The sequence below is a fragment of the Gemmobacter nanjingensis genome (assembly GCF_014652195.1).
Lineage (GTDB): Bacteria > Pseudomonadota > Alphaproteobacteria > Rhodobacterales > Rhodobacteraceae > Gemmobacter > Gemmobacter caeni.
In genome coordinates this window covers 1-56971 of record NZ_BMYI01000003.1, presented here as the reverse complement: position 1 = coordinate 56971, position 56971 = coordinate 1, and the positions used below count along the sequence as shown (strand labels likewise).

Annotated in this window: 51 protein-coding genes, 1 tRNA gene and 1 pseudogene (1 of these 53 cut by a window edge); 29 read left to right on the top strand and 24 right to left on the bottom strand. The window is 66.0% G+C overall.

The window, feature by feature from the left end:
* Positions 1-291 carry the 3' end of a YebC/PmpR family DNA-binding transcriptional regulator gene (locus tag IE126_RS08000; protein WP_054302582.1) on the top strand. Its footprint begins 453 nt before the window's first position, so only the last 291 of its 744 coding nucleotides appear in the window; its start codon lies beyond the left edge, outside the window; it ends in the stop codon at positions 289-291.
* A 107-nt stretch (positions 292-398) separates the two neighbouring features.
* On the opposite strand, the gene IE126_RS07995 is transcribed toward IE126_RS08000, so the two are convergent.
* Positions 399-1265, bottom strand: coding sequence for a LysR family transcriptional regulator ArgP (locus tag IE126_RS07995; RefSeq protein WP_189380666.1), 867 nt, complete (start codon positions 1263-1265; stop codon positions 399-401).
* An 84-nt stretch (positions 1266-1349) separates the two neighbouring features.
* On the opposite strand from IE126_RS07995, the gene IE126_RS07990 reads away from it, so the two are divergent.
* From IE126_RS07990 to IE126_RS07970, 5 genes are all read left to right on the top strand, one after another.
* Complete coding sequence (locus tag IE126_RS07990) at positions 1350-1742, top strand: ACT domain-containing protein (protein ID WP_189380665.1); 393 nt, start codon at positions 1350-1352, stop codon at positions 1740-1742.
* Entirely contained in the window at positions 1735-2337 is a 603-nt protein-coding gene (locus IE126_RS07985; RefSeq protein ID WP_189380664.1) for a LysE/ArgO family amino acid transporter, read from the top strand. The genes IE126_RS07990 and IE126_RS07985 overlap by 8 nt, the downstream gene beginning before the upstream one ends.
* A gap of 103 nt (positions 2338-2440) precedes the next feature.
* Positions 2441-3301 (top strand): DMT family transporter, encoded by an 861-nt coding sequence (locus tag IE126_RS07980; protein WP_054302623.1) that lies wholly within the window; start codon positions 2441-2443, stop codon positions 3299-3301.
* A gap of 109 nt (positions 3302-3410) precedes the next feature.
* Positions 3411-4715, top strand: a complete 1305-nt coding sequence (locus IE126_RS07975; protein WP_108128507.1) for a UDP-glucose dehydrogenase family protein — start codon at positions 3411-3413, stop codon at positions 4713-4715.
* 205 nt (positions 4716-4920) lie between these two features.
* A complete protein-coding gene (locus tag IE126_RS07970) occupies positions 4921-8433 on the top strand; it encodes a calcium-binding protein (protein WP_194678683.1) in 3513 nt (1170 codons plus the stop codon).
* A gap of 51 nt (positions 8434-8484) precedes the next feature.
* On the opposite strand, the gene IE126_RS07965 is transcribed toward IE126_RS07970, so the two are convergent.
* The 3 genes from IE126_RS07965 to IE126_RS07955 form a co-directional block, all read right to left on the bottom strand.
* Positions 8485-11679, bottom strand: coding sequence for an efflux RND transporter permease subunit (locus IE126_RS07965; protein ID WP_189380662.1), 3195 nt, complete (start codon positions 11677-11679; stop codon positions 8485-8487).
* Entirely contained in the window at positions 11676-12638 is a 963-nt protein-coding gene (locus tag IE126_RS07960; RefSeq protein WP_369814590.1) for an efflux RND transporter periplasmic adaptor subunit, read from the bottom strand. Before IE126_RS07960 ends, IE126_RS07965 begins: the two co-directional genes overlap by 4 nt.
* Before the next feature lie 78 nt (positions 12639-12716).
* Positions 12717-13511, bottom strand: a complete 795-nt coding sequence (locus tag IE126_RS07955; protein ID WP_189380661.1) for an alpha/beta hydrolase — start codon at positions 13509-13511, stop codon at positions 12717-12719.
* 125 nt (positions 13512-13636) lie between these two features.
* Here IE126_RS07955 and IE126_RS07950 point away from each other — a divergent pair, with 125 nt between their 5' ends.
* A complete protein-coding gene (locus IE126_RS07950; RefSeq protein WP_189380660.1) occupies positions 13637-13990 on the top strand; it encodes a DUF6404 family protein in 354 nt (117 codons plus the stop codon).
* Positions 13991-13994: 4 nt separating this feature from the next.
* Here the strand turns inward: IE126_RS07950 and phoB are convergent, their stop codons facing one another.
* The 6 genes from phoB to IE126_RS07920 all read right to left on the bottom strand — a co-directional run bounded on the left by phoB (position 13995) and on the right by IE126_RS07920 (position 20137).
* Positions 13995-14687 (bottom strand): phosphate regulon transcriptional regulator PhoB, encoded by a 693-nt coding sequence (phoB, locus tag IE126_RS07945; RefSeq protein WP_054302572.1) that lies wholly within the window; start codon positions 14685-14687, stop codon positions 13995-13997.
* A 3-nt stretch (positions 14688-14690) separates the two neighbouring features.
* Positions 14691-15407 (bottom strand): phosphate signaling complex protein PhoU, encoded by a 717-nt coding sequence (gene phoU, locus IE126_RS07940; RefSeq protein ID WP_054302571.1) that lies wholly within the window; start codon positions 15405-15407, stop codon positions 14691-14693.
* A gap of 11 nt (positions 15408-15418) precedes the next feature.
* Positions 15419-16216 (bottom strand): phosphate ABC transporter ATP-binding protein PstB, encoded by a 798-nt coding sequence (pstB, locus tag IE126_RS07935; protein ID WP_189380659.1) that lies wholly within the window; start codon positions 16214-16216, stop codon positions 15419-15421.
* Between the two features lie 12 nt (positions 16217-16228).
* The gene (pstA, locus tag IE126_RS07930; protein WP_189380658.1) at positions 16229-17584 is read right to left on the bottom strand and encodes a phosphate ABC transporter permease PstA; all 1356 of its coding nucleotides are present in this window, start codon (positions 17582-17584) and stop codon (positions 16229-16231) included.
* Entirely contained in the window at positions 17581-19041 is a 1461-nt protein-coding gene (pstC, locus tag IE126_RS07925; RefSeq protein ID WP_054302568.1) for a phosphate ABC transporter permease subunit PstC, read from the bottom strand. The genes pstA and pstC overlap by 4 nt, the downstream gene beginning before the upstream one ends.
* A 61-nt stretch (positions 19042-19102) precedes the next feature.
* A complete protein-coding gene (locus IE126_RS07920; protein WP_054302567.1) occupies positions 19103-20137 on the bottom strand; it encodes a substrate-binding domain-containing protein in 1035 nt (344 codons plus the stop codon).
* 383 nt (positions 20138-20520) lie between these two features.
* Here IE126_RS07920 and IE126_RS07915 point away from each other — a divergent pair, with 383 nt between their 5' ends.
* From IE126_RS07915 to IE126_RS07895, 5 genes are read left to right on the top strand one after another with little or no spacing between them, the layout of a single operon-like run.
* On the top strand, positions 20521-21534 hold the full coding sequence (locus IE126_RS07915) for a BMP family protein (protein WP_170120542.1): 1014 nt from the start codon (positions 20521-20523) through the stop codon (positions 21532-21534).
* 20 nt (positions 21535-21554) lie between these two features.
* On the top strand, positions 21555-23057 hold the full coding sequence (locus IE126_RS07910) for an ABC transporter ATP-binding protein (protein WP_170120547.1): 1503 nt from the start codon (positions 21555-21557) through the stop codon (positions 23055-23057).
* Positions 23047-24090, top strand: coding sequence for an ABC transporter permease (locus IE126_RS07905; protein ID WP_189380657.1), 1044 nt, complete (start codon positions 23047-23049; stop codon positions 24088-24090). Before IE126_RS07910 ends, IE126_RS07905 begins: the two co-directional genes overlap by 11 nt.
* Positions 24087-25034: an ABC transporter permease gene (locus IE126_RS07900; RefSeq protein WP_189380656.1), complete on the top strand. Its 948-nt coding sequence runs from the start codon at positions 24087-24089 to the stop codon at positions 25032-25034. The genes IE126_RS07905 and IE126_RS07900 overlap by 4 nt, the downstream gene beginning before the upstream one ends.
* Positions 25034-26299, top strand: coding sequence for an amidohydrolase family protein (locus IE126_RS07895; protein ID WP_189380655.1), 1266 nt, complete (start codon positions 25034-25036; stop codon positions 26297-26299). Before IE126_RS07900 ends, IE126_RS07895 begins: the two co-directional genes overlap by 1 nt.
* Positions 26300-26395: 96 nt before the next feature.
* Here IE126_RS07895 and IE126_RS07890 read toward each other — a convergent pair whose 3' ends face one another.
* Both IE126_RS07890 and pepT read right to left on the bottom strand, forming a co-directional pair.
* Positions 26396-27685 carry an MFS transporter gene (locus IE126_RS07890; protein WP_189380654.1) on the bottom strand — a complete coding sequence of 430 codons (1290 nt, stop codon included), beginning with the start codon at positions 27683-27685 and terminating at the stop codon, positions 26396-26398.
* A 136-nt stretch (positions 27686-27821) separates the two neighbouring features.
* A complete protein-coding gene (gene pepT, locus IE126_RS07885; protein ID WP_189380653.1) occupies positions 27822-29060 on the bottom strand; it encodes a peptidase T in 1239 nt (412 codons plus the stop codon).
* Positions 29061-29236: 176 nt separating this feature from the next.
* On the opposite strand from pepT, the gene IE126_RS07880 reads away from it, so the two are divergent.
* Positions 29237-30022, top strand: coding sequence for a lytic murein transglycosylase (locus tag IE126_RS07880; protein ID WP_407646010.1), 786 nt, complete (start codon positions 29237-29239; stop codon positions 30020-30022).
* Positions 30023-30081: 59 nt separating this feature from the next.
* Positions 30082-30156, top strand: a tRNA-Glu gene (locus IE126_RS07875).
* Positions 30157-30479: 323 nt separating this feature from the next.
* On the opposite strand, the gene IE126_RS07870 is transcribed toward IE126_RS07875, so the two are convergent.
* Positions 30480-30686 (bottom strand): DUF1127 domain-containing protein, encoded by a 207-nt coding sequence (locus IE126_RS07870; RefSeq protein ID WP_054302559.1) that lies wholly within the window; start codon positions 30684-30686, stop codon positions 30480-30482.
* Between the two features lie 87 nt (positions 30687-30773).
* Between IE126_RS07870 and IE126_RS07865 the strand changes: the two genes are divergently transcribed.
* Both IE126_RS07865 and IE126_RS07860 read left to right on the top strand, forming a co-directional pair.
* The gene (locus IE126_RS07865; RefSeq protein WP_054302558.1) at positions 30774-31661 is read left to right on the top strand and encodes a LysR family transcriptional regulator; all 888 of its coding nucleotides are present in this window, start codon (positions 30774-30776) and stop codon (positions 31659-31661) included.
* Positions 31645-32604 (top strand): P1 family peptidase, encoded by a 960-nt coding sequence (locus tag IE126_RS07860; protein ID WP_189380652.1) that lies wholly within the window; start codon positions 31645-31647, stop codon positions 32602-32604. The genes IE126_RS07865 and IE126_RS07860 overlap by 17 nt, the downstream gene beginning before the upstream one ends.
* Here IE126_RS07860 and IE126_RS07855 read toward each other — a convergent pair.
* Entirely contained in the window at positions 32601-33230 is a 630-nt protein-coding gene (locus IE126_RS07855; protein ID WP_189380651.1) for a LysE family translocator, read from the bottom strand. The genes IE126_RS07860 and IE126_RS07855 overlap by 4 nt on opposite strands.
* A gap of 94 nt (positions 33231-33324) precedes the next feature.
* On the opposite strand from IE126_RS07855, the gene IE126_RS07850 reads away from it, so the two are divergent.
* Together IE126_RS07850 and IE126_RS07845 are read left to right on the top strand one after the other, a co-directional pair.
* Entirely contained in the window at positions 33325-33771 is a 447-nt protein-coding gene (locus IE126_RS07850) for a methylated-DNA--[protein]-cysteine S-methyltransferase (RefSeq protein WP_054302555.1), read from the top strand.
* Between the two features lie 87 nt (positions 33772-33858).
* Positions 33859-34695, top strand: a complete 837-nt coding sequence (locus IE126_RS07845; protein WP_189380650.1) for a DMT family transporter — start codon at positions 33859-33861, stop codon at positions 34693-34695.
* On the opposite strand, the gene IE126_RS07840 is transcribed toward IE126_RS07845, so the two are convergent.
* Positions 34692-35399: a CDP-alcohol phosphatidyltransferase family protein gene (locus tag IE126_RS07840; RefSeq protein WP_054302553.1), complete on the bottom strand. Its 708-nt coding sequence runs from the start codon at positions 35397-35399 to the stop codon at positions 34692-34694. The two genes, IE126_RS07845 and IE126_RS07840, sit on opposite strands and share 4 nt — an antisense overlap.
* Before the next feature lie 202 nt (positions 35400-35601).
* On the opposite strand from IE126_RS07840, the gene IE126_RS07835 reads away from it, so the two are divergent.
* Positions 35602-35904: a hypothetical protein gene (locus IE126_RS07835; RefSeq protein ID WP_189380649.1), complete on the top strand. Its 303-nt coding sequence runs from the start codon at positions 35602-35604 to the stop codon at positions 35902-35904.
* A 30-nt stretch (positions 35905-35934) separates the two neighbouring features.
* Here the strand turns inward: IE126_RS07835 and IE126_RS07830 are convergent, their stop codons facing one another.
* Positions 35935-36321, bottom strand: coding sequence for a winged helix-turn-helix transcriptional regulator (locus IE126_RS07830; protein ID WP_189380648.1), 387 nt, complete (start codon positions 36319-36321; stop codon positions 35935-35937).
* Positions 36322-36427: 106 nt separating this feature from the next.
* Here IE126_RS07830 and IE126_RS07825 point away from each other — a divergent pair, with 106 nt between their 5' ends.
* Positions 36428-37054 carry an NAD(P)-dependent oxidoreductase gene (locus IE126_RS07825; RefSeq protein ID WP_054302550.1) on the top strand — a complete coding sequence of 209 codons (627 nt, stop codon included), beginning with the start codon at positions 36428-36430 and terminating at the stop codon, positions 37052-37054.
* Between the two features lie 3 nt (positions 37055-37057).
* Here IE126_RS07825 and pyrF read toward each other — a convergent pair whose 3' ends face one another.
* Entirely contained in the window at positions 37058-37753 is a 696-nt protein-coding gene (gene pyrF, locus IE126_RS07820; RefSeq protein ID WP_054302549.1) for an orotidine-5'-phosphate decarboxylase, read from the bottom strand.
* 119 nt (positions 37754-37872) lie between these two features.
* Between pyrF and IE126_RS07815 the strand changes: the two genes are divergently transcribed.
* The 4 genes from IE126_RS07815 to IE126_RS07800 are packed head-to-tail and all read left to right on the top strand — an operon-like array spanning position 37873 to position 41127.
* Positions 37873-38781, top strand: a complete 909-nt coding sequence (locus IE126_RS07815; RefSeq protein ID WP_108128528.1) for an ROK family protein — start codon at positions 37873-37875, stop codon at positions 38779-38781.
* Positions 38775-39488 (top strand): copper homeostasis protein CutC, encoded by a 714-nt coding sequence (locus IE126_RS07810; protein ID WP_189380647.1) that lies wholly within the window; start codon positions 38775-38777, stop codon positions 39486-39488. Before IE126_RS07815 ends, IE126_RS07810 begins: the two co-directional genes overlap by 7 nt.
* Before the next feature lie 44 nt (positions 39489-39532).
* A complete protein-coding gene (locus IE126_RS07805; protein WP_054302546.1) occupies positions 39533-40306 on the top strand; it encodes a hypothetical protein in 774 nt (257 codons plus the stop codon).
* Positions 40303-41127, top strand: a complete 825-nt coding sequence (locus IE126_RS07800; protein ID WP_054302545.1) for a TolB family protein — start codon at positions 40303-40305, stop codon at positions 41125-41127. The genes IE126_RS07805 and IE126_RS07800 overlap by 4 nt, the downstream gene beginning before the upstream one ends.
* Here IE126_RS07800 and IE126_RS07795 read toward each other — a convergent pair.
* On the bottom strand, positions 41094-41486 hold the full coding sequence (locus tag IE126_RS07795) for a hypothetical protein (RefSeq protein WP_054302544.1): 393 nt from the start codon (positions 41484-41486) through the stop codon (positions 41094-41096). The two genes, IE126_RS07800 and IE126_RS07795, sit on opposite strands and share 34 nt — an antisense overlap.
* 295 nt (positions 41487-41781) lie before the next feature.
* On the opposite strand from IE126_RS07795, the gene clpB reads away from it, so the two are divergent.
* Positions 41782-44397 (top strand): ATP-dependent chaperone ClpB, encoded by a 2616-nt coding sequence (clpB, locus tag IE126_RS07790; RefSeq protein ID WP_108128530.1) that lies wholly within the window; start codon positions 41782-41784, stop codon positions 44395-44397.
* A gap of 74 nt (positions 44398-44471) precedes the next feature.
* On the opposite strand, the gene IE126_RS07785 is transcribed toward clpB, so the two are convergent.
* From IE126_RS07785 to IE126_RS07765, 5 genes are all read right to left on the bottom strand, one after another.
* Positions 44472-45380 carry a transglutaminase family protein gene (locus IE126_RS07785; protein WP_189380646.1) on the bottom strand — a complete coding sequence of 303 codons (909 nt, stop codon included), beginning with the start codon at positions 45378-45380 and terminating at the stop codon, positions 44472-44474.
* 5 nt (positions 45381-45385) lie between these two features.
* On the bottom strand, positions 45386-47752 hold the full coding sequence (locus IE126_RS07780; protein WP_189380645.1) for a circularly permuted type 2 ATP-grasp protein: 2367 nt from the start codon (positions 47750-47752) through the stop codon (positions 45386-45388).
* 32 nt (positions 47753-47784) lie between these two features.
* Positions 47785-51219 (bottom strand): transglutaminase family protein, encoded by a 3435-nt coding sequence (locus IE126_RS07775; protein WP_189380644.1) that lies wholly within the window; start codon positions 51217-51219, stop codon positions 47785-47787.
* A 154-nt stretch (positions 51220-51373) separates the two neighbouring features.
* Positions 51374-51994, bottom strand: a complete 621-nt coding sequence (locus IE126_RS07770; RefSeq protein ID WP_108128534.1) for a thiamine phosphate synthase — start codon at positions 51992-51994, stop codon at positions 51374-51376.
* A 30-nt stretch (positions 51995-52024) separates the two neighbouring features.
* Positions 52025-52375 (bottom strand): TfoX/Sxy family protein, encoded by a 351-nt coding sequence (locus tag IE126_RS07765; RefSeq protein ID WP_189380643.1) that lies wholly within the window; start codon positions 52373-52375, stop codon positions 52025-52027.
* Positions 52376-52442: 67 nt separating this feature from the next.
* Between IE126_RS07765 and IE126_RS07760 the strand changes: the two genes are divergently transcribed.
* The 4 genes from IE126_RS07760 (at position 52443) to IE126_RS07745 (ending at position 56889) form a co-directional block, all read left to right on the top strand.
* A complete protein-coding gene (locus IE126_RS07760) occupies positions 52443-53225 on the top strand; it encodes an RNA methyltransferase (RefSeq protein ID WP_108128536.1) in 783 nt (260 codons plus the stop codon).
* 61 nt (positions 53226-53286) lie between these two features.
* Entirely contained in the window at positions 53287-54441 is a 1155-nt protein-coding gene (ctaA, locus tag IE126_RS07755; RefSeq protein WP_189380642.1) for a heme A synthase, read from the top strand.
* Positions 54441-55910: a carboxypeptidase M32 gene (locus IE126_RS07750; RefSeq protein ID WP_189380641.1), complete on the top strand. Its 1470-nt coding sequence runs from the start codon at positions 54441-54443 to the stop codon at positions 55908-55910. Before ctaA ends, IE126_RS07750 begins: the two co-directional genes overlap by 1 nt.
* Position 55911: 1 nt before the next feature.
* On the top strand, positions 55912-56889 hold the full coding sequence (locus IE126_RS07745; RefSeq protein WP_189380640.1) for an MFS transporter: 978 nt from the start codon (positions 55912-55914) through the stop codon (positions 56887-56889).
* Here the strand turns inward: IE126_RS07745 and IE126_RS26365 are convergent.
* Positions 56855-56971: pseudogene (locus IE126_RS26365) on the bottom strand (transposase); the annotation flags it as partial. The gene IE126_RS07745 and the pseudogene IE126_RS26365 overlap by 35 nt on opposite strands.

Sequence of the window (56971 nt, the reverse complement as noted above, 5' to 3'; positions counted from 1 at the left end):
ATGATGGCGGCGCTGGACGCCGGGGCCGACGATGTGGAATCGGATGACGAGGGCCACTGGATCTATTGCTCGGTCGAGAGCCTGTCCGAAGTTTCGGATGCGCTGGAAAAGGCGCTGGGGGAATCGACGGAGTCGAAGCTGATCTGGAAGCCGCAGTCGCTGACCGAGGTCGATCTGGAAACTGCGCAAAAGCTGATGCGTCTGATCGACCTGCTGGAAGAGGATGACGACGTGCAGACCGTCACCCACAATTTCGACGTGCCCGAGGATGTGGCGGCGCAACTGGCCTGAACGGGTGGTGGAAACAGAGGGCCCTCGCAGTGATGCGGGGGCCCTTTTCTTATGGCGTGCCGGATGGCGGGGTTGGAATCTGAGTATTTTTGCAAGAAGCAATTGGGTCAGGCTGTGATCAGCGCCTGACGGGCTGCCTGTTGCAGCGCGCGGCTGAGCGGGGCAAGCGCAGGTGCGGTGCGGCGGGCGAACTGCCAGTGCAGCGGGGTATCGAGCGGCGTGTCTGGGATCAGCTCCCGCAGCCGGCCCGTGGCCAGATGCGGCGCGGCTTGCAGAAGGGGCAGCATCCCCCAGCCAAGGCCCGCCAGCGCGCCATCGACAAAACCCTGCGACGAAGCGATGCGATGTGTGGGAAAGGCAATTTCGCTGCCAAGATTTTGCCGTAACCAAAGGGATTGCAGGCGGTCCTTGTCAGAAAATGTCATGCCGGGGGCACGCGCCATGGCGGGCCGTGTCGGGCCCGCGGGCAGATGGCGTGCGATGTAACCGGGGCTGGCAGCGGCGGTGTAACGCAGGATGCCAAGCGGCAGCGTATCACAGCCCTGAAGCGGGCCGGGGTGCGAGGTGATGGCGCCCGCCACCTCACCCGTGCGCAGCCAGTCCTGGCTGACGTCCTGATCGTCGATCACGATGTCGAACAGCATTCCTTCAACTGCGGCCAGCGCCGGGATAACCCAGGTGGCGAGGCTGTCGGCATTGACCGCGATCCGCAGCGTGGCGGGTTGCGGGTCGGGCAGGGGTAGCGCGGCTTCGAGCAGCATCACCTCATCGAAGTGGCGGATCAGGCGCAGGCCGGTTTCAGTGGCGATGCAGGGCTGGCCCCGGCGGATCAGCAGGCTGCCGATGCGATCCTCCAGCGCCTTGACCCGTTGCGAAACGGCAGAGGGTGTGATGCCCAGCTGAGCGGCGGCCAGATCGAAGGCGCCCCGTCGGTGGACGGCAGCAAGGGCCGCGAGATTGGGATAGTCGAGCATTAGCAGAACTTCATCAGACACAGAAAGATTAACTGGATTGCGCCCATGCCGCGCCGTTAAGTCAAGCCGGAAACGGAGGATCATATGGCAGGCGAAACCGATCTGGCGCGGCTTCTGGCGGAAATGGCGCCGAAGCCGGAGGGGCAAGACTGGGGCTATGCGGTGGTGTCAGGTCCATTGCCCGAGGGGCTGGACTGGTTCGCCCTGGTGCGCGAGGCCGGGGGGCTGACCGTCATCGCCCCCATGGTGGCGCTGCGCGCGGCGGGGTTCGCGGCGGAAGGGCCAATGGCGCGCATCACCCTGACCGTGCATTCGGCGCTGGAGGCGGTGGGACTGACGGCGGCGGTTTCGGGGGCGCTGGCCGAGGCCGGGATCAGCGCCAATATGGTGGCGGGATTTCATCACGACCACATCTTCCTGCCAGCAAAGGATGCTGAAAAGGCGATGGCGGTGCTGCGAGGGCTGAGCCATGCTTGAGGCGGTGGTTGCGGGCTATCTGGTCTCGCTGAGCCTGATCGCGGCCATCGGGGCGCAGAATGCCTTCGTGCTGCGGCAGGGGCTGAGGCGCGAGCATGTGGGCGTGGTAGTGGTGATCTGTGCCGCCTCGGATGCGCTGCTGATCTCGGGCGGGGTTGCGGGGTTCGGGGCTATCGCGGCGGCGTTGCCGTGGTTTGCCGCGGCGATGCGCTGGCTTGGGGTTGGGTTCCTGCTGGTCTATGGCGCCTTGCGGTTCCGCGCTGCGCTGAAGGGAGGCGAGGCACTGGTGCCGAAGGGAAGCGAGCCGGTGCCGCTACGCCGGGTTGTCACCATGTGCCTGATGTTCACCTGGGCCAATCCGCATGTCTATCTGGATACGCTGGTCTTCATCGGCTCGGTCTCGGCGCAATATGCGCCGCACGGGCTTGCGTTCGGGATCGCGGCGGCGGCGGCCTCGCTGAGCTTCTTTGCCGCGCTTGGCTATGGCGCGCGCCTGCTGGCGCCGGTCTTTGCCCGGCCCGCCGCCTGGGTGGTGCTGGAGGCGGCGGTTGGCTGCATCATGTGGGCGCTGGCGGCGGCGCTGGCGCTGGGATGATTGTAGCGGTGACAAAGCCGTCCTTGCGGCGGCCCTGCCCTTGGGGTTGGGTCGAACCATGGATCGGACGCGCGAGATGAAACCCGTCGAGGGTGTGATGTGGATGCTGGCCTCAGGGCTCAGCTTCGTCGGGGTTACCGGGCTGGTGCGCTGGCTTGGCACCGATCTGCCAGCGGCGCAGGGCGCCTTCCTGCGCTTTGCCTTCGGGGTGATGTTCCTGCTGCCGACGCTGGGCCCGGTGCTGCGGGGCGGTTTTGCCCCCGGCGCGATGCGGCTGTTCGCACTGCGGGGGGCCGTGCATACCGTGGCGGTGATCTGCTGGTTCTACGCGATGGCGCGGCTGCCGGTGGCCGAGGTGACGGCGATCGGCTATCTCAACCCGGTGCTGGTCACCGTGGGCGCGGCGGTGTTTCTGGGCGAGAAACTGGCGATGCGCCGCATCCTTGCGGTCTGCGTGGCGATCCTTGGCGCGCTGGTCATCCTGAGACCGGGGATGCGCGAGGTGACGGACGGCCATCTGGCACAGGTGGCGGCGGCCTTCGGCTTTGCCGGGTCTTATCTGGTGGCGAAACGGCTGAGCGGTATGGCTTCCGCCGGGGCAGTGGTGGCGATGATGAGCCTGATGGTCACGCTGGGGCTTGCGCCCTTCGCGCTGGCGGTCTGGGTGCCGGTAACGCCCGTGCAACTGGTGGCACTTGCCGGGGTCGCGGCCTTTGCAACCTCGGGGCATTACTGCATGACGCGCGCCTTCGCGGTGGCGCCGCTGACGGTGACACAGCCGGTAACCTTTCTGCAACTCCTGTGGGCGACGCTGCTGGGCTATGTCGTGTTTCACGAAACGGTCGATATCTGGGTTCTGGCGGGCGGTGGCGTCATCATCGCAGCGGTTAGTTACATCACATGGCGCGAGGCCATGCTGAACCGTCGCAGCATCACGCCTTCGGTTCTGGCCACGAAAAGCTGACCCTTCGGTGGCACGGGCTTTGACACCGCCCGTTGCCGCACGCTAGACCGGAACTTGCTGTGAGGCACAGTGGAACCGGCCGGTGAAGGCCGCAAGAGCAGGCGTGCAGATGAAGATTGCGATGATTGGGACGGGCTATGTCGGGCTGGTTTCCGGCGTATGTTTCTCGGATTTCGGGCATGACGTGATTTGCGTCGACAAGGACCCGGCCAAGGTCGAAAAACTGCGCGCAGGTGAGGTGCCGATTTTCGAGCCGGGTCTTGATCAGCTCATGGCCAAAAACGTTGCTGCGGGTCGCCTGTCCTTCACGCTGGATCTGGCGGCGGCGGTGGCCGGGGCGGATGCGGTGTTCATCGCGGTGGGCACACCGACGCGGCGCGGCGACGGTCATGCCGATCTGCGCTATGTGATGGCGGCGGCCGAGGAGATTGGCGCGGCGATGGATGGCTATACCGTCATCGTCACCAAATCCACCGTACCGGTGGGCACCAATCGCAAGGTCGCCGAGGCGGTGGCGAAAACGGCGGGCGGCAAGGAATTCGACGTGGCTTCGAACCCCGAATTTCTGCGCGAAGGCGCGGCCATCGACGATTTCATGCGCCCTGACCGGGTGGTGGTTGGGGTGGAAACCGAACGCGCCCGCAAGGTGATGGCTGACATCTATCGCCCGCTGAGCCTGCGTGATTTCCCGGTGGTCTATACCAATCTCGAATCCGCCGAGATGATCAAATACGCCGCCAACGCCTTTCTGGCGACCAAGATCACCTTCATCAATGAAATTGCCCGCCTGTGCGAGCGGGTGGGGGCCGATGTGAAGGCGGTCAGCAAGGGTATCGGGATGGATGGCCGGATTGGTGCCAAATTCCTGCATGCCGGGCCGGGCTATGGTGGAAGCTGTTTCCCCAAGGATACCAAGGCGCTGGCGCGGATCGGGCAGGATCATGCCGTGCCGATGCAGATCACCGAAACGGTCATCCGCGTGAACGAGGAAATCAAGCACCGCATGATCGAGAAGATCGAAGATCTTTGCGACGGTCAGCTGCGCGACAAGGTGATCACTGTTCTGGGCGTCACCTTCAAGCCGAACACCGATGACATGCGCGATGCGCCCTCGCTGACGATCATTCCGGCGCTGGTCGGGGCGGGGGCAAAGGTTCGCGTGGTCGACCCCGAGGGGCGGCGCGAGGGCGAGGCGCTGCTGCCAGGCGTCAAATGGGTCGAAAGCCCCTATGGGGCTGCGCAGGGGGCCGATCTGATCGTGCTTCTGACCGAATGGAACGAGTTCCGCGCGCTGGACATGGGCAAGCTGGCCCGCAAGATGGAGCGCCCGCGCCTCTGTGACCTGCGCAATGTCTATGACCGGGACGAGGTTCTGGCCGCCGGGTTTGAAACCTATGTCGGTGTGGGGCGCTGATCGCGCCCGCCCAATTCCTTTCATTTGAATTAACTCCGGCCCAACCGCCTCGCTAATGCCGCCGGGCTGCCCGGCCCTGCCATGCTTCGTTAAGCCCCAGCTCAGCACCTTGCCCGCATCCTGACCTTGGGTGTGACATGTGGTGTGTGGGGAAGAGGTGCTGGGGTTCAGGGTCATCGGCTCGTTCCGGGCCGCGGCTTCGCAAATGATTGCGGGCATTACCGACATATGCACGCGCCTCGTGGATGGCGTTGCCTATGTATATACGACGACCCGCGCGGGGGGAGGCATCCTCGCGCTGGAGCTGACGGACAGCGGTGCAGGGTTGCGGTTGATCGACCAGCAGGGTCTGGCCACCGGCGTCTGGATGTCGGCACCGCCAAAACTGTCGCAGGTGAACCTCGACGACGGGCCGATCCTTGTCTGGACAGGCGGCTGGGGCACGCGGCCGGGCGCCTATTGGCTGGACAAGGCAGGCGGCATCGACCGCTGGCTGGGTCTGAAGGATGGTCCCGACGGGATACAAAGCGCGCAGGCCTTCTTCAGCCGCAATGGCCAGACCTTCGCGGCAATCGCCGGGCAGAGTTCGGGGCAGTTGCAGCTTTGGTCACTGGACGGGGCGGGCCGCATGGTGCTGCGCGACGCGGTGGCGCTGGCGGCGGAGGATCAGACGGTCGAGGTGGCGGCGCTGGAGGTGCTGCGCAGCGTCGGCAAGACCTTCCTTGTCTCGCTGTCCAGTCTCTCTGACGGGCTGACGGTCTGGCAGGTCACGGCTGCGGGCACGCTCAAGGCCACCAGCACTGTCGGCGCTTCGGCAGGGATGGGAATTTCCGACCCGTCGGCGCTGGCAGTGGCCGAGGCGGGGGGGCGGCAATGGCTTTTCGTGGCAGGAGCCGGCTCCTCCTCGATTTCGGTCATCAGGGTCGATGCCGACGGAGTGGCGGTTCTGACCGATCATGTCATCGACACGCTGGATACCCGGTTCCAGTCCGTGCAGGCCATCGCCACGGCGGTGGTGGGCGACCGGGTCTTCCTGTTCGCGGGGGGCGGAGACGAAGGGATTTCGGCTTTTGTCCTGATGCCGGACGGGCGGCTTGTTCATGCGGGTGTGGTGCTGAAGGACGACCGGCTGGCGCTGGATAATGTGACGGCCATCACGGCTGTAGTGACCGACGGGCGGATCGAGTTGGTCATTGCGGGTGAAGGCCGGGGATTGCATCGCATCAGCGTCGATCCTGGTGTGCTGGCACCCGAAATCATCGGGTCATCGCGCGCAGAGTCCCTGGCGGGCGGAGATACCAACGATCTGATCGCCGGCATGGCGGGGGATGACACGCTCTCGGGGGGCGCCGGGGATGACATTCTGATGGACGGCAAGGGCGCGGACGAGATGTGGGGCGGGCCGGGTGCCGATGTATTTGTGCTGGCGGCGGATGGTGAGACCGATGTCATCCGCGATTTCACGCCGGGCGTGGACCGGCTGGACCTTTCCGGCTGGGGCCGGATCTATTCGGTCGAGGTGCTGCCGATGAAGGGGCGCACCGGCTGTCTCGTCATCCGCTGGGGAGACGAGGCGCTGTATGTCTACAGCGCGGATGGGCGCAATATCGACCCGGCGACCTTTGCCTCGTCTGATATCTTCGGTCTCTGGCATGTGGTGGCGCCTGCGGTGGTCGCCGGGCGGCGGCTGTCCGGCGCTGCCAGCGCGGAAACGCTGACGGGGGGATCGGGGGACGACACGCTGGAGGGCTCGGGCGGGGGGGACCTGCTGGTCGGTGGCAATGGCCGCGATCTGGTGGATTACGACACGATGTCCCGGGCGGTTCTGGCCGATCTGGGCACGGGGCGCGGTGGCGGCGCGGCGCAGGGGGATCGCTATGACGGGATCGAGGATCTGGCGGGCAGCCGCTTTGCCGATACCTTGCGGGGCAACGACCGGGCCAACCGGCTGGGCGGCGGCGATGGCGATGACCGGCTGGCCGGTGGCGGTGGTGATGACCTGCTGGACGGCGGGGCGGGTGCCGATACGCTGAAGGGTGGTCAGGGTGCCGATACGCTGGTGGGAGGCCCAGGCCGCGATTGCGTCAGCTATCAGGGCGCGCGACAGCCGGTTGTGATCCATCTGGCGCTGGCAGGCGTGAATGCCGGTGCGGCGCTGGGCGATGTGCTGCGCGGGATCGAGGATGTCAAAGGCGGTCGCCGCGCCGATGTGATCACGGGGAACGACGGGGCAAACGCCCTGACCGGCGGGGGTGGGGCCGATCTGCTGGATGGCGGTGACGGCAATGACTGGCTCATGGGCGGTTCCGGGGCTGACACGCTGATCGGGAATGATGGCGACGACCGGCTGTTCGGCGGCAAGGGGCAGGACTGGGCCGTCTATGCCGGGCGGGCGCAGGTACGGATCGATCTGGCCCTTACCGGCTGGCAGAACACCGGCGGTCGCGGCCGCGACTGGCTGGAGGGCATCGAGAACCTGAGAGGGGGCTGGCGCGACGACCGGCTGCGTGGCGATGGCAGGGCGAACCGGATTTCGGGCGATGGTGGCGATGACCTGATCGACGGGCGGGGTGGCAATGACAAGCTGTCCGGCGATGCGGGCAATGATACGCTGATCGGCGGCGCCGGGTTCGACTGGGCGTTCTTTGCCGGGGCTGTCCCGGTGAAAGTTGATCTTGCCATCCGGGGGGCGCAGGAAACCGGGCAGGGACGCGATCTTTTGTCCGGGGTCGAGGGCGTGCGGGGCGGTTCGGCCGGGGACCGGCTGTCGGGGGATGCGGCGGCGAACCGGCTCGACGGCATGGCGGGGCAGGATACGCTGGCGGGGCGCGCGGGCAATGACCGCCTGCGTGGCGGTGCGGGCGATGATGTGCTGATCGGTGGCCCCGGCAATGACCGGCTGCAAGGCGGCGCCGGAGTGGATGTGGCGGTCTATGCCGGCACGCGCGGGGTGCAGGTCTCGCTTGCGCAGAAGGGCGCGCAGGATATCGCGGGCCATGGCATCGACCGTCTGTCTGGTATCGAAGGGCTGCGCGGTGGCGGTGGCGCGGACAGGCTGACCGGCAATGCAGGGGACAACCTGCTTTACGGTGCCGCAGGGGAGGACCGGCTGAGCGGAGGGGCGGGCGATGACCTGCTGAATGGTGGCAAGGGGGCGGATACACTGACCGGCGGGGCCGGGAATGATACGCTCATCGGTGGCAAGGGTTTTGACTGGGCAGTATTTAACACCCGCCGCGATGTGACGGTGAACCTGTCACTGGTCAGACCGCAGGCCACGGCGGAGGGGATGGATCTGCTGCACCAGATCGAAGGGGTGCGTGGCGGCGCTGGCGATGACCGGCTGAGCGGGAACGGGGCTGCGAACTGGCTGATTGGTGGCGGGGGCGATGATCTGCTGATCGGCGGTGGCGGGCGCGATACGCTGGAGGGCGGCGCGGGAAATGACATTCTGATCGGCGGCTCGGGCGCCGACCGCTTTGTCTTCAGTGGCGGTAAGGACAGTATCCGCGATTTCGACGGGCGCGAGGGGGACCGGCTGTGGCTGGACGATAGTGCACTGAGCATGATCCGGGGCAAGACTGCGGGGCAGATCGTGGCGCGCTGGGGCCATGATCTTGGATCAGCGGTCGAGCTGGATTTCGGCCATGCGGGTAATCTTCACATTGAGGGGATCAGCACGTTGTCGGCGCTGCGCAACTGGATCGAGGTGATCTGAGCCGTAAAAAAGGGGGGCGGAACTGCCCCCCAATTGACGTTGTCGCGACGGTCAGGTTTTGAAGACGCGATAGATCGCCGGGATTACCAGAACCGTCAGCAGGGTCGAACTTAGCAGTCCGAACAGCAGCGAGATGGCAAGACCCTGAAAGATCGGGTCCGCAAGGATCACCACCGCCCCGATCATCGCCGCGATGGCGGTCAGCAGGATCGGCTTGAACCGGATGGCGCCCGCCTGGATCAGCAACTCCACCGGCCCCACATCACTGGGTCCGTGGCGGATGAAATCTACCAGCAGGATCGAGTTGCGCACGATGATCCCGGCAAGGGCGATGAAGCCGATCATCGAGGTCGCGCTGAATGGTGCGTGGAAGATCAGATGCCCCGCCATGATGCCAAGGAAGGTCAGCGGGATCGGCGTCAGGATCACCAGCGGCAGGCGGAAGCTGCCGAACTGCGCCACGACGAGGATATAGATGCCCAGCAGCGCCACCGCGAAGGCAGCCCCCATGTCGCGGAAGGTGACGAAGGTGACCTCCCACTCGCCATCCCACAGCAGGGTGACGTGGCTCTCATCCTCGGGTTGGCCATGAAGGCTGATCTCGGGCTTCATGCCCTCGGGCCAGTCCATGTTCTCCACCGCATCGGCGACGGCGAGCATGCCGTAAAGCGGCGCCTCGTAATCCCCGGCGAGTTCTGCCGTCACCATCTCGGCGGCGCGGCCATTGTGGCGGAAGAGCGGGAAGCTGGCCTGTTCCTCGCGGATGCGGACCACATCACCCAGTTCCACCACCCCCCGCGCACCGGGCAGGGTGTTGGCGGGGATGGGCGTGGACAGAAAGCGTTCGTCCAGCACCCGGTCGGATTTGTCGCGCGCGATCACGATGGGCAGCGCCTGCCGCCCCTCGCCGCGATGCGAATAACCCACGGTTTGCCCGGCATTCAGCAGTGCCAGCGTGTCGAAGACATCGCTTTCCTGCACCGAGAAGAACTCCAGATCATCGGTCGAGATCGTGGCCCGCAGCCGCCGCGCGGCGGTGCCATAGCTGTCGTCGACATCGACGATATAGGGCACCTGTTCAAAGGCGGCGCGGATCTTCGCGGCGGCTTCGCGGCGGATTTCCGGCGTCGGGCCATAGACCTCGGCCAGCAGGGTCGCCATGACCGGCGGGCCGGGCGGCGGTTCCACCGTTTTCAGCACCGTGCCCGCGGGCATGTCGATACCGGCGAGCTTCTGGCGGATGTCCAGTGCGATGTCATGGCTGGTGCGGTCGCGGTCACCCTTGGGCGCGAGCAGGATCTGCACCTCGCCCAGTTCCGGCGAATTGCGCACATAGGCGTGGCGCACCAGACCGTTGAAGTTGAAGGGGGCCGCCGTCCCGGCATGGGTCTCGACCGAAATCACCTCGGGCAGTCCCATGACCACGCGCGCCACATCCTGTGCCACGCGGTCGGTGGCCTCGTGGCTGCTGCCTTCCGGCAGGTCGATGGTGACCGACAGCTCCGATTTGTTGTCGAAGGGCAGCAGTTTCACCGTCACATCCTTGGTGTAAAGGAGTGCGAGCGAGCCGAAGGACAGCGCTGCGGTGACCAGCAGGAAGGTCAGGCTGCGCGCCTTGGTCTTGAGCAGAGGCCGCGCCACACGGGCGAAAGCCGCGCCCAGTCTGCCGCCGGGGGTGCCGTGGCTACCTGCGTCATGGCCCTGCACCGGCGCCTTGCCGGCGATCCTGACCATCAGCCAGGGGGTTATGATGACGGCGACGAAGAAGGAAAAGATCATCGCGGCCGAGGCATTGGCCGGGATGGGCGACATATAGGGCCCCATCAGCCCGCTGACGAACAGCATGGGCAGCAGCGCCGCGACCACGGTCAGCGTGGCGACGATGGTGGGGTTACCCACCTCGGCCACCGCGTCGATGGCGGCTTGCGGGCGCGAGCGACCATCCCCCATGCCCCAGTGGCGGGCGATGTTTTCAATCACCACGATGGCGTCATCGACAAGGATACCGATGGAGAAGATCAGCGCGAAAAGGCTGACGCGGTTCAGCGTGTAGCCCATGATCCATGCGGCAAACAGCGTGAGCAGGATCGTCACCGGAATGACGATGGCCACCACGATGCTTTCGCGCCAGCCGATTGCCAGCAGCACCAGCCCGATGATCGAGAGGGTGGCAAGGCCAAGGTGGAACAGCAGTTCGTTGGCCTTTTCATTGGCCGTTTCGCCATAGTCGCGGGTGACGGTGACCTGCATATCCTCGGGGATCAGGCGGCCTTCAAGGCTTTCGACGCGATGCAGGATCGCCTCGGCCACCACCACGGCATTGGCGCCAGCGCGTTTCGCCACCGCCAGCGTTACGGCGGGCGCGCGGTTCAGGCTGCCGTCGGCGTTGCGGGTGATATGGCTGACCAGCGTGTCGCCGGTATCGGGCACATAAGCCACATCCGCCACATCGGCCACATAGACCGGGCGGCCGTCGCGCGTGGTCAGCAGCAGGTTCGCCACCTCGGCGGGGGCGGTGAGGGTCTCGCCCGCCACAAGGTCGATCTCCTTCCCCTGATCGCGCAGCTTGCCGGTGTTCATGGCCCGGTTCGCCTGCTGCACCTTGCCGACAAGCTGTTGCAGCGTCACGCCATACAGCGCAAGCCGTTCGGGATCGGGGGCGATACGGATGGCCTCGGTCGCCTCGCCCACAAGGTAGGTCAGGCCCACGTCCTCGGTCTTGGCGACCTCGGAGCGCAGTTCGCGCGCGATGCGGGTCAGGTCGGCGGGGGTCATATCGGCGCCCGGTTTGGGCGAGAGCGTCAGCGACACGATGGCCACATCATCAATGCCGCGCCCCACCACCAGCGGTTCGGGGATGCCGACCGGGATGCGATCCATGTTGGCGCGCAGCTTTTCATGCACGCGCAGGATGGCGGAATCCGACGGCGTGCCGGTCAGGAACCGCGCCGTCACCATGGCGCCATCGTCGCGGGTCTGCGAATAGACGTGTTCGACCCCGTTGATGCCCTTTACGATGGTTTCCAGCGGTTCGGTGACCAGCTTCACCCCGTCCTCGGCCTTCAGGCCCTGCGCGGTGACCAGAATGTCGATCATCGGCACCGAAATCTGTGGCTCTTCCTCGCGCGGCAGCGAGATGAGCGCGACAAGCCCCACCGCCAACGCGGCAAGGATGAACAGCGGCGTCAGCGCCGAGCCGATGAAGGCCCGCGTGAGGCCCCCGGCAATCCCGAGTTTCTGGCTCATTCCGCGGCTCCGATCTCGTCGCCCTCATGCAGGCCCGAGAGAATCTCGATCATCTCGGTGCCGTCGATCCGGTGATGCTGGCCGGGAACGACCGTGCGGTCCTCGGTGCCTTCGGCGGTTTTCACCGTCACGAAATCAAGGCCCGATCTGGTGGCGATGGCATCGGCAGGCACCAGAAGCGCCATGCGCTTGCCCACCGGCAGGCGCACCACGACACGGGCGTCGACAAAGCTGTCCGGCAGGCCCGCGACCTCGACATCGGCCACCACACGGCCATTCTCGATCAGCGGATAGATGCGGGCCAGCGTGCCCTGCGATTCGCCTGCGGGTGTTTCGATGGTGATGGCGGCGCCCTGTTCGAGATGTGCTGCATGGCGCTCTGGCACGGCGATGCGCAGGAAGAACCCGCCGCCGCCGATGGTGGCCACTGCCTCGCCCGGCATGACCACGGCCCCCGCCGCCTGCGGCACCGACAGCACGCGCCCCGCCACCGGGGCGGTTACGGTGCCTTCGGCCTGCTGTTGTTGCAGCACGCGGGCCTGCGCTGTCTGCGCATCAATCTGGCCCTTCACCACATCGACCTGCGTACGCAGCGCATCCAGCCGTTGCGCGGTGGTGACACCGCGCTTCAGCAGATCCTCGCCGCGCTGCAATTCGGTTTGGGCGTTGGAAAGCTGGGCGTTCAGCGCCTCGATCTGCGCCTGCACGGCGGCAAGCTGGAAGTTCAGCTTGTCATCGACGATGCGGCCCAGCGGCTGACCGGCCTCGACCAGATCGCCCTCGGTCACGGTCAGTTCGACCAGCGTGCCACCGATGCGGGCGCGGGCGGGCAGGCGGTCCTTGGCCTCGATCCGGCCATAGACGGGTTTCCATTCGGTGACCTCAACCGGGACAAGCGGTTGGGCGGTGGCGGCGAGGGGGCTGGCCAGAAGCGTGGCGAGCAGGAAAGAGCGCAGCAGCATTGGAGCCTCGGATTTCACATTCATAAAAATGAATATAATAAGCCGGCTCCGATTACAACTGCCTTGTGCCGAAATTTAGCGGGCCGGAACCTCGTCCATGCAGGCCGCGCAAAGCGCAGAGGCGGGATCGGCCAGCGCGTCGATCACGTCAAAGTGGTGGCGGCCCGGATCGGCCGTCCAGGGACAATTCCATTCCTCCGACAGAACGCGTGCCTGCCACAGGAAGGCAGGGCGTTCCTGCGCCCCGACCCAGACATGCGCCCCGACCCCGGCACGACGGGGCAGGAAGGCCGGGCTTTCGGCCTGCGCCTCTGCCGCATCCAGATGCAGGGTTTGGTTCATCGTGGTCGCCAGCAGCGGCGCAAGATCAGCCAGGGGCGAGATTGGCACGACGCGCACAAGCCCGGGCAGAGCAATGTCGGCGCAGCCCATGCGGGCTGACAGATGCCCGCCGGCGGAATGGCCGGTCACCACCATCGGCAGGCCGGGCAGTCGCGCGGCGATGGCAGAGCAGGCGCTGGCCACCTCTTGCGTCATTGTGGAAATCCGCGCCTCGGGGGCGAGCGTGTAAGAGGGCATGGCGCAGGCCCAGCCGCGAGCCAGCGCACCCGCCGCCAGATGCGACCAGCTTTCGCGGCCAAAAGCCATCCAGTAGCCACCATGGACAAAGACCAGAATGCCGCGCGGTGCGGTCTCGGGCAGGAACAGGTCGAACTGCTGGCGCGGGGCAGGGCCATAGGTCAGGCCACATTCCGCACGCGCGCCCAGTGCCGCGCGGAAGTTGCTGGCGGCAGCCTCCCACCGGGGCGGGAAGGCATCTGCCCCTGCAATGAAGGCCCCATTCGCATAGGCGCGGTCTGGATCGGTCATGGTTCGTTCCTCTGCCTGTCCCCTCCTCTGTGCCGGTAAAGCCGTGCCGCGCCAAGCCTTTTCTGGGAGGACTTGCCGGGACGCGCGGATCAGCGCAGGGTACCAGCACCTGAAACGGAGCGATCATGGCGGACGATTATAGCCGCAAGCTGGCGGCCGCGCTGGCCGAAGCAGAACGCGCGGGCATCCCGCGCCGCCGGGTGTTGCCCTTGGTGTGGCATCTGGCGCAGAAGCTGGGCTGGCCGATGCGCCCGCCGCTTTACGCGACCTTCTGGCAGAACATGCTGGTTACCGGCCTGCCTTACGGCGTGCTTTGGAGCCTGTGGATGCATTTCACCAACTGGGGGCCGCGCGGCATGGCGTCGGGTGTGCAACTGGCGGCCGTGCTGGCCGGCGCGCTGTTGTTCGGCAGCGCGATGGCCGGGTTTGCCGCCTTCACCCGCGGCCGCAAGGAGCTGAGCCGCTGGGAAGACCTCTGACCGCCTATCCCAGCGCGTAGCCCGCGCCGCGCACCGTGCGCAGCGGATCGTCGCCGCCGAACTGGCACAGCGACTTGCGCAGCCGCCCGATATGGACGTCCACCGTCCGGGTATCGACATAGATGTCGCGGCCCCAGACCCGGTCCAGCAGGGCCTCGCGGCTCCAGACCCGGCCGGGCTTTTCCATGAAGGTGGTCAGGAGGCGGAACTCGGTCGGGCCGAGCTTCAGCACCTTCTCGCCGCGATAGACCCGGTGGGTTTCAGGGTCCAGCCGGATGTCATCATATTCCAGCACCACCCCGGCGGTGGAGGGGCGGACGCGGCGCAGCTGCGCCCGTGCCCGCGCCATCAGCTCCAGCACCGAATAGGGTTTGATGACGTAATCGTCGGCACCGGTTTCCAGCCCGCGCACGCGATCCACCTCTTCGGCGCGGGCCGAAAGCAGGATGATCGGGATCGACCGGGTTTCCGGTCGGATCTTCAGACGGCGGCAGACCTCGATCCCCGAAAGGTTGGGCATCATCCAGTCGAGGATGATGATGTCGGGCTGCGCCTCGTCCACCAGCATCATCGCCTCTTCGCCATCGGCGGCCTGCACCACGCGAAAGCCTTCTGCTTCAAGGTTATAGGCCAGAACCTCGCGCTGCGCGGGTTCGTCCTCGACCAGAAGAACGGCGGGCTGATCCTGTCCTGCCATGGCTCAGCCTGCCTCGGTTCCGATGGCGGGGATCGCGCTGTCCTTGGGACGCTCGTCATCGGGCATTGCGCCGGTCACCAGATAGATCACCTGTTCCGCGATGCCGGTGGCATGGTCGCCCACACGCTCGATGTTCTTGGCGATGAAATGCAGGTGCATGCAGGCCGTGATGTTGCGGGTGTCTTCCAGCATATGTGTCAGGAACTCGCGGAAGATGGCATTGTACATCTGGTCCACTTCCTGATCGCGCAGCCGCACATCCTGCGCCATATGGGCGTCACGCATGATATAGGCGTCCAGCGCATCCTTCAGCAGCAGAACCACGGTCCTGGTCATCCGCCGGATCGAGCCGGTCGCCCCGGCGACGATGGCCATTTCATTCAGCACCGGCACGCGCTTGGCGAGGTTCTTGGCATAGTCGCCGCAGCGTTCGAGGTTGGCCGCGATGCGCATGACCGTCAGCACGGTGCGCAGGTCCGATGCGGTGGGCGAGCGCAGGGCGATCAGCCGCGCGCATTCCTCGTGGATACGCTCTTCCAGTTCGTCGATCACTTTGTCGCCCCGGCGCACGCGGGCGGCCAGTTCGATGTCGCGGGTGTCCAGCGCTTCGGCCGCGTCCAGCATCGCGGCTTCCACCAGCCCGCCCATCTTCATGACCATGGCCTGCACGCCTTCAAGATCACGGTCGAAGGACGAAACGATATGTTTTTCGGTGTTCATGGCGCGCTCCGTCAGCCGATCCGGCCGGTGATGTAGGATTCGGTCCGCGGGTCTTGCGGGTTGGTGAAGATCTGGCCCGTCTCGCCGTATTCCACCAGATGTCCGAGGTGGAAGAAGGCCGTGCGCTGGCTGACACGGGCGGCCTGCTGCATCGAGTGGGTGACGATGACGACCGAGAACTGGCTGCGCAGTTCGTCGATCAGCTCCTCGACCTGGGCAGTGGCGATGGGGTCCAGCGCGGAACAGGGTTCATCCATCAAGAGCACCTCGGGCGAGGTGGCGATGGCGCGCGCGATGCACAGGCGCTGTTGCTGGCCGCCGGAGAGGCCGGTGCCGGGGGCATGCAGGCGGTCCTTCACCTCGTTCCACAGTGCCGCCTTCTTCAGCGATGTTTCCACCACCTGATCCAGCTCGGCCTTGGATTTGGTCAGTCCGTGGATCTTGGGTCCATAGGCCACGTTGTCATAGATCGACTTGGGGAAGGGGTTCGGCTTCTGGAACACCATGCCGACGCGGGCGCGCAGGGTGACCGGATCGACGGATTTGTCGTAGATATCCTCGCCGTCCAGCTTGATCTCGCCCAGCACGCGGGCGATGGACACGGTGTCGTTCATCCGGTTCAGACAGCGCAGGAAGGTTGACTTGCCGCAGCCCGAGGGGCCGATGAAGGCGGTGACGGTGCCGCCGAGGATGTCGATGTCGACATCCTTCAGCGCGTGGTTCTCGCCATAAAAGACCTGCACGCCCCGCGCGGTCATCTTGGCGGTGTCGGAGGACACAGTTCTGTCGGCAATACGCATATCGTTCATTTGTTCAGCCCCTTACCAGCGGCGTTCGAAACGGCGGCGCAGCAGGATGGCGACCGCGTTCATCAGAAGAAGGAAAACCAGCAGCACGATGATGGCGCCGGAGGCGCGTTCCACGAAGGCCGGATCGGCGCGCTGGGTGAAGTTGTAGACCTGCACGGGCAGGGCGGAAGCCGGATCGAAGAAACCTTCCGGCGGCGCATCCGGGAATTCGCGCACGAAGGCAACCATGCCGATCAGCAGCAGCGGCGCGGTTTCCCCCAGCGCCTGCGCCAGACCGATGATGGTGCCGGTCAGGATGCCGGGCATGGCCAGCGGCAGGACGTGGTGGGTGATCGCCTGCATCTTAGAGGCCCCGACCCCCAGCGCCGCATCGCGGATCGAGGGCGGCACCGCCTTCAGTGCCGCGCGGGTGGCGATGATGATGGTCGGCAGCGTCATCAGCGTCAGCACCAGGCCGCCGACAATGGGTGCCGATTGCGGCAGGCCCATGAAGTTGATGAAGATGGCGAGACCCAGGATACCGAAGACGATCGACGGCACCGCGGCAAGGTTCGAGATGTTCACCTCGATCAGGTCGGTCCATTTGTTCTTCGGTGCAAATTCCTCAAGATAGATCGAGGCGGCAACGCCGATGGGCAGGGCCAGCACCAGCACGATCAGCATCATGTAGGCCGAGCCGAGGATCGCGACGCCAAGCCCCGCCGCCTCGGGGCGCAGTTCGGAGGCATCGCCGCCGAACAGGAAGCCGGGGTTGAAGGACAGGCTCATCAGCCCGGCCTCGCGCATCTTCAGCGCCAGTTCAAGCTGCTCGGGCGAAATGTTGCTGTCCAGTTTGGCGCTGTCCATGGTGACGCGGCCCTTGAAGAACCCGTCCACGCGGCCATTCGCCAGCAGTTTCACATCTACCGTCTGTCCGACCAGCGCGGGATCGGCCAGCACCTGATTGCGCAGGTTGGCGGCGGCCTCCTGCGACAGCAGGCCGGAAATCTGCTTGGCCGTCAGCCCGTCGGTGGCAATGCCCTTTTCGGCCAGCGCGGTGGCCAGGGCTTTTTCGATCACCTTGGCATAGCCGATGGTGGTGACCTTCTTCATCACCTCGATGTCGCCGGTGCCGGATTTGTCCAGCACCTTGGCATCCAGAGCGACCGGCATGGTGATGAAGGTCTGGCGGAAGGCGCCAAGGCCGTTGCCCAGCACCGAGGTCAGCAGGATGACCAGCGCGAGGATCGACACCGCGATGGCGGCCGCGCCGTAGAAGCGGAAGCGCGCTTCGGCGGCATTGCGGCGGCGGGTGCGGGCGTCGGTCACATGCAGCGACTTGCGCGGCTGTGCGCCGGACCGGCCGGTTTGCGACGTTGCGTCGGTCATTCGTATTGCTCCCGGTATTTCCGCACGATCACCAGCGCGACAACGTTGAGCGCGAGGGTGAAGCAGAACAAGGTCAGGCCAAGGGCGAAGGCCACCAGCGTTTCAGGGCTGGCGAATTCGGTATCGCCTGTCAGCTGGCTCACGATCTTCACCGTCACGGTGGTCATCGCCTCGAAGGGGTTCACGTCCAGCTTGGCGGCGGCCCCGGCACCCATGACCACGATCATGGTTTCCCCGATGGCGCGGCTGGCGGCCAGCAGAATGGCGCCGACGATGCCGGGCAGGGCGGCGGGCAGGATCACCTGTTTCACCGTTTCCGATCTGGTGGCGCCAAGGCCGAACGAGCCATCCCGCATCGACTGCGGTACGGCGTTGATGATGTCGTCCGACAGGGACGAGACGAAGGGGATCAGCATGATGCCCATGACCAGACCCGCCGTCATCACCGAGGACGAGGACGAACCAAGCCCCATCGGCTGTGCGAACCAGTCGCGCAGGAAGGGGCCGACGGTGATCAGGGCGAACAGGCCGTAGACGATGGTCGGAATGCCGGCGAGGATCTCGATGGCGGGTTTGGCGAAGGCGCGCACCTTCTTGCCGGCATATTCCGACAGGTAGATGGCGGCCATCAGCCCCACCGGAACCGAAACCAGCAGCGCGATGAACGAGACGTAGAGCGTGCCCCAGACCAGCGGCCAGAGCCCAAGCTCGGACCCGCCACCGAAGCGCGGGCTCCAGGTCAGCGAGAAGAAGAAATCACGGAAGTCGTAAAGTTTGAAGAAATGAACGCTTTCGACAACCAGCGAGGCCACGATGCCGAAGGTGGTGGCAACCGCGATCAGCGAACAGCCCGCCAGCAGCACCAGCGTGAACTGTTCCACCAGATTACGGGCGCGCTGGCGCGGGTCGATGCGCCACAGCGCGAAGCCCAGCCCCGCAAGGGCCGCCAGCAGCACGGCCAGGGCCATGCCAAGGCGCAGGGTGCCCGACAGGCTGCGGTATTCCTTGGCTGCTTCCAGCACCGAAGGTGCTACGTTGGAGCCCAGTGCCACGCCAACCTCTGCCAGACGACCGCGCATATCGGTCAGATCGGCGCGCAGGGCGGCAAGGCCCGTTTCGTCCAGCCCCGCGTTGCGCGCGACCGCGTCCAACCCGTCAGCGATGCGCCGGACATCGGCCATCACCAGTTGCGTGCTGCCATAGCTTGCCACATCCGCCGCGGGGATCATCCCGGCGACGTGGGAATTCAGGGCGGTGGGCTGCACAAAGGCCCAGGTGACCAGCAGCAGAAGCGCGGGCACCGCAGTAAACAGAAAAACCGACCAGCCATAATAGCCGGGCAGCGAATGCAGCGTGCGAGGGTCTCCTCCGACGGCGGAAAGGGCCCGCTGCCGCCCGAGGATGAACCCGAGGACCGCGAGGCCCAGTACGATGAGGGTAATAAGGCCGATGCTCATGTCGCTTTCGCCTGGCAAGAGAAAGGGGTGGCGCGGGAGCGGCGCCACCCCTGGGGTCAGATCAGTTCAGCGGACCCATCGGGGTTTCGTTGGCCACCGCTTCCTGGGTTTTCGCCAGTTCCGGGTCCGACACGAGGCCGTAAGCTGCCAGCGGGCCTTCCGGGCCAGCCATGTCGTCCGACACGAAGAACTCCAGATATTCCTTCAGGCCGGGGATCACGCCGATATGGGCTTTCTTCACATAGAAGAACAGCGGACGCGACACCGGGTAGTCGCCCGAGGCGATGGTTTCGGTCGAGGGAACCACGCCATCCATCGTCGCCACTTTCAGCTTGTCGGTGTTGTTCTGGTAGAACGACAGGCCGAACACGCCGATGGCGTTCTTGTTGGCGGCGATGCGGGCCAGCGTTTCGGTGTAGTCGCCGTCGATGTCGACCGACAGACCATCGGTGCGCAGCGCGAGGCAGGCTTTCTTGCCGTCCTCTTCGCCCTTGGCGGCCACGAGGGCCTCTTCGGCGCCCGAAGCCTTGCAGCCTGCTTCCAGAACCTTCACGTCAAACACTTCACGGGTGCCGTGCTTGGTGCCGGGGATGAAGGCCAGAATGTCCTGCGCCGGGAAGCTGGCGTTCACGTCAGCCCAGGTTTTCGCGGTGTTCGGGACCAGCTTGCCATCCTTCACGACTTCGGCGGCCAGCGCGTTGTACCAGTCGGTCGGGGTGAAGGCGAAGTCCGGGCCCGCAATGTCGCTGGCGAAGACGATGCCGTCATAGCCGATGCGGACTTCCATGATTTCGTCGACGCCGTTGGTCTTGCAGAGGTCGATGTCCGACTGCTTGATGCGCGACGAGGAGTTGGCGATGTCGATGGTGTTTTCGCCCACGCCTTCGCACAGTTTCTTGCGGCCAGCGCCCGAACCGCCACCTTCGACGACCGGGGTCGGGAAGTCGAAGTTTTCGCCGAAGGCTTCGGCAACGATGGTGGCATAGGGCAGCACGGTCGAGGAACCGGCGATCTGGATATTGTCGCGGGCCATGGCGGCGGTGGCCGACACGGCGGCAATGGCGAGGGTGGAGGCGGTGAGTTTCATCAGGGTCATGTCCTGGCTCCTTGTTGGTCCCGTGGACCGCTTGCGGGACGCCGCTCGCGTCCTTGAGGCCGGGGGTAGCGGAGCCGTGTGACTGCTATGTAAGAGTTGTGTGACAGTTTTATGAAAGCACCTGTGCCGCGGGCTTTCTGCTGCAAAACCCGGGTGTCGCCTGCTGCGCCCTGTGTGGTCCGGCACGGGGGATCTGCGGAGAAAACGCCCGGATCGGCGGGAAGGATGCTGCTGCTGCCTAAAATTTGTGCATTTTCTTTGGGTAACGGCTGTGGTGGCGCCAGCGAACGGGCTGCATGGCGACTCAGCCGGTCACGGGCCTTGTGACGAATCGCGACAAGGCTTTACCGTTTGGTCAAAACAAATCACCCAGGGAGTTTCACATGACCAAGGTAATGTTCGGTGCCACCCGGCGCGGCCTGATGCTGGGCGCGGGGGCGGCGGCTATGGGGCTGGCACTGCCGCGCCTCGCCTTCGCGCAGGACACGATCAAGATTGCGGGCATCTATACGGTGCCGGTGGAGCAGCAATGGGTCAGTCGCATCCATATTGCTGCTGAGGCCGCCAAGGCGGCGGGCGGGGTGGATTACACCTATACCGAAAACGTGGCGAACACGGATTATCCGCGCGTCATGCGCGAATATTGCGAAAGCGGTGTCAATCTGATCGTGGGCGAGATCTTCGGCGCCGAGGCCGAGGCGCGTGAGGTCTGCGCCGAATACCCGGATGTGAAATTCCTCCTCGGCTCCAGCTTCATGCCGGATGAGGCGGTGCCGAACCTTGCCGTGTTCGACAACTATATTCAGGACGCCTCTTACCTGTCGGGCATCATTGCCGGCGCGATGACCCAGACTGGCAGCATCGGCATGGTCGGCGGCTTCCCCATCCCCGAGGTGAACCGCCTGATGAACGCCTTCATGGCGGGGGTGAAGGAAACCCGGCCGGATGCAAAATTCCAGGTCAGTTTCATCGGCTCATGGTTTGATCCGCCCAAGGCGAAGGAAACCGCCTTTGCGATGATCGACGGCGGCGCCGACCTTCTTTATGCCGAACGGTTCGGCGTGTCGGACGCGGCGAAAGAGAAAGGGGTTCTGGCCATTGGTAACGTGATCGACACGCAGGCCGATTACCCGGAGACCGTCGTGGCCTCGGCGCTGTGGCATTTCGAGCCCACGCTGAACGCCGCGCTGGAGGCGATCAGGGCGGGCAGTTTCAAGGCCGATAACTACGGGGTCTACAGCTTCATGAAGGCGGGCGGCTGTTCGCTGGCGCCGCTTGGCACGTTTGAAGGCAAGGTGCCCGAGGCCGCGATGAAGCTGGTGGCCGAGAAGGAAGCCGCGATCAAGGATGGTTCCTTCACCGTGGCCATTGATGACAACGAGCCGAAATCGTCGTGAGCGATCCGCGTGACCTGGTGATGCGGCTGGACCGCATCACCAAGCGCTTTGGCGCGTTGACGGCGAATGATGCGATCAGCCTCACGCTGCGGCGGGGTGAGGTCGTGGCGCTGCTGGGCGAAAACGGCGCGGGCAAGACCACGCTGATGAACATCCTGTTCGGGCATTATGTGGCCGATGACGGGCGGGTGGAGGTGTTTGGCGAGCCGCTGCCGCCGGGCAATCCGCGTGCCGCGCTGGCGGCGGGCGTGGGCATGGTGCATCAGCATTTCACGCTGGCCGACAATCTGACCGTGCTCGACAACATTCGTCTTGGCACCGAAAGCCTGTTCTCGCGTGGTGCCTCGCGTGCGACAGCGCGGGCGCGGGTTGAGGCGCTCAGCCGCGATTTCGGGCTGGCGGTGCACCCGGATGCGCGGGTTGGCAGCCTGACCGTGGGCGAACGTCAGCGGGTCGAGATCCTGAAGGCGCTGTACCGCAATGCGCGAATCCTGATCCTGGATGAACCCACCGCTGTCCTGACGCCGCAGGAGGCAGAGGCACTGTTCGCCACGCTGCGCCGCGCCATCGCACAGGGTCTGTCCATCCTGTTCATCAGCCACAAGCTGCATGAGGTCATGGCCATTGCCGACCGCTGTGTGGTCCTGCGCCATGGCAAGGTGGTGGGAGAGGTGGCGACGGCAGAAACCTCGGGTGCCGAACTGGCCGCGATGATGGTAGGCGGCGAAATCGCGCTGCCCGAGGCGCGGCCTGCCACCGCGGGCAAGGTGCTGATGCGGCTGGACGGGGTGACGACGCCGGACAAGGGGGCTGCGCCGGGGCTGAAGCGGGTGACGCTGGATCTGCGGGCGGGCGAGATTGTGGGGCTGGCAGGCGTATCGGGCAATGGGCAGGCGGCGCTGGCCGATCTGATTTCGGGGCTGATCCTGCCCGGCTCAGGCAGCGTGTCGATGGATGGCCCGCTGGCCCGCTGGTCCCCGCGCGAGGCGATCCGTCAGGGCATCGCCCGCATCCCGGAAGACCGCCATAAGACCGGGACCATCGCCGATTTCACCCTGACCGAAAACGCGGTGCTGGAAGGTTACTGGCAAACGGGTTTCAGCAAGGCCGGGCTGATGGACTGGCGCGCGGCGGAAAGTTTTGCCGAAGGCATCATCGCCGCCTATGACGTGCGCTGCCCCGGTCCTGCCGCGCGCATCCGGCTGCTTTCGGGGGGGAATATGCAGAAACTGATCCTCGGCCGCGTGTTGGAACCGGGGCCGAAGATCATTCTGGCCAACCAGCCGGTGCGCGGTCTTGATGTCGGCGCCATCGCCTATGTGCAATCGCGGCTGATCGCGGCGCGCGATGGTGGTGCAGCGGTTCTGCTGATTTCCGAGGATCTGGACGAGATCATGGGACTGGCCGATGTGATACATGTGATGTCCGAGGGGCGGCTGTCGCCCGGTTTTGCGCGGGGCAGCAAGACTGCGGCGGAGCTGGGGCTGTGGATGGCCGGGCAGGGGTTCGACCATGCGGCTTGATCCCATCGCCGCGCCACCGCTGTCGCGCCAGATCGGCCTGCCCGCGCTGGCGCTGGTCGCAACCCTGCTGGTCGCCATGGCTCTGGCGCTGATCGCGGGGGCTGACCCGCTGGCGACGCTGGGTCTGATCGCCAAGGGCGCCTTCGGGTCGAAATTCGCGGCCCTTGAGACGCTGAACCGCGCGACGCCGCTGATCTTCACCGGGCTTGCCGTCGCCGTCGCGTTCCGCGCGAAGCTGTGGAACATCGGCGCCGAGGCGCAGCTTTACGCGGGCGCCATCGTCGCCGTGCTGCTGGGCACCGGGGCACTGGGCGCGCCGCTGGTGCTGCCGGTTTCCGCACTGGCCGCGATGCTGGCGGGCGCGCTGGTGCTGCTGGGGCCGGTCGTGCTGAAAACCCGGCTGGGCGTCGATGAGGTGGTGACGACGCTGCTTCTGAACTTCGTCATGCTTCTGTTCGTCAGCTACCTGCTGGAAGGCCCGATGAAAGACCCGATGGGCATGGGCTGGCCCAAATCTCCGGCCCTGATCAAGGAGGCGCGGCTGCCCCGCATCGTCGACGGGTTGCGGCTGCACTGGGGCTTTGCACTGGCGCTTATCGCGGCGGTGGCGGTCTGGGTGATCCAGAGCCGCACCACGCTGGGGTTCGAGATGCGCGCCGTCGGCCAGAACCGTGAGGCCGCGCGTTTTGCCGGGATGCCGGTGAATGTGGTTCTGGTGAAGACTGCCCTTCTGTCCGGCGGTCTTGCCGCACTGGCAGGCTGGTCCGAGGTGGCGGGGCTGAAGGGGCATCTGTCCTCCGACCTGTCGCCGGGCTTCGGCTATACCGGCATCATCGTCGCCATGCTGGCGCTGCTGCATCCCTTGGGCGTGGTGCTTTCGGCGCTGTTCGTCGCCGCGATCTTCGTGGGGTCCGACAGCATGAGCCGTGCCGCAGGCGTGCCCACCTATATTGCAGACATGCTGCTGGCCACGGCTCTGTTGTTCATGGTGCTGGCGCTGATGCTGACACGCTATCGGGTGGTGTGGAAATGAGCGATCTTTTCGACATCCTGCTGTCGGTCAGCTTCTGGGCCGCCGCCATTCGCATCGCCTCGCCCCTGATCTTCGCCACGATGGGAGAGCTGATCTGCGAACGTGCGGGCGTGCTGAACCTTGGAATTGAAGGGATCATGGTCATCGGTGCCTTTGCAGGCTGGATGGCGGTCTATCTGGGAGCGCCGTTGTGGCTGGGCGTCGCGGCGGCGATGGCGGCGGGGATGCTGTTTGGCCTGTTGCATGCCACTCTGACCGTGCCTTTCGGCTTGTCGCAGCATGTCGTGGGGCTGGGGGTCACGATGCTGGCGACCTCTACCAGCTATTTCGCCTATCGGCTGGCGCTGCCCGAGGTGACCAGCCCGCCCAAGATCACTCCCTTCGCGCCCATGGACCTGCCGATCCTGTCCGATATCCCTTTCCTTGGCCCGGTGCTGTTCCAGCAGACCGCGCTGACCTGGGCCGCGCTGATCTGCGCCGGGCTGGTGGGCTTTGTTCTGTTCCGCACGCCGCTGGGGCTTGCGGTCCGCGCGGCGGGGGAAAACCCTGCGGCGGTCGAGGCGCAGGGGCTTTCCGTCACCGGGCTGCGCATGGGGGCAGTGGTCGTGGGGTCGGGGCTGATGGCGGTGGGGGGCAGTTTCCTGACGCTGTCGGCCTTTTCGTCCTTCTTCTTTGAAATGGTCAACGGGCGCGGCTGGATTTGCATCGCGCTGGTGGTGTTCGGTGCGTGGATGCCCGGCAAGGCGGTGCTGGGGGCGCTGCTGTTCGCGGCCTTCGATGCGCTGCAAATCCGTCTGCAACAGACGCCCTTGGGCGCGCATTTGCCCTATCAGGTGTTTCTGATGGCGCCTTACCTTCTGTCCATCCTCGCGCTGATCCTGATGTCGCGCCGGGCCGAGGTGCCGGCCGCGCTGATGGTGGCATATCGTAAAGGGGAACGCTGATGTTCGACATTCTGGTCAAGGGCGGCACGCTGCCCGACGGGACGGTGGCCGATATTGGCATCACCGGCGATCGCATCGCTGCGGTCGGCCGGTTGGAGGCCGAGGCCGGCCGGGTGATCGACGCCAGCGGCGATCTGGTCAGCCCGCCCTTCGTGGACCCGCATTTCCACATGGATGCGACGCTCAGCTACGGGCTGCCACGGGTCAATGCCTCGGGCACGCTGCTGGAAGGCATCAGCCTCTGGGGCGAGTTGCGCGAGATTGCGACCGTCGAGGAAATGGTTGATCGCGCCGTGCGCTATTGCGACTGGGCGGTCAGCATGGGCCTTCTGGCGATCCGCACCCATGTCGATACCACGCCCGACCATCTGCGCGGGGTGGAGGCGATGCTGGAGGTGAAGCGCCGCGTCGCCCCCTATCTGGACCTGCAATTGGTGGCCTTTCCGCAGGATGGTCTGTATCGCGCTCCCAAGGGCCGTGAAAATCTGATCCGCGCGCTGGATATGGGCTGCGATGTGGTGGGCGGCATCCCGCATTTCGAACGCACCATGCAGGAAGGCGCCGAAAGCGTGCGGGATGTGGCGCGCATCGCCGCCGAACGCGGGCTGATGCTGGATATTCATTGCGACGAGACCGACGACCCTCATAGCCGCCATGTGGAAACCATGGCGGCCGAGGTCACACGGCACGGGCTGGGCGCGCGGGCGGCGGGTAGCCATCTGACCTCGATGCATTCGATGGACAATTACTATGTGTCCAAGCTGCTGCCGCTGATCGCGGAAAGCGGGATGACGGCGATTCCCAACCCCCTGATCAACATCACCCTGCAAGGGCGGCACGACACTTTCCCCAAGCGGCGCGGGCTGACGCGGGTGAAGGAAATGCAGGCCATGGGCATCACCGTTGGCTGGGGACAGGATTGCGTGCTGGACCCGTGGTATAGCCTCGGCACCGCCGATATGCTGGATGTGGCCTTCATGGGGCTGCATGTCGCGCAGATGACCCACCCGGCCGAGATGGCGCGCTGCTTCACTATGGTCACGGAACATAACGCGGCGATCATGGGGTTGGAGGGCTACGGCCTGCGCCCCGGCTGCACAGCCTCGCTGGTGGTGCTGGACGCCGCCACCCCGACCGAGGCACTCCGCCTGCGCCCGGATCGGCTTTGCGTCATCTCCAAAGGCAAGGTCGTGTCCGAGCAGACCCGCAACGACGCGCGACTGGGCCTGCCGGGCCGCCCCGCGACGGTGCGCCGGAGGCTTTGAGGGGGCTGACTTTGTGAGGGGCGATACGGCTCTGCGCGGCGCAGGGGGGCAGTTCGATCCGGCTGCGGCAAATGCTGCATTCCGCCCGGACATCCGCTATCCGGCTCCGGCGGCCAGTCGTTTGGCCAATACCAAACTCAGGATCATTGCCATCAGCAGAAAGATGGCGCCGACGCCCCAGGCAACGGATGTGGAGTATATGTCGGCCAGGGCTCCTGCCATGACCAGCCCTGTCGCGGCTCCGAGTTGTTGGACGAGGGACCGGAGTGACAGCATGGTGGACCTTTGCCGATCCTCCACGCAGCGGTGCAGGATGCTGCTCGCGGGCGTTTCGCTGGCCCCGAGGATCACGGAATAGAGGACAAAGACGCCGACAAACCCGGTGATGCCACCCTGCATCGCCAAGGCCAGCTGAACGACCGCAAGGCATGCGAAAATCGCCGCCAGCGTGACGGCGTGGCGGCGTCTGAATATCCGGCTGATATGGGGTGACAGCGACGCACCGAAAGCGATCGCGAAAAAGTAGCCCGCAGTCAGGGCACCGATGACGGTGTTCGCGTAGCCTTCGTCCAGCATCGGCCAGGCATAGGTCGGCCAGATCACCTCGACCGGATTTGTCGCCATCAGGAATAACAACAGCACCGTCAGAAGCATTGAAACTGTCGGATGCTTCAGGGCCAGAAGACCGGCCCCGGCTATCACCGACGGGACGTTGACGAAGCCCTGTATGACCGCCTGTGGGTTCAGCGGACGCGGTTCTTCGGTGATGGCGAACAGGGTGTAGATCAGGACGCCGACCATCGCGGCGAAGCTTGCTGCATAAGACACGTCATAGGTGCTGATCCCATACTTCAGCGCTGCCATGCCGAACGCATCTGGCAGCAGACCGCCAAAAATGGCACCGACGGCGAGGCCTATGGCGTTGGCCCAGTGCGCCTTTGCGAGCGCGGGCTGGATATCAACGTCTGGTGCGGCGGCTGTGAAGGTTTCGACAAACCAGGCATCAAGTGTGCCCGACCGGAGCGCGCGCCCGAAGCCGATGAGGGCAAACGAAAGAGCCAGGACGCCGAAGTCGCTCGACGACAGAAAGAGCGCGAGCGAAATCAAACTGGCCACGACCGCCGCGAGGAAAACCGGCTTGCGACCGATGTTGTCGGCCAATCCGCCGAACGGCAGTTCCATCACGACGGTGGTGAGCGAGTAGATGCTGAAGAGCAACGAAATCTGGAGGAGGTCCATGCCCCGATCTGTCAGCGCAAGCGCGGCGACGGCCACCGTGAGGCCCATGGCAAAACGGTCAAGAAACTGATGTATCTGAAACACCCGGATGTGGCGTCGCGCCGTGTCCGTCAAGCCATTCAGGGAGAACTCGGTTTCTGTCGCCATGGCGGCAGCATCCGCCTTTGTACAGCGTTGCGCAATGGCTTGCCGGGCAGACGGCGACCTGGCATTGCGCGGGCCAGGTCACCAGGATGACCGGAGGAAACGGCGGCTTCGTCCCGCAATACCTGCGCGCCGGGCGTCAGCCTCGCACCGCCATCCCGGCCAGCCGCAGACAGACCCGTGTCGCGGCGGCCATGTCCTGCACGCTGATCCATTCCAGCGGGCCGTGAATTTCCTGCATGCCGGTAAAGATATTGGGGCAGGGTACGCCCATTTCGGTCAGGCGCGAACCGTCGGTGCCGCCGCGGATCGGGACGCTGACCGGGGCGATGCCCTCGGCCTCGCAGGCGGCGCGGGCGAGGTCGACCGGCGTCATGTCCTTTTCCAGCCAGTAGCGCATGTTGCGATATTGGGCGCGGATTTCGCAGGCCACAGTCGCGCGCGGTTCGGTCGCGGCCAGCGCATCACAAGCCTGACGCAGCAGGGCGCCTTTGGCCTCTAGCCCGTCCAGTTCAAAATCGCGCAGGATGAAGCGCAACTCTGCCTCGGCGGCGGTGCCGGTAATCTCGTAAAGATGCAGGAAACCTTCGCGCCCGTCTGTCAGTTCGGGCACCAGCGCCTGTTGCGGCAGCAGGTTCACCAGCTTCGCCGCCAGATGCAGCGCATTGACCAGCTTGCCCTTGGCATAACCCGGATGCGCGGAAACCCCGGTGATCTTCACCACTGCCCCGTCTGCCGAAAAGCTTTCATATTCCACCTCGCCCACCTGTCCGCCATCCAGCGTATAGGCGAAATCGGCGCCCAGATCGGCGGGCAGACGCTTGTCAACGCCCCGGCCGATTTCCTCGTCCGGGGTGAAGGCCAGCCGCAGCTTCGGATGCGGGATCGACGGTTCGGCCAGAAGATGCCGCGCCATGGTCATCAGGATCGCCACACCCGCCTTGTCATCGGCGCCCAGCAGCGTGGTGCCGCTGGCGGTGATGATGTCATGGCCAAGCTTGCTGCCCAGATAGGGCGAGACCTCGGGCGACAGCACCAGCCCCGGCGCATCGGCAAAGCTGATCGTGCCGCCGTTGTAACGGCGGTGCACCACCGGCTTCACGCCGGTCGCATTGAAGGCGGGCGCGGTATCGACATGGGCCAGAAAGCCCACCACCGGACCGTCCGCAGTGGCGGGCACTGTGGCCAGCACCGCGCCATAATCGGTGATCTGCACATCAGCCGCGCCGATGCCCGTCAGCTCCTCTGCCAGCAGGCGTGCCATGTCGAGCTGGATCGCCGTGCTGGGCGAGGCGGTGCCGCGCTCGTCGCTCTGGCTGTCGATGGCGGCATAACGCACAAGGCGGGTTTCCAGTTCGGTGTCGAATTCTGCGGTCATGGGGCCTCCGGCTTTCGGGGGCATGAGGCGCGCGGCACGCGGGTCTGTCAAGGCGCTGGCGGCAATGTGATGCGCAGGGTGGCAGGCTGACGAAACAGACGCTTGCGCGCCAAGGGCCAGCCCGTAGACTGAGGAAAACCCACCAAGGAGTTCTTCAGGTGTTTTCTTTCAAGGGGATTGCGGCTGCGGCTCTGGCCGTGCTGGGCCTGTCCGGTGTGGCGGCTGCTGCGCCGTGCAGCAATACCGGGGCCGATTACGAAAGCTGGAAGCCCGTCATGGCGCAGGAGGCGGCAGCGGCCGGGGTCGGTGACAAGGGGATCGCCGCGCTGATGGGGTCGAGCTATGCCAGCAAGACCATCGCCGCCGACCGCAATCAGAAAAGCTTCAAATACTCGCTGCAAAAGTTCATGCAGGTGCGCGGCGCCGATACGATCGTGGCGCAGGGCCGCAAGCGCAAGACGCAGAATGCCAGTTTCTATCAGGCGCTGGAGCAACGCTATGGCGTGCCTGCCGGCCCGCTGCTGGCCATTCACGGGATGGAGACGGGCTTCGGCGGTTTCATGGGGGACAGCAATGTCGTCTCAGCCATCGCGACCCTGGCCTATGACTGCCGCCGCAGCGAGTATTTCACCGACCACCTGATCGCCGCGCTGATGCTGGTGGATCGTGGCGTGATCTCGCCGAAAACGGTGGGCGCGAAGCATGGCGAGGTGGGCCACACCCAGTTCCTGCCGGGCAACGTGCTGCGCTATGGCGTGGACGGTGACGGCGACGGTCGGGTGGACCTGACCAAACAAGCCGATGCCCTGGCTTCGACCGCCAATTTCCTCGCCCAGAAGGGCTGGCGCCCCGGCGCGGGCTATCAGGAGGGAGAGCCGAACTTCGCCGTGATCAAGCAATGGAACGCCGCGACCGTGTACCAGCAGGCCATCGCGATCATGGGCGCGAAAATCGACCGCTAGGCGCAAAGATTCCTCTTGCGCCCGCCCGGTGGCTGCTCTAATCAGCCGCCACCGGCCATGGCCCGTTCGTCTATCGGTTAGGACGTCAGGTTTTCAACCTGAAAAGAGGGGTTCGACTCCCCTACGGGCTGCCACTTTAATCTGCAAGTTTCTGATTTTGCTGCGAAATTAAAGATCGCCGAAATCCTGCGACTTAACTGCTCCAGCGAAAAATCCGGTATCTTCGGTCCCGCCGCAGGGCGAAAGCGATGAGGCATTCGTGAGCAAAAAGCTGGCGCGGTTTCATCGCTCGGGCTGGCCGGGCAACACAACGGCCAGTGTTTCGCGAACTCGCGGTAGCAAGTAGCAAAATGACGTGTGCCCTTGTCTGCTTCCCATCGGCTTACCCGCAGCACGGTTACAGCAAGGAAATCGGGCCGTCCTGCCCCTGGCAGCCAGGCGACGTGCTGCGCCCGTGTCAGACGGCCGGGTTTTCCCCTTTGGCGTCACACATGTTGATAAACTGCGGATGCGCATCCATCCCTGCCACCATCGCTTCTACCTCGGTGCGGGTCAGGCCGATATCGTGGATCAGGTGGTCGTCGGGTTTGGCCAGCAGACGGGCGAGCGACCGGCGCGCGGCGTGGTGGTCGCGCCAGCGGCGCAGGGCAGCGAGGATGGGCATGGCGGTCTCCTTTCCGGCAGGCTCCCATGCTGGTTGACTTCAATCAAACGAATAGGCTTTATGCTTGATATCATCTAAATTGATATCATGACCCCGCTCGACTCCGATCTTCTGCGCAGCTTCCTGACCCTCGTCGAAGAGGGCAGCGTCACCGGCGCCGCCGCGCGGCTGGGGCGCACGCAATCGGCGGTCAGCATGCAGTTGAAGCGGCTGGAGGATCACGCAGGCCACAGCCTGTTCCTGCGGGCGCCGCGCGGGCTGGTGCTGACCCCGGCGGGCCAGCGCCTGCTGCCCCATGCGCGGACTGCCGTCGCGGCGGTGGCGCGCGCGGCCGAGGTGATGGAGGACCGTGCCGAAACCGCGCCGCTCCGGCTGGGTCTGCCGCCGGAATATGTGGAGCAGTTGCTGCCGCGTCTGGTGCCCGCCATGGCCAATCTGCATCCCGAGGCGCAACTGACCCTGCGCAGCGATTATTCCATCCCCGGCCTGGCCGCGCTGGAGGCGGGAGAGCTGGATTTCATGATCTACTTCGACACGGTGGTGCAGCCGGGGCAGGGCGAGTTGCTGGCGATGGACCCGACGGTCTGGGTAACCTCGCGCCAGCATGCGCAGCACCTGCGCCGCCCCTTGCCAATTGCCAGCTATCTGGAGTCGGACTGGTGCCAGAGCCATATGATCGGGTCACTGGAACGGCGGGGCATCGAGTGGCGTTCGGTGTTCGAATGCGACACGACGCACGGGTTCTGGACGGTGGTGCGGCAGGGATTCGCGGTGGTGGCGCTGGCCCGCAGCGCCATCCCGCCGGATTGCCGCGAACTGACCGAGGCTGAGGGCTTTCCGCTGGTCGATGCCTCTTGCGTGATGCTGCGGCGGCGCGCGGGGGTGGAGGGGCCGGCGGCCGACAGCCTTGCCATCCTGTTGCGCCAGATCTTTGCCACCCTGCCGGAAGGAACCGCCCATGCCGCGCGCCCGTGATCTTGGAGTAACCATCGGCCGCTTCGCCCCCGGCCCGCTGAACGCCATCACCGATGTTCCGGGCGTGCGGATCGGCCATGTGACGCTGATCGAGGGCGATCGCACGCGCACCGGCGCCACTGCGATCCTGCCGCATGGCGGTAACCTGTTCCGTGACCGGGTTTCTGCCGGGTTTGCCGTGCTGAACGGCTTTGGAAAATTCGCGGGATCGACCCAGGTGCAGGAGTTGGGAGAGCTGGAAACCCCGGTCCTGCTGACCAACACGCTGGCGGTAGGGCGCGCGATGGAGGCGCTGGTCGCGCATGTACTGGCGCTGCCGGGGAATGAAGCGGTCACTTCGATCAATGCCGTGGTGGGCGAGACGAATGATTCCGGGCTGAACGACATTCGTGCGGCCCGCCCGACCGTGGCCGAGATGCGGCAGGCGCTGGAGGCCGCCAGTTCTGGCCCGGTGGAGGAAGGTGCCGTGGGGGCCGGGACGGGCTGCATCGCCTTCGGGCTCAAGGGCGGGATCGGCACCGCGTCGCGCCGGGTCGACGGGTATATGCTGGGTGTGCTGGTGCAGGCCAATTACGGCGGGACCCTGCGGCTGGACGGTCGGGCCGCGCCGGTAACCTCTGAGGCGGATACCGACGGCTCCATCGTGATCGTGATGGCCACAGATGCGCCGCTGTGCCCACGCAACCTGACACGGCTGGCAACCCGCAGTTTCGCGGGGCTGGCGCGCACCGGATCTGCGCTGTCGAACGGTTCGGGCGATTACGCGCTGGCCTTCGCCACCACGCGGGGCCAGATGCCGAACGAGATGATGTCGCCGCTGTTCGAGGCTGCCATCGAGACGACGGAAGAGGCGATTCTGAATGCGCTTCTGATGGCGGGCGATATGCGGGGCTGGGATGCGGCGACGCGCCAGCCCCGGCAGGTCCGGGGCCTGCGGCTTTAGGCGGCGCGGCGCATGGCGGCTGTGGCGATACCCATGGCGACAAGCGCGCCGCCGCCCGCTTGGGTCAGGCCGCGCATCACTGCCGGGCGCGCGATCCGCTGGCGCAGCCGGTCGGCCAGCAGGGCATAAGCCAGCACGTTCAGCGTGGCGAGGGTGACGAAGGTTGTCACCAGAACGGCGAATTGCGGCGCCAGAGGCTGCCCGGTCACGATGAACTGCGGTACGAAGGCGATGAAGAAAACAATGGATTTCGGGTTCAGCGCGGTAACGGCTGCGGCATGGCCAAAGACCTGCGCGGGCTGCGCCGCGCTGTGCGCTGCTACCGTGCCAAGGGTTGCATCGGGGGCGCTGCGGAACAGCTTGATGCCCAGCCAGACCAGATAAGCGGCCCCGATCCATTTGAGCGCGGTGAACAGCTTGGCGGAGGCCAGCACCAGGGCCGCCAGCCCGGCAAGCGAGGCGCTCATCGCGATGAGGTCGCCAAGGGCCACACCTGCGGCGGTGGCCAGTGCCACGCGGCGCCCCTGGCTCAGCGCATAGCTCAGCACCAGAAGGACGGTCGGTCCCGGTATCATCAGCAGAACGGTTGAGGCGGCGACAAAGGTCAGCCAAAGCTGGAAGGACATGGGCGGCTCCTGTGTGCAGAGGCGGAAGTCAGCCATGGCGCACCGGCGCTGTAAAGCTCTTTCCCTTGCCGCCCGCCGATGCCATGCTCAGCGGATGGATACGACCTTGCACAGCCCCTTCGGCCCCCTCTCTCTGCGCGAGCGCGACGGTATTCTGGTGGCGCTGGACTGGAGGCCGGGGCAGGATACCGCTACGCCGCTGGTGGCCGAGGGCTTGCGCCAGCTTGCCGAATATTTCGATGGCAAGCGCGTGATCTTCGATCTGCCGCTCGACTGGGGGCAGGGGATTCATGCGCAGGTGCGCCGTGCCATGGCTGCCATCCCGCTGGGCGAAACCCGCACCTATGGGGAGATTGCTCTTGAGATCGGGGCTCCCGCGCAGGCGGTTGGACAGGCCTGCGGCGCCAATCCGCTGCCGATCCTCATTCCCTGCCACCGGGTTCTGGGGCGCAACACGCTGGGCGGCTTTTCTGCCCCCGGCGGGGTGGAAACCAAGGTGGCGCTGCTGCGCTTCGAAGGGGCCGCCGGATTGCTGATCTGATCGCCCGTACCGTCACAAATCTGTCGCAAACCTGATTGAAGCCGCTTCCGCCCCGGCCTAAGCCAAGGCAGGGAAACGGAGGCAGGCGTGAGCATTGGCGTTCTTCTGGCGGTTCTGGGCGCAGCCTTTCTGCATGCGCTGTGGAATGCACTGATCAAGCTGGGCACCTCGAAGATCGGGGCCATGGTCATCCTGTCTGTGGCGGAAATCCCCATTGGGCTGGCCATCGCCCTGCCGCGCCCCGCCATCGCGGCGGAGGCCTGGCCCTGGGTGATCGGGGCTGCCTGCACGCATTTCTTCTACAAGACCTTTCTGACCCTGGCCTATGACCGGGGCGATCTGTCGCGCGTCTATCCTATCGCGCGTGGGGCGGCACCGATGATCGTGGCGCTGGTGGGGGCGGTGGCCTTGTCGGATCAGGTGACCGGCCCGCAGTATGCGGGCATCGCGCTCCTGGCGGGGGGAATTGGCCTGATGGCGCGGGGCGTCTTTACAGATGGCGAAAGCCGCCGGTTGCTGCCCTTCGCCTTTGGCTCTGCCATGGCGACGGCGACCTACACGCTGCTCGACGGGCTGGGCGCGCGGATTTCTGGCGATGCGATCAGCTATGTCGCCTGGGTCTTCGTGGCAGACGGGCTGATCTTCACGTTGGGCAGCCTTGCGCTGCGCGGCACCGCCGTCCTGCCCCGTGCGCCCCGCGCCTGGGTGGTGGGCAGCTTTGCGTCGCTGGCTTCTTACGGGTCATATGCCATCTCGATCTGGGCCATGACGGTGGCGCCCATCGCCGTGGTGGCGGCCTTGCGCGAAACCTCGATCCTGTTTGCAGTGCTGATCGGATGGCTGGTCTTTGGCGAGCGGATGACCCGCGACAAGGCGATTGCCGCGCTGATGATCGTGGCCGGGGTGATCGTGACGCGGCTTTAGGAAATCCGGCGCGCGCCGCGTTCCGGGATGATCTGCTGCGCGATACCCGCGAAGGTCAGGTAAAGCGAGGTCAGCAGCAATCCGTAATGCGCCCAGCTGGCCGGGTGAAAATCGACCCAGGCCGCCCAGCCGGCAAAGAAGGTCCATGCCAGCGACATCGGCAAGGTGATCTCGCGCCAGCGCTGCGTCCGGGTGGGGTGGACGAATTTCAGGTTGGTGAACATCGCAATGGTCAGCGCAATGACGAAGACGAGGATGGTGCCCTCGCCCGGACGCACCGCAAACATCACCAGAACGAACATGTTCCAGCAGGCGGGGAAGCCGGCGAAGGAGTAATCTTTCGTCTTCATCCGCGTATCGACGAAATAGACGACCGAGCCATAGGTGATGACGATGATCGCCAGCCATCCGGTCCAGCCCGGCAGCAGCCCGGATTTGAACAGGGCGAAAGCAGGGATGAACACATAGGTCAGGTAGTCGATGATCAGATCCAGCAGCACCCCGTCATAGGTGGGCCAGTTGTGCTTCACGTCGTATTTGCGCGCCAGTGGGCCATCGACCCCGTCGACGAACAGCGCCACCACCAGCCACAGGAACATGAGATCCCATTTGCCATCGACGGCAGCCAGCATGGCCAGCATGGCCAAAACGGCGCCGGTGGCGGTGAACAGATGGACGAGCAGGGCCTGAATACGTAATGACATTCGACCATTTCACCCATCGGGCCGCGAAAATCAACCGCAACTGCGGCCGGAGAGGCCATTGCCTGCCTGGTCTCACGGAGGGCGCGATGATGCGCCGCGCGCCGCAGGAACCGGCCCGGCCCGGATAGTGCGGACGCTGAAAGGGAACCTGTCGCGCGCCAGTGACGTTGATTGTCCAGAAACCCAAGCAAGGGAAAACATCATGACCGACAACAACATACGCGAGGTCTCGCCTCGGACGACCCATATTCATACCTCTGAAAACCGTGGTTTTGCCACTGGCTTCATGCTGTTCGTACTCGGCGGCGTGGTGGCAGTTCTGGCTATTCTCTGGTTCGCTCTGGGCGAGCCGACGAGCAGCCCTTCCACCGCTCCGGCATCGCAGGGCGGGGATGTGAACCTGACCATTGAGAATCCGGCTCCCGCGGAAGTACCCGCTCCGGCCGAGAACGCCGCCCCGGCTGAAAATGCTGCTCCGGCGACCGAAGCCCCTGCCGGGAACTAAGGTTGCGGGCACAGCCAGCAAAAGGCCCTGTCAGGCCGCGCCCTCCGCAATGGGTGCGGCCTGACGCGCATCATAACGGGCGCGCGCTTCCCAGACGGCAGGCTGATGCGTCGTCGCCCAGTCGCGCAAAGGCTCCAGCCGCGAAATCAGACCCGTGCCCAGATCCGTGACCGCATATTCCACCTGAGGCGGCGACAGGGGCAGAACGGTGCGGGTGATCAGCCCGTCCCGTTCCAGCTGCCGCAGGGTCACCGACAGCATGCGTTGCGAAATCCCGTCAACGACCCGCCGCAAGGCGTTGAACCGGCAGGGGCCATTCGAGAGTTCCAGAAGCACCAGCAACGACCAGGCATCGCCGATCCGGTCCAGCACATCCCGGATCGGGCAGGGCTGGTTGCTAAGGTCGCGTGGCGGCATGGCGGTTCCCCCGGTGTTACCATGTGACGAAAGAATGCGTCTTCCCGCAGACCGGATCGGGCCGTATCTGGTTACTTATCGTAACCTGAATGCAAGGAAACGGGCAATGAAGATCTTTCTGATTGGCGCAAGCGGCATGATCGGCTCGCGTATTCTGGCAGAAGCCGTAGCGCGCGGGCATGAGGTGATCGCAGGGGCGCGGCGGCCAGAACGCATTGCGGCTTCGGCGCAGGTGCATCCCGTGGCGGTGGATACCGCTGATCCCGAAGGACTGGCCGCGCAGGCCGCGCAGGCGGATGTGATTGTCGCCGCCGCCTCGCCGCGCAGCACCGGCGATGCGGTGGCCGAGATGGGCCAGATCGGTGCGGCGGTGATGCAGGCGGCAAAGGCAAGTGGCAAGCGTCTGGTGCTGGTTGGCGGTGCCGGATCGCTCAACCTGCCTGATGGCAGCCCGCTGCTGCCGCATCTGCCGCAGGAATACAAGGCCGAGGCGACCGGCATGAAGGCCGTGCGCGACCGTCTGCGCGATTCGGACCTTGACTGGACGTTCTTCGCCCCCGCGGGGCTGATCCAGCCTGGCGAGCGGACAGGCAGCTTCCGACTGGGCACCGATACGCTGATTTCCGACGCCGAGGGCAACAGCCGCATCAGCGCCGAGGATTATGCCGTGGCTTTGGTGGACGAGCTGGAAACCCCCGCCCACCGGCGCGGCATGATGACGATCGGCTACTGAGCCTCAGCGCGGGGGCAGTTCCGCGATGACGGCGCGGGCGGCGGCGGCCGGATCGTCGGCCTGCCAGACCGGGCGGCCTACGACGATGTGATCGGCGCCGTCGCCGATGGCTTGCGCCGGGGTCGCCACGCGCTTCTGGTCGCCCAGCGCGGCCCCAGCGGGGCGCACCCCCGGCGTCACGATCAGCCGCCCCGCCGCCTGCGGCAGCGCGCGGATCATCGCGGCCTCCTGCGGGCTGGCGATCACGCCATCCGCCCCGGCCTCCAGCGCGCGGGCGGCGCGTTCCAGCGTGATTTCGTGGATGTCGCCCGGCACGATCAGGTTCGCATCCAGATCGGCCCGGTCGAGCGAGGTCAGCACCGTCACCGCAAGGATTTTCGTGTTGCTGCCGCGCCGCCCCTCGGCCGCTGCGCGCACCACCTGCGGGTCGCCATGCACGGTCAGGAAATCGAGGTCGTATTGCGCGATGCCGCGCACCGCCGCCTCGACCGTGGCGCCGATGTCGAACAGCTTCATATCCAGAAACACCCGCTTGCCGCGTTCCTGTTTCAACTCGTTCGCCAGCGCGAAGCCGCCGCCGGTCAGCATCCCCAGCCCGACCTTGTAAAAGGAAACCGCATCGCCAAGGCGATCAGCCAGCGCGAGGCCCTGCACGACATTCGGCACGTCAAGCGCCACGATCAGACGGTCGTCGCTCATCGGATACTCCTTTTTTCGGGGTGGTCCGGGGCGGTTTGCCGCCAAGGCGGCGGGGTGTCAACAGGTGGCTGGGCGGCACCGGCAGGAGAATGCTAAGGAAGGCGGGGCAGGAGGCGCAGATGCTGGCAGTTTTCGATATCGGTGGCACGAAGATCCGCGCGGCAGCCTCGTCCGCGCCGGGGCGGCTTGGTCCTGCACAGGATATGCGCACCCCGCGCGAGGATCTGGCAGGGTTCACCGCCACGCTGGCCGGAGCCATAGCCTCGATGGGCCGGGGGGTGCAGGGCATCGCCATTTCCATCGCGGGCTGTGTCGATCCGGTGTCGGGGCGAATGAAGGTCGCCAATATCCCCTGTCTGGATGGCCGCGTCCCGGCTGAGGATCTGGGCGCGGCACTGGGCCTGCCGGTCTGGATCGGCAATGATGCCGATTGCTTTGCCCTGGCCGAGGCCGCCGAGGGCGCGGGGCGCGGCCATCGCACGGTCTTCGGTGTGATCCTTGGCACTGGCGTCGGCGGCGGGCTGGTGATCGACGGGCGGCTTGTGACCGGGGCCGGAGGGTTTGCCGGGGAATGGGGCCACGGGCCTGTGCAGGATCGTATGCCGCTGGGCCATGCCCTGCCACGCTTCACCTGTGGTTGCGGGCAGGAGGGGTGTCTGGACGCCATCGGCGGCGCGCGCGGGATCGAACGCCTGCACCGCCACCTGCATGGCCAGGCGCTGCCCGCCGAGGCGATCACGACCGGCTGGCAGGCGGGTGACGCGGCGAGTTCGGAAACCGTGGCCGTGTGGCTGGAGGTGATGGCCGGGCCACTGGCCATGGTGTTGAACGTGGTCGGCGCGACTTCTGTGCCGGTTGGCGGTGGGCTGGCGCGGGCGCCGGGGCTGGTGGCGGCGCTGGATGCCGCCGTTTCGGCGCGGCGGCTCTGGCAGGCGACGGGTCCGGTGGTGGTACCTGCGGCGCTGCCCGGTGATCCGGGGCTGGTGGGGGCAGCCCATGCCGGCTGGCAGGAGCTGGCGCCATGCTGATCGAAGTCTGCGCCGCCACGCCCGAAAGCATCGCCGCCGCCGTCTCGGGCGGGGCCGGGCGGATCGAGCTGTGCTCGGCGCTGGAACTGGGCGGCCTCACGCCCTCCGCTGGGCTGATGCGTCAGGCGGCGGGGTGCGGCCTGCCGGTCTTCGCCATGATCCGCCCCCGCGCCGGGGATTTCTGCTGGAGCGCGGCAGAGCTTGACCTGATGTGCGACGATATCGCCACGGCCCGCGCCGCAGGCATGGCAGGGGTAGTGCTCGGTGCCTCGCACCCCGATGGGCGGCTGCACCGCGCGGCGCTGGCGCGGCTGGTGTCGGCGGCGGATGGCATGGGGCTGACCCTTCACCGCTGCTTTGATCTGACGCCGGACCGGGCCGAGGCCGTGGAAATGGCAGTCGCTCTTGGCTTCCACCGCATCCTGACTTCCGGCCATGCCCTGCGAGCCGAGGACGGGCTGGCCGCACTGGCCGAGGTGCAAAGCCTTGCCGCGGGGCGGTTGTCGATCATGGCGGGCTCGGGGGTGACGGCGGCCAATGCCGCGCGTTTCACGACATTGGGGCTGCGTGAACTGCACGCTTCCTGTGCCGCGCCGCGTCCTGCGCCTGCCGCAGCCATTGCTTTCGGCTTTACCGCGCCTGAAATCCGCGAAACCCGCGCCGATCTGGTGGCCGCGCTTGTACGCGCTGCCGCATTGACAAGCTGAGCCCGCCGGGGTTCGATTCCGCCAAACCCGAGACGAGGCACGCCATGCAGATCAACATGACCTTCGACCGCCCCGAAGAAGGGCCGGGTTCCGGCCCGATCACCGTGGGCTGGTTCCTGACCAGCGACAAGGGCGCGGTGCTTTACGATCCGCCCGAACGTGTCAGCTTTCGCCAGACCAACCGCACGCATGCCAAATCGGCCAGCCGCTGCCCCGGCGTGATCCAGCTGGAAAGCCGCTATTTCATGGTGAAATGCCCTTTCGACATGCAACTGGGCTTTGGTCGCGATGAGAAAGGCAAGCCGCATCTGATCAACCGTGCGGGCACGGCCTCGCCCATCCGGCCCAGCAAGCTGAACGAAGTGCTGACCCTGGTGAACGAGGCGGAATGGCGCTACCCCGACCGTCCGACGATCCAGATGATCCTGCCCTACTGCTTCATTGCCGACGAGCTGGTCTATGTGACGCAGCTTTCAGCCTTCATGCATTACCGCCGCGATCCGCTGCCGGGCACGATCTTCGGCGGGCGCTTCCCGCTGAACATCTGGCCGCGCCCGCTGATGTGGGCTTTCGAATGGCACGAGCCGCAGAAGGACATCATCCTCAAGCGCGGTGAGCCGCTGTTCTATGTGCAGTTCGAGGGCAATGGCCCCGACCGCCCGGTGCAGGTGGTTGAAGCTGAGCGTACGCCGGAATTGCAGAAATACATGGAACAGATCGGCGGCGCGGTGAACTACGTCAATCAGACCTTTGGCCTGTTCAAGGCGGCCGAGGCGTTGCGCCCGGCGAAGCTGCTGACCCCCAAGACCCGCGAATGACCTGGCGGTCGTCGCTGGAGGTCTGCGATCCGCAGACCGGCGATTGCCGGGTGATCCTGCGCAGCGACAGGCTGATCGAGGCCCCGAACTGGCACCCGGAGGGCTGGTTCCTGGTCAATGGCGACGGCGGATTGTGGCGGGCTTCCGCCACCGGGCTGGAGCAGATCGTCACGCCCGGGGGGCTGCGCTGCAACAATGACCACGGCTTTCTGCCTGATGGCAGCATCGTCTTTACGGCGCATACAGACGAAGGACCGGGTATCTACCGGCTGTCCGGGGGCGGGGTGCAACAGATTGTGGAGCGGCGCCCTTCGTGGTGGCACGGGGCCCATGCGCGCCGTGTCGCCTGCGCGGTGGCGCGGGGCGACCGGGTGTTGCGTATCGCGGAAACCGATCTGGACAGCGGTACAGAGCGTGTACTGACCGAAGGCCCCGGCACGCAGGACGGGCCGGATTATTCCGCCTGCGGGCGCCATATCTGGTTCAATTCCACCGCCACGGGCCATGCGCAGATCTGGCGGATGGCGGCTGACGGGCGTGATGCCGTGCCGGTGTTCCGCGATGACCGGGTGAACTGGTTCCCGCACCCTTCGCCCTGCGGGCGGCATGTGGTCTATCTGTCCTATCCACCGGGGACCGGGGGGCACCCGCGCGACCTTGACGTTTCGCTGTGGATCATGCGCCCCGATGGCAGCGACCGGCGGCGGCTGGTCGATCTGTTCGGCGGGCAGGGCAGTCTCAACGTGCCATGCTGGGCGCCGGATGGCCACGCCTTCGCCTTTATGCGCTACGCACCTGCAAGCGGCGGGGCCGGAACATAGGCCGGGGGCGGCAGCGGCTCGCCCCAGACCGAGACATGCACCTCCGCCCCCTCCGGCCCGGCCAGATGCTCGGGGGTCAGGCCCACGATGCGCAGCCGCAGACCGTCGGGTGCCGCCAGCCAGGGTGCCAGCGTGGTCGCCGCGCGCGGACCCAGATGGCCCAGCGTCACCTGCCGCCGATGCGGGATCAGCCCCAGTATGTGCCGCCGCACCGAGGCGGTGACCATCAGCCGCCCGTCGTCGGCCGGGTGCAGATGCACGGTGTCGTTCAGGCACAGGCCACTGCGTCCGACATGAAGGGCCAGGCCATGCACGCGGGTCTTGTGCAGGATCGGGATGGGGCGCGTGATGCTCGACATGGGGCTCTTCTCTGGTTGCGGCGGGCAGCATCGCGGTGAAGCACAGGGCTCTGCAAGGTGCTGCGGCATGCACGCGGCGGCTGTGCGCCGGATGTCGCCGGAACCTGCCGCGCGCATCGGCAAGGAAATGACCATTGCGCCGGGCCTGCGGAATCCCGCTTGCGGAAATCTTTGCGCCGGAAGGCCGCAGCCGTCTTGCGCAGCGCGGCGCATGTGCCCATCTGATGCCTGAGGCCGGCGTGGACATGCCTTCCGAGGGTGTTCGCAAGCGGCGCTTTTGAAAGGAGAATTGCCGATGAACATGGAAAAGTTCACGGAACGGTCGCGCGGTTTCCTGCAAGCGGCCCAGACGATTGCAATGCGCGAAAGCCATCAGCGTGTACTGCCTGAGCATCTGCTCAAGGCTCTGATGGATGATGAACAGGGTCTTGCCTCCAACCTGATCCGCCGCGCCGGTGGCGCGCCCGAACGGGTGAACGAGGCGGTCAATGCCACTATCGCCAAGCAGCCCAAGGTTTCGGGCGGCGAGGGCCAGACCTATATCGACCCCTCGCTGGTGCGTGTGCTGGACGAGGCTGAACAGGTCGCCAAAAAGGCGGGCGATGCCTTCGTGCCGGTGGAGCGGATTCTGACCGCGCTGGCGCTGGTGAATACCCGCGCCAAGGATGCGCTGACGGCGGGCGCCGTTACGGCTCAGAACCTCAACGCCGCGATCAACGACATCCGCAAGGGCCGCACTGCCGACAGCGCCTCGTCCGAGGATACGATGGAAGCGCTGAAGAAATATGCGCGCGACCTGACCGAGGCCGCTGCCGAGGGCAAGATCGACCCGATCATCGGCCGCGACGAGGAAATCCGCCGCGCCATGCAGGTTCTGTCGCGCCGCACCAAGAACAACCCGGTGCTGATCGGGGAGCCGGGCGTGGGTAAAACTGCGATTGCCGAGGGCCTCGCGCTGCGCATCGTCGATGGCGACGTGCCGGAATCCCTGCGCAACAAGAAGCTGATGGCGCTGGATATGGGCGCGCTGATCGCCGGGGCGAAATATCGCGGCGAGTTCGAGGAGCGCCTGAAAGCCATCCTCAAGGAGATCGAGGCGGCCGCAGGCGAGGTAATCCTGTTCATCGACGAGATGCACACGCTGGTCGGCGCGGGCAAATCGGACGGTGCGATGGATGCGGCGAACCTGATCAAACCCGCGTTGGCGCGGGGTGAATTGCACTGCATCGGCGCAACCACGCTGGATGAATACCGCAAATATGTCGAGAAAGATCCGGCGCTTGCCCGGCGCTTCCAGCCTGTCATGGTCGAGGAGCCGACGGTGGAAGACACCATCTCGATCCTGCGCGGCATCAAGGAGAAGTATGAACTGCACCACGGCGTGCGGATCAGCGACTCGGCCCTCGTGGCGGCGGCGACCCTCAGCCATCGCTACATCACCGACCGTTTCCTGCCCGACAAGGCCATCGACCTTGTGGACGAGGCGGCAAGCCGTCTGCGCATGGAAGTGGACAGCAAGCCCGAGGAACTGGACCAGCTCGATCGTCAGATCCTGCAACTTCAGATCGAGGCCGAGGCGCTGAAGAAAGAGGATGACGCGGCGTCGAAGGACCGGCTGGAAAAGCTGGAGATGGAGCTTGCCGACCTGCAAGAGAAATCGGCCGGGCTGACCGCCAAATGGCAGGCAGAACGCGACAAGCTGGAAGCCTCGCGCGAGTTGAAGGAACAGCTTGACCGCGCGCGGGCCGAACTGGATCAGGCGAAACGCGAAGGCAATCTGGGCCGCGCGGGTGAGTTGTCCTACGGCATCATTCCGGGGCTGGAGAAGAAACTGGCCGAGGCCGAAGCCCGCGAGGGCGAGGCGCTTGTCAGCGAGGCCGTGCGCCCCGAACAGATCGCCGAAGTGGTGGAACGCTGGACCGGCATCCCGACCTCCAAGATGCTGGAGGGCGAACGCGAAAAGCTGCTGCGCATGGAAGAAGAGCTTGGCAAGCGCGTGATCGGCCAGAAACAGGCGGTGATCGCGGTATCCAATGCGGTGCGTCGCGCACGCGCGGGTCTGAATGACGAAAACCGCCCGCTCGGCAGCTTCCTGTTCCTCGGTCCGACCGGGGTGGGCAAGACCGAACTGACCAAGGCCGTCGCCGAATATCTGTTCGACGATGAAAACGCGATGGTGCGGATCGACATGAGCGAATTCATGGAGAAACACTCCGTCGCGCGGCTGATCGGCGCGCCGCCCGGCTATGTCGGCTATGACGAGGGCGGGGTGCTGACCGAGGCGGTGCGGCGCCGGCCCTATCAGGTGGTGCTGTTCGACGAGGTGGAGAAAGCCCACCCCGACGTGTTCAACGTGCTGTTGCAGGTGCTGGATGACGGCATCCTGACCGACGGGCAGGGCCGGACGGTGGACTTCAAGCAGACGCTGATCATCCTGACCTCGAACCTCGGGGCGCGCTCTCTCAGCGAACTGCCGGAAGGCGCCGACCCGACCGAGGCGCGGCGGCAGGTGGAAGAGGCGGTCCGGGCGCATTTCCGGCCCGAATTCCTCAACCGTCTGGACGAGCAGATCATCTTCGACCGGCTGAACCGGGCGGATATGGGCGGCATCGTCGAGATCCAGCTCCGGCGTCTGGAAAAACGGCTGGCGCAGCGCAAGATCGCGCTGGAGCTGGACGCGGATGCGAAAGCCTGGCTGGCGGACGAGGGTTACGATCCGGTGTTCGGCGCCCGGCCGCTGAAGCGGGTGATCCAGCGCAACCTGCAAGATCCGCTGGCCGAGATGATCTTGGCGGGCGAGGTGCTGGACGGCTCGACCGTCAGCGCGACGGCAGGGCCGGAGGGGCTGATCCTTGGCGAAAGGGTCATCGCTTCGCGGCGCGAGAAACCTGCCGAAGTGCGGGTGCATTGATGAAAGGGGGCCTCCGGGCCCCCTTTTCCATAAGGGCGACCCGGCGGATGCCGCTCCCGGCAGGGCGGGCCGGTCTAGGTCGCCCCCTCCTGCTGACCGGGCGGGCACGCGGGGGTGTCAAGCGGGACCACATCCACCGCGTGCCGGCTGTCCTGCCCGCCTGCGGTACGGATGGCGCCCAGAACCGGCGCGACATCGGCATAGTCGCGGCCTACAGCGACGGTGATGTAATCGTCACCGGGATGTTTGGCATTGGTCGGGTCATATTCGACCCAGCCCATCGCCGCACCGCACCAGGCCCGCACCCAGGCGTGCATGGCATCCACCCCTTGCAGGCGCGGCTGACCCGGCGGCGGATCGGTGCGCAGGAAGCCCGAGATATAGGCGGCGGGAATACCGATCCCGCGCAGCGCGCCGATCATTACCTGCGCGAAATCCTGACAGACGCCATGCCGGTTGGCGAAGGCCAGGGCGGGGGCGGTATTGGCATCGGTCGCGCCCGCATCAAAGCGCATTTCGGCATGCAGGGCCTCGCCAAGGGCGACAACCGTGGCCAGCGTGGTCTCGCGCAGATGCGCGCGGGCGAAATCGACCGCCGCCGCATCGGGCGGGATGCGGGGCGAGGGCGCGCGGAAGTGATGCGGTGCGGCGGGGCCGATATCGGCCAGTGCCGCGAGGTCCGCCGCCAGCGCGGCCGGCGAGGGTGAGGTGTCGGCCAGCGGGGCGGGCACTCCGCGCTCCACTTCTGCTGTCAGGTCGAACCGGCAGGTGGCGACGGGGTCGTGCCAAGCGACTGCCGTGGTGGCATTGCCGAAGAAATCTATCCCGTCGCGCCGTTCATCAGGCGGGGGGGTGATTGTCAGCGCGCTGGTCAGAACCTGCTGATCCGGGCCGTTGCCGGGCATCAGGCGCAAGATGTTGCGCACATGGTCCGAGGCGCCGGGATAGTCATAGTCGATGACAAGGCGGATGGCATAACGCATTTGCATCACCGCAGATAACGCGCGGTCAGAAGGTCGGAGACCTCGTAAAGCCGTCCGCGCAGGGCGATCAGGGTTTCGGTCGTCAAGGTTTCCGGCTGGGCCACCCGCAAATCGGTGTCAAGCATCAGCAGCGCGCGGTCGAGGGCCGAGCCGCGATCCTCGGTCGGGTCATGCGGCAGCTGAGAAACATGCTGGCGCATCTGCACCACCTGCGACAGCACGGCGCGGGGGTTGTTATCATCCAGCATCAGCAGATCCAGCACCGTGCCGTGCGCCGGGCCGAAGCGATAGCGCCGCTGGTGGGTCATCACGCTGTCGCCGACCTCGATGGCGATTTCCAGCGCGCCGGGGGCGGCCGCGGGATCAGCGAAGGTGGTCAGCAGCATGAGCATGGCATCGGCGCGTTCCTGCGCCCGGCCCAGCGACAGGAAGCGCCAGCCCATGAAGTGATACATGTTTTCATGCACCAGGCCGGAAAAGCCCGAGATTTTGCGCAGCAGAACCGTCATCGCATGCGCCGCATCGGCGCCGGGGCCGACCTTGCGGGTCAGCCGGCCCGCGGATTTGAACAGATCGTTCAGCGCCGACCAGGCATCGGGCGAGAAACGGTCGCGCACCTTGGCGGCGCTGTCGCGGGCGGTGCCGATCAGGCCGGGCAGCGCCTCCGGAACCGGCTGATCAAGGCCAAGGCCCAGACCCGCAAGATAACCTTCCAGCAGTTGCAGCCGGGGGTCGGCAGGATCGGTGGTTTCGGCCAGCCGCAGGTGATAGGCGCGGATAAGGCGGATCGCACCCTCGGCCCGCTCGACATAGCGGCCCAGCCAGTAAAGGTTTTCCGCCGCGCGCGAAGGCAGGGCACCCGCCGTGGCGCGCGGCACGATTTCAGGCGGGACCAGCGTGTCATCGGGCACGGGCGCATCCGCCACCACCCAGACATCTGCGACCGATCCCCCCGCCTGCATGGCCAGCGCCTTGGTATCGGCGGTCTTGCCGATCCGGGCATAGCCGCCAGGCATGAAGGTCCAGCCATCGGGTGTGCGGGCGGCAAAGACCCGCAGCGTCATTGGCCGGGGCACGAGGCGGCCTTCGTGCAGGGCCGGGGTTGTCGAAAGTGTCACCGCCTCCTGCCCGACCAGATCGGCGCCCTCGCGTGCCAGCCGCTCGGCCAGCGCCTCGGTCTCCGCCGGGCCCAGAGCGGTTTCCGCCCCGGTTGCGAAGGGGAGAGCGGCATCCAGCGCCGGGCCGATCATCAGCCGCGCCGCGTTTTCCAGCACGAAATCCCGCTCGGCCGGCTGGCCGCACCACCATGTCGCAATATTCGGCAGGCTGAGCGGTGCGCCGGTCAGCACCTCGCTGATACGGGGCAGGAAGGCCATCATGGCCCGCACCTCCAGCACGCCGGATCCCAGCGCATTCACCAGCCCGAGCCCGCCTGCCCGCAGCGCCTCGATCATGCCCGGAGTACCGATCTGCGAGCTTTCGTTCAGCTCCAGCGGATCGGCAAATTCGCTGTCGATCCGTCGCCAGAGCGCGCCCACCGGCTCCAGCCCGGTGACGGTGCGCACCATGGCCTGACCGTCGCGCACAATCAGATCCTCACCTTCCAGCAGCATGAGGCCGAGGTAGCGGGCGATGTAGGTATGTTCGTAATAGGTGTCGTTGCTGGGGCCGGGGCTGAGAATCGCGGCGCGGCGGCCGGGGCCGGCCTGTGCCTCCAGCGCAGCGCGGAAGGCGCGGAAGAAGCCGGCCAGTCGCAGCACATGGCTGCGCGGCACGAAATCGGAAAACATCCGCGTGGTGGCCATGCGGTTTTCCAGGGCGAACCCGGCGCCCGAGGGCGCCTGCGTCCGGTCGCCCAGCACGAAGAACGACCCGTCGGGGGAGCGTCCGATCTCGAAGGCCAGATGGTGCAGGAAATGGCCCGAGCGGGGCGGAATGCCCACCAGAGGGCGCAGCCAGTGCGGATTGCGCGCCACCAGATCGGCGGGCAGGTGGCCGTCCCGCACCAGCCTGCCGGGGCCGTAAAGATCGGCCATCACGGCCTCAAGCAGTTCGGCGCGCTGTGTCAGCCCGGTGCAGAGCTGCCCCCAGTCGGTTTCGGACAGCAGCACCGGAAGATGGCTCAGCGGCCATTCCCGTTCCTGCCCCGGATCATTGGCGTAAAGCCGGAAATAGACCCCGGCATCGCGCAGATACTGATCCCCGCGCGCTGTGCGTTCCGCGATTTCCTCGGCCGGGCGGGCGCCCAGCCAGTCGAGAAGCGGCGCCCAGACCGGGCGCGGGCTGCCATCCGCTGCAAACAATTCGTCCGCAGCGCCGGGCAGCGGTGCGTAGCCACCTGTCAGGTCGGTCGGGGGAGGCAGGTCAGCCAAGGTCGCACTCTCACATTCTGCACAGGGTCAGATTACACCCAAGGCCCGCGCCGCAGGTCCAGCGTCATCGGAAACTCGGGATGCGGCTGTTCGGTTGCAGGGGTATAGGCGCCCGGCGCATGGCCATGCGCCTCGAACCGCGCCAGACGGCGGGCCTCGGCCTCATACCCATTGACCGGGAAGGTATCGTAGTTCCGTCCGCCCGGATGCGCGACGTGATAGACGCAGCCACCCACGGCGCGGCCCGTCCAGTCGTCATAGAGGTCGAAGGTCAGCGGCGCGTTCACCGGCAGCACCGGGTGCAGGGCCGCTGCCGGTTGCCAGGCCTTGAAGCGCACGCCGCCCACGCTTTCGCCGCTGGTGCCGGTGCGGGCCAGCGGCACGGGACGGCCGTTGCACATCACGCGGAAGCGGTCTTGCGTCAGCGTCGTCATCTTCACCTGCAAGCGTTCGACCGAACTGTCGGTATAGCGTACCGTGCCGCCGATGGCGCCGGTCTCGCCCAGAACATGCCACGGCTCCAGCGCCTGCCGCAATTCCAGATGCACCGCGCCGAAGTCGCTGGCGACCTCGACCTGCCCGCAGAAGGGGAAGCGGAACTCGGCCTGCGCCTGATACCACACGGGATCAAGCTTGAAGCCATGTTCCGCCAGATCATCCAGCAGGCTGAGAAAATCCTGCCAGATGAAATGCGGCAGCATGAAGCGGTCATGCAGCACGGTGCCCCAGCGCACCGGCTTGCCTTTGACCGGCGCTTTCCAGCAGCGCGCGATTATGGCGCGGATCAAAAGTTGCTGAGCAAGGTTCATGCGCGGATGAGGCGGCATTTCAAAGCCGCGGAATTCCACCAACCCCAGCCGCCCGGTCGGGCCGTCGGGGGAATAGAGCTTGTCGATACAGATTTCCGCCCGGTGGGTGTTGCCGGTCACGTCGATCAGGATGTTGCGCAGCAGCCGGTCCACCAGCCAGGGCGGCGGCAGCGGCCCGCCCGCAACCGGATCGCCAATCTGGCTCAGCGCGATTTCCAGTTCATACAGGCTGTCGTGCCGGGCTTCGTCGATGCGCGGCGCCTGGCTGGTCGGGCCGATGAAGAGGCCCGAGAACAGATAGCTCAGCGACGGGTGGCGCTGCCAGATCAGGATCAGCGATTTAAGCAGGTCGGGGCGGCGCAGGAAGGGGCTGTCGTCCATCGTCGCGCCGCCGACAACCACATGGTTGCCACCGCCGGTGCCGGTATGGCGTCCGTCGATCATGAACTTGTCGGCGCCAAGGCGGCTTTGCCGGGCTTCCTCATAGATCGCCTCGGTGGTGGCGACGCAATCCTCCCAGCTGTGGGCAGGATGGATGTTCACTTCGATCACGCCGGGGTCGGGGGCGACGCGGATCACGTTCAGACGCGGATCATGCGGCGGGGCATAGCCTTCGATATGAACCGGCAGGTTCAGGTCGGCCGCCGTCGCCTCGGCGGTGGCCAGCAGTTCGAGGTAATCCTCCAGCGTCTCGCAGGGAGGCATGAACAGACACAGCCGCCCGTCGCGCGGCTCGATGGCGATGGCGGTGCGTACCCAGCCTTGCGCCGGGTCGACGCCTCCTTGCAGTGCGATGCGCTGGCGACGCGGCTCTGCCGGCTTCACCGCGCCCGGTTGTTGATGCCCGTCAGAAACCGGGGGCAGGGTCGCGGCCATCTCGGCCTCTTCCGCCGCGAGCCTGTCAATCTCGGCCTGCACCTCGGCGCGCCGCGCGGCAAGTGTCGCATGGAAATCGGGCAGGGGCGCCAGCGGGATCGAGGTATCGGCCGGATAGCTGTAGGGATATTGTGCTGGCGGGATATAGGGCAGCCCCGCCAGCGGCAGGCGATAGCCCACCGGGCTGTCGCCGGGGATCAGAAACAGATGCCCGCGCCGGGGCTTCCACATTTCCGACCGCCAGCGCGGGCCTTGCGCCTGCGCCTGCCAGCGCTGAAGCGGCAGCACAAAGCCCGACGGCTCGGTCAACCCGCGCGAAAAGACCCGCGCGAAACGCGAGCGTTCCTCGGCATCCTTCAGCTTGCTGTTTTCCGGGCTCACATTCGACGGCAGATTGGCTTCTTTCAGAATCCATTCCGCCGGATCTTCATAGGCCGGCTGCGCGTGTTCGGGGGAAATCCCCAGCTTTTCGGCGAAGCCTTCCATGAAGCGCCCGGCCTCATCGGCGCCGACGCGGTAATCCTGCGCCTCGCGGGCCACCAGATCGGGGTTTTGCCAAACGGGCTTGCCGTCGCGCCGCCAGTAAAGCGAGAAGGTCCAGCGCGGCAGGCTTTCGCCGGGATACCATTTGCCTTGTCCGTAATGCAGGAAACCGCCGGGGGCGAACCGGTTGCGCAGACGGCGGATCAGCGTATCTGCACGGTCGCGTTTGGTCGGACCGACGGCAGCGGTGTTCCATTCGGCCGATTCGAAATCGTCGATCGAGACGAAGGTCGGTTCTCCCCCCATCGTCAGCCGCACGTCCCCCTCGGCCAGCGCCGCATCGACCTTGCGGCCAAGCTCGTTCAGCCGGTCCCATGCCTCGTCGCTGAAGGGCTTGGTGATGCGCGGATGCTCGGCCACGCGCCGCACCTGCATATCGAAGTCGAAACTCACCTCGGGCGTGCCCAAAGCCGAGAAGCCGCCCGAGATCGGCGCGGCATTGCGGTAGTGCGGGGTCGCGGCCAGCGGGATATGGCTTTCGCCGGTCAGAAGACCGCTCGTCGGGTCCAGCCCGATCCAGCCCGCGCCGGGGATATAGACCTCCACCCAGGCATGCAAATCGGTGAAATCGACCTCGGTGCCCGACGGGCCGTCCAGCGATTTCACATCCGGCGCCAGCTGGATCAGATAGCCCGACACGAAACGCGCGGCAAAGCCCAGATGGCGCAGGGCCTGCACCAGCAGCCAGCTTGAATCGCGGCAGGAGCCGGATGTGGCATGGAGCGTTTCCTCGGGCGTCTGCACGCCCGGCTCCATGCGGATGGTGTAGTTGACGACACCGTTCACCTGCGCGTTCAGCGCCACCAGAAAATCGGTGGTGCGCGCCCTGTCCCGCGGAACCGTCGCCAGAAACGCTTCCAGCAATGGGCCTGCGGGTTCGGGTGTGCGGTAGATCACCAGATCCTCGGCCAGATCGCGCGGGTATTCGAAGGGCCAGAACTCGGCACTGTCCTCCACGAAGAAATCGAAGGGATTGTAGACCGACATGTCGGCCACCAGATCGACCTCGATGCGGAACTCGGTCACCGGCTCGGGAAAGACGAAGCGTGCAAGCCAGTTGCCGTAGGGGTCTTGCTGGTGGTTCACGAAATGCCCGCCGGGCGACACCTTGAGACTATGCGACAGCACCTTGGTGCGCGACTGCGGCGCGGGGCGCAGGCGGATGATCTGCGGGCCCAGCGTGACCGGGCGGTCGTATTTGTAATGGGTCAGATGGTGAATGCTGGCATGAATCGCCATGAAAAGCCCCCGTTCGTCGCGTTTGCCCCCAACCTAACGCGGCGCCATCCGGGGGCGAGGGGCTGGGCCTATCCTGCAAGCTTTGGCGGCAATGTCACGCAAAAGCGCCGCCTTGTTGGGCGGCGCCTGACGTCATGCCTGAATTTTGGGCAGGTCAGCCCAGCGGGGCCAGCAGTGCCTTCAGCGCTGCCGCCGCATCCGGGGCCTTCCAGATTTCCTCGCCCACGCCGAAGAAATCGGTGACAGGACCGAATTGCGCCACCAGTTCGGCGGTCAGCGCGCCTTCCGCCACCACCGGCACCTCGATCATCTCGGACCACCACTGGAACAGGTCGAGGTCCGCGCGGCTGCCATCGCCCAGCGGCGTTTCGCCCACCGGGCCGAAGCTGACGTAATCAGCGCCTGCCTCGGCCGCGCTGATGCCCTCGTGCCGGGTGGTGCCGCAGAAGGCGCCGATGATGGCATCGTCGCCCAGATCCTTGCGCAGTTTCCGCACATTGCGTGACCCGTCGGTCAGGTGCACCCCGTCGAGGCCCAGCCGTTCGACCAGCAGCACATGGTTCTCGATCACCAGCGCCACATCGCGGGCATGGGCCACTTCGCGCAGCGCATCGGCGGCCCGCGCCACCCGGTCCTCGTCGCGCGAGGCGAGCGCAAGACGCACGCAGGCCACTTCCTCGGCGTCCAGCACGGCGGCCAGCCGGTCGGGGAAAATGTCGAGGTCAAACTCGGGCGGGGTGACAAGGTAAAGTTGCGGGCGGTCGGCTTCGGCCATCGGGGCCTCCTGTTGCGGGATTCGCGCCGTTTAGCGCGTTTTCCGGGCTTTGGCTACTTTCGGCGGCAGCTCTGCCACGCAATCCAGTGCAAGCCGCATCAGCGCCCCGCGCAAACCATCATCGGCCGCTGTTTCCGGGCTGCATTCCGCCATGACCGACATGGGGCGTCCGCCCATCATCATCTGCGCGACGCCGGGCAGGGCCAGCGCGGCGGCCATCCGATCCTTGCCCACGCGGAACATCGCACCGCCGCTGTAGGCGCCGCAGACCATGTTCCCGGCAAGCATGAAGGCAATGCCGCCGAACATCTTCTGTTCGCGGAAGGGGTGGTCCGCCAGATCATCGCGCAGCATTTGCGCCAGTCCCTCGTCATAGGCCATGGCGCTCTCCTTGTTTTGCCGGGGGTTTGAGCGTAGACGGACGCCGCGACAAATCCAGAGGAAACGCATGACAGATCCCGTCCTCATCCTCGTGCGGCCCCAGATGGGCGAGAACATCGGCGCGGCAGCGCGGGCGATGCTGAACTTCGGGCTGACGCGGATGCGCATTGTCGGGCCACGCGACGGCTGGCCGAATCCGAAGGCCGTTGCCATGGCCAGCGGGGCGGGGCGGGTGCTGGACAGTGCGGGGCTGTTCGCCGACCTGCCCGCCGCAATCGCCGATTGCGATTTCGTCTTCGCCACCACGGCGCGCGGGCGCGAGCTGACGAAGCCCGTGATGACCCCGGAACGCGCGATGGAATATGCCCGCGCGCTCAGCGCCGAGGGCAAGCGTGTCGGCATCCTGTTTGGCCCCGAACGCGCCGGGCTGGAAAACGAGGATGTCGTTTTGGCCAATGCCATCGTCACCGTGCCGGTGAACCCCGAGTTTCCCTCGCTCAACCTCGGGCAATGCGTGCTGCTGATGGGTTATGAATGGGCGCGGCAGACGCAGGAGACCGCGCCCGAGGTGATGAATTTCGCGCGCACGGAATTTGCAGGCCAGCAAGAGATCGAGGCGCTGGCCAATCACTTCGAGGACCGGCTGGAGGCGGCGGGCTTCTTCTTCCCGGCGGCCAAGGCGCCGGGGATGAAAGTCTCGCTGCGCAACCTGTGGTCGCGGCTGCCGCTGACCTCGGCCGAGGTGCGCACCTTCCACGGCATGCTGCGCCAGATCGCCTTCAAGCTTGGGCAAAGCAAGTATGACCCCGGCGCCACAGGCAGGGATGACGACGGCAACGGCGGGGATTGAGCGGGTCTTGCCGATCCCCCGGCACGGGCCTAGTCTCCGCCGCAAGTGAAGGAGGCCCGGCATGGCGCAGAAACGCAGCATTTTCGAGGAGGTCGGCAGCGACACAAGGGCCGCCCCGGCGCCGCAACCCGGTCTCATCGACCGGGGCCATGGCGGTGCGCGCGGTGCGATCCGCCTGTGGCTTGTGCTGATCTTCCTGATGGTCGCGGCAATGATCATCGTCGGCGGGCTGACCCGGCTGACCGATTCCGGCCTGTCGATCACCGAATGGAAGCCGATCCATGGCGCCATCCCGCCGCTGAGCGATGCCGACTGGGCCGAGGAATTCGCCAAGTATCAGCAAAGCCCGGAATACAAGCTCCAGAACAGCGGCATGGACCTTGCGGCGTTCAAGACGATCTTCTGGTGGGAGTGGGGGCATCGGCAGCTTGGCCGGGTGATCGGCCTTGTCTGGGCGCTGGGCTTCGTGGGCTTTCTGGCCGCGCGCAAAATCCCGGCGGGCTGGACAGGCCGCTTGCTGGGCCTTGGCGCGCTGGGCGGGCTGCAAGGTGCGATCGGCTGGTGGATGGTGTCCTCCGGCCTGCAGGGCGAGATGGTCGACGTGGCCTCTTACCGGCTGGCGACGCATCTGGGCATCGCCTTTGTTATCCTTGGCCTGATTGCCTGGTATGTGCTGCTGCTGGGCCGGACCGAGGCGCAGTTGCTGCAAGCCCGGCGCGGGCGGGAGGCGCGTCTGTTTGGCCTGTCGACCGGGTTGATGCATTTCGCCTTCCTGCAAATCCTGCTGGGCGCGTTGGTCGCGGGCATCGACGCGGGCCGCGCCTTCCCGACCTGGCCCGACATGAATGGCCAGTTCTTCCCCGCTGACGCCTTCTACGTACCGGGGCGTCCGCTTTGGGCGGCGTTCTTTGAAAATCCGGGTCTGGTGCAGTTCAATCACCGCATGGCGGGGTATCTGCTGTTCGCCTTCGGGATTGTCGCCTACCTCAAGGGCCGCAAATCCGCCTATGGCTCCACGCGCTCGGCCTTTCTTGCCGTGCTCTGCGTGATGGTCCTGCAAGTCACGCTGGGCATCGTCACTGCCCTGACCGCCGCGCATCTGCATGTGGCGATCACTCATCAGATCGGTGCGATCCTCCTGTGGGTGCTGATCATTCGCGCCCGCTATTTCAGCCAGTACCCGGTGGCCGGGTCGATCCGTAAAGGAACCCAGTGATGAGTGCATATGACGATCTGATGGCCTTCCAGCGCGAGACCGAGGCGCTGGGCCAGATTGCCGGGCGTCTGGGCTGGGATCAGGAAACCATGATGCCGCGCGGCGCCTCGGAGCAGCGTGGCGAGGAAATGTCGGCAATCGAGGGCGTGCTGCACGCCCGTCGTACCGATCCGCGCATCGCCGAATGGCTGGAAGATGCCCGCCCCGCCGATCCGGTGGCCGCCGCACAACTGCGGCTGATCCGTCGCAGCCATGAACGTGCAACGAAGATCCCGGCAGCACTGGCGCAGCGGCTGGCCCGCGTCACATCGACCGCGCAAGGGATCTGGGCCGAGGCTCGCGCCGCCGACAAGGTGGCCGATTTCCTGCCGACGCTGGCCGAGGTCATCGCGCTGAAACGCGAGGAGGCAGCGGCGCTGGCCGGCGACGGCGATCTTTATGACGCGCTGATGGACGATTACGAACCCGGCGCCACGGCGGCGGTGATCGGCGGCATGTTCGACCGCATGCGCCCGCGTCTGGTGCGGCTGCGCGAGGCGGTGCTGGCCGCCGCCCCGGTGCCGAAACTGGATCATCACTTCGGCGAACAGGCGCAACTGCGCTTTGCCCGCGATCTGGCCACGACCTTCGGCTATGATTTCACCCGCGGGCGGCTGGATCTGGCGGTGCATCCGTTCAGCTCGGGCTCCGGCAATGATGCGCGGATCACCACGCGGGTGGTGGAGACGGACCCGTTCAACTGCTTCTATTCCACCATCCACGAGGTCGGCCACGCCTGTTATGAACTGGGCATCGATCAGGATTACCTGCTGACGCCGCTGGGCAATGGCGTGTCGATGGGCGTCCATGAAAGCCAGAGCCGGATCTACGAAAACCAGATCGGCCGCAGCCCCGCCTTCACCGGCTGGATGTTCCGGCAGATGCTGGACCGTTTCGGCGATTTCGGGGTCAGCGGTCCCGAGGAGTTCGCCCGTATCGTGAACCGCGTGCAGCCGGGCTTCATCCGCACCGAAGCGGATGAGGTGCATTACAACCTGCATGTGATGATGCGCTTCGATCTGGAACGCGCGCTGATCCGGGGGGATCTGGCGGTGGAGGATCTGGAAGCCGCCTGGAATGACCGCTTCGCTGCGGATTTCGGCGTGGCGGTGGACCGGCCGTCGCACGGGCTCTTGCAGGATGTGCACTGGTCCTGCGGGCTGTTCGGCTATTTCCCGACCTATACGCTGGGCAATGTCTATGCCGGTTGCCTGCATCTGGCGCTGCGCGAGGCGGTGCCGGGGCTGGACGACCAGCTTGCGCGCGGCGATACCTCGGCCGCGACCGGCTGGCTGCGCGAGAATGTGCAGCGCCACGGCGGGCTTTACGAGCCGCGTGAGGTGATCACGCTGGCCTGTGGCGAGGCGCCTTCGGAAGAGCCGCTGCTCGATTACCTCGACGCGAAGTTTGGTGCGCTTTACGGGCTCTGACATGCGCGGTGAAGGGGCAGCGGTCTGGGGGCTGGCGCTTGGCCAGACCCTGACTTATGCGGGCCTCTACTACGGCTTTGCCGCCCTGCTGCCCGACCTGCTGGCCGCAACGGGCTGGAGCAAGCATATGCTCGCCGCCGGGCCAACGCTCGCCTTTCTGGTGACGGCGGCGCTGACCCCGTTCACCGGGCGGCTGGTGGACCGGGGGCTGGGCGGCGAAATGCTGATCCTGCTGCCGATCCTGGGTGCGCTGGGACTGGCCGGTGCCGGGTTCGCAGGTACGCCCGCCTTGTGGCTTGCCGGCTGGGCGGTGGTCGGGCTTGCGCAGGCAGGAAGCCTTTATGACACCTGCTTTGCCTTCATCACCCGCCGTCTTGGCGAAAGCGCCCGCATCGCCATCACCCGCGTCACGCTGGTCGCGGGCTTCGCATCGACACTCGCCTTTCCGCTGGGGCACTGGCTGGGGGCAGAGTTCGGCGGACGGGGCGGGCTGGCGGCGCTGGCGCTGGTGGTCGCAGTCGGGGCGACCCCGGTGAACCTCTGGGCGGTGCGGCGGCTCCGGCGGCTGGAGCGCGCGGGAACTCCGCGCCGCGGTGCCGCTGACCCCGGCCTGCTGACTGCGGCGCTACGCCGCCCGCTGTTCTGGCTGATCTCTGCTTTGTTCGGCGTGAGCATGCTGAGCCACAGCATGCTGATCACCTATGCGCTGGTGATCTTTGCGGATCGTGGCGCATCCGCAACGATGGCGGTTCTGGCCGCGAGCTGCATCGGGCCAAGTCAGGTGGCGGGGCGGCTGATCCTGATGCTGAACGAGGCGCGGGTTGGCAACCGCATGGCGACGCTTGCCTCGCTCGGGGCGATGGCGCTGGCCTCCGCTGCACTCTGGCTGGCCGGTGCCGCGCCTGGCCTGATCTTCGCCTTTGCCCTGCTGCAAGGGGCCGGGATCGGGCTGACCTCAAGGCATATTTGCCTTCCTTGATGTGCTGCTCTGCGGTGCCGCGCTGGTTGTAGAACCTCACCACCCAGTCTGGCTCCATCGGCAGGTTGGTGACGATGAAGCC

Bases quoted from the DNA above. Each gene is read 5' to 3' on its own strand.
- pstC (WP_054302568.1), bottom strand. From the start codon at position 19,041: ATGAGCATCGGCCTTATTACCCTCATCGTACTGGGCCTCGCGGTCCTC.
- IE126_RS07980 (WP_054302623.1), top strand. From the start codon at position 2,441: ATGCTGGCCTCAGGGCTCAGCTTCGTCGGGGTTACCGGGCTGGTGCGC.
- IE126_RS07770 (WP_108128534.1), bottom strand. From the start codon at position 51,994: ATGGCCGAAGCCGACCGCCCGCAACTTTACCTTGTCACCCCGCCCGAG.
- IE126_RS07815 (WP_108128528.1), top strand. From the start codon at position 37,873: ATGCTGGCAGTTTTCGATATCGGTGGCACGAAGATCCGCGCGGCAGCC.
- IE126_RS07840 (WP_054302553.1), bottom strand. From the start codon at position 35,399: ATGTCATTACGTATTCAGGCCCTGCTCGTCCATCTGTTCACCGCCACC.
- IE126_RS07965 (WP_189380662.1), bottom strand. From the start codon at position 11,679: ATGAGCCAGAAACTCGGGATTGCCGGGGGCCTCACGCGGGCCTTCATC.
- pyrF (WP_054302549.1), bottom strand. From the start codon at position 37,753: ATGAGCGACGACCGTCTGATCGTGGCGCTTGACGTGCCGAATGTCGTG.
- IE126_RS07985 (WP_189380664.1), top strand. From the start codon at position 1,735: ATGCTTGAGGCGGTGGTTGCGGGCTATCTGGTCTCGCTGAGCCTGATC.
- clpB (WP_108128530.1), top strand. From the start codon at position 41,782: ATGAACATGGAAAAGTTCACGGAACGGTCGCGCGGTTTCCTGCAAGCG.
- IE126_RS07745 (WP_189380640.1), top strand. From the start codon at position 55,912: ATGCGCGGTGAAGGGGCAGCGGTCTGGGGGCTGGCGCTTGGCCAGACC.
- IE126_RS07860 (WP_189380652.1), top strand. From the start codon at position 31,645: ATGCCGCGCGCCCGTGATCTTGGAGTAACCATCGGCCGCTTCGCCCCC.
- IE126_RS07870 (WP_054302559.1), bottom strand. From the start codon at position 30,686: ATGCCCATCCTCGCTGCCCTGCGCCGCTGGCGCGACCACCACGCCGCG.
- ctaA (WP_189380642.1), top strand. From the start codon at position 53,287: ATGGCGCAGAAACGCAGCATTTTCGAGGAGGTCGGCAGCGACACAAGG.
- IE126_RS07765 (WP_189380643.1), bottom strand. From the start codon at position 52,375: ATGGCCTATGACGAGGGACTGGCGCAAATGCTGCGCGATGATCTGGCG.
- IE126_RS07905 (WP_189380657.1), top strand. From the start codon at position 23,047: ATGCGGCTTGATCCCATCGCCGCGCCACCGCTGTCGCGCCAGATCGGC.
- IE126_RS07750 (WP_189380641.1), top strand. From the start codon at position 54,441: ATGAGTGCATATGACGATCTGATGGCCTTCCAGCGCGAGACCGAGGCG.
- IE126_RS07990 (WP_189380665.1), top strand. From the start codon at position 1,350: ATGGCAGGCGAAACCGATCTGGCGCGGCTTCTGGCGGAAATGGCGCCG.
- IE126_RS07805 (WP_054302546.1), top strand. From the start codon at position 39,533: ATGCAGATCAACATGACCTTCGACCGCCCCGAAGAAGGGCCGGGTTCC.
- IE126_RS07975 (WP_108128507.1), top strand. From the start codon at position 3,411: ATGAAGATTGCGATGATTGGGACGGGCTATGTCGGGCTGGTTTCCGGC.
- IE126_RS07830 (WP_189380648.1), bottom strand. From the start codon at position 36,321: ATGCCGCCACGCGACCTTAGCAACCAGCCCTGCCCGATCCGGGATGTG.
- IE126_RS07915 (WP_170120542.1), top strand. From the start codon at position 20,521: ATGACCAAGGTAATGTTCGGTGCCACCCGGCGCGGCCTGATGCTGGGC.
- IE126_RS07825 (WP_054302550.1), top strand. From the start codon at position 36,428: ATGAAGATCTTTCTGATTGGCGCAAGCGGCATGATCGGCTCGCGTATT.
- phoU (WP_054302571.1), bottom strand. From the start codon at position 15,407: ATGAACACCGAAAAACATATCGTTTCGTCCTTCGACCGTGATCTTGAA.
- IE126_RS07785 (WP_189380646.1), bottom strand. From the start codon at position 45,380: ATGCGTTATGCCATCCGCCTTGTCATCGACTATGACTATCCCGGCGCC.
- IE126_RS07855 (WP_189380651.1), bottom strand. From the start codon at position 33,230: ATGTCCTTCCAGCTTTGGCTGACCTTTGTCGCCGCCTCAACCGTTCTG.
- IE126_RS07850 (WP_054302555.1), top strand. From the start codon at position 33,325: ATGGATACGACCTTGCACAGCCCCTTCGGCCCCCTCTCTCTGCGCGAG.
- IE126_RS07865 (WP_054302558.1), top strand. From the start codon at position 30,774: ATGACCCCGCTCGACTCCGATCTTCTGCGCAGCTTCCTGACCCTCGTC.
- phoB (WP_054302572.1), bottom strand. From the start codon at position 14,687: ATGGCAGGACAGGATCAGCCCGCCGTTCTTCTGGTCGAGGACGAACCC.
- IE126_RS07950 (WP_189380660.1), top strand. From the start codon at position 13,637: ATGGCGGACGATTATAGCCGCAAGCTGGCGGCCGCGCTGGCCGAAGCA.
- IE126_RS07910 (WP_170120547.1), top strand. From the start codon at position 21,555: ATGCGGCTGGACCGCATCACCAAGCGCTTTGGCGCGTTGACGGCGAAT.
- IE126_RS07795 (WP_054302544.1), bottom strand. From the start codon at position 41,486: ATGTCGAGCATCACGCGCCCCATCCCGATCCTGCACAAGACCCGCGTG.
- IE126_RS07955 (WP_189380661.1), bottom strand. From the start codon at position 13,511: ATGACCGATCCAGACCGCGCCTATGCGAATGGGGCCTTCATTGCAGGG.
- pstA (WP_189380658.1), bottom strand. From the start codon at position 17,584: ATGACCGACGCAACGTCGCAAACCGGCCGGTCCGGCGCACAGCCGCGC.
- IE126_RS07895 (WP_189380655.1), top strand. From the start codon at position 25,034: ATGTTCGACATTCTGGTCAAGGGCGGCACGCTGCCCGACGGGACGGTG.
- IE126_RS07900 (WP_189380656.1), top strand. From the start codon at position 24,087: ATGAGCGATCTTTTCGACATCCTGCTGTCGGTCAGCTTCTGGGCCGCC.
- IE126_RS07995 (WP_189380666.1), bottom strand. From the start codon at position 1,265: ATGCTCGACTATCCCAATCTCGCGGCCCTTGCTGCCGTCCACCGACGG.
- pstB (WP_189380659.1), bottom strand. From the start codon at position 16,216: ATGAACGATATGCGTATTGCCGACAGAACTGTGTCCTCCGACACCGCC.
- IE126_RS07800 (WP_054302545.1), top strand. From the start codon at position 40,303: ATGACCTGGCGGTCGTCGCTGGAGGTCTGCGATCCGCAGACCGGCGAT.
- IE126_RS07760 (WP_108128536.1), top strand. From the start codon at position 52,443: ATGACAGATCCCGTCCTCATCCTCGTGCGGCCCCAGATGGGCGAGAAC.
- IE126_RS07775 (WP_189380644.1), bottom strand. From the start codon at position 51,219: ATGGCGATTCATGCCAGCATTCACCATCTGACCCATTACAAATACGAC.
- IE126_RS07970 (WP_194678683.1), top strand. From the start codon at position 4,921: ATGATTGCGGGCATTACCGACATATGCACGCGCCTCGTGGATGGCGTT.
- pepT (WP_189380653.1), bottom strand. From the start codon at position 29,060: ATGACCGCAGAATTCGACACCGAACTGGAAACCCGCCTTGTGCGTTAT.
- IE126_RS07920 (WP_054302567.1), bottom strand. From the start codon at position 20,137: ATGACCCTGATGAAACTCACCGCCTCCACCCTCGCCATTGCCGCCGTG.
- IE126_RS07835 (WP_189380649.1), top strand. From the start codon at position 35,602: ATGACCGACAACAACATACGCGAGGTCTCGCCTCGGACGACCCATATT.
- IE126_RS07810 (WP_189380647.1), top strand. From the start codon at position 38,775: ATGCTGATCGAAGTCTGCGCCGCCACGCCCGAAAGCATCGCCGCCGCC.
- IE126_RS07890 (WP_189380654.1), bottom strand. From the start codon at position 27,685: ATGGCGACAGAAACCGAGTTCTCCCTGAATGGCTTGACGGACACGGCG.